Origin of the sequence: Actinoplanes utahensis (assembly GCF_016862455.1) — a bacterium.
In the GTDB taxonomy this organism is placed as follows: domain Bacteria; phylum Actinomycetota; class Actinomycetes; order Mycobacteriales; family Micromonosporaceae; genus Actinoplanes; species Actinoplanes utahensis.
The window spans coordinates 1-56,640 of sequence record NZ_BOMZ01000085.1 but is presented as its reverse complement, the minus strand read 5'-3'; the positions used below and the strand labels follow the sequence as shown (position 1 = coordinate 56,640).

The window sequence follows — 56,640 nt, the reverse complement described above, 5'->3', positions numbered from 1 at the left end:
ATTTCCAGCCGGGCGCGCACTGGCACGGCGAAGTGCTGGGCGTGGATGACGCCGGTGCAGTTGTGAAAGGGGGTATGGTGGAACACGCCGAGCGGGGTCCTGTTGCCGCAGGTCGTACGAGTTGACTACGCTCTTCATCTGAGCACAGCTCAAGACCTGGCACAGCCGCGAAGCATGCGATCTCTGCGGTCCGGCCGCACCCCCGAGATTTCTGGGCCTCCGCCCTTTCTCAACTCTCTCAAGGCACACGCCGGGCAGCAGTCGATAGATCGCTGCACTCGCCCGAGACCTACCCGTCAAGCCCTGACGGGAGGGATACCGGTCGAGCAGCCGTGCCGCACCAACTCCCGCACCGCTGTTGCGAAGCGGGTTCCGAGGGCACCCGGCCCACGCTGCAGTTCCGGGTGATCTCGGGCTTTTTCCGACGGAAGGAATCCATTGAGCGACACCACCGACGTGACGTCGGGTGTTTCTGACGTCGCTGACGGCGCCGGCACCACCGCGACCGCCACGAAGCGCCGCCGTGGCGGCACCGGGCTGTCCGCGATGCTGCTGCCCGAGTTGCAGAGCCTCGCCGCCTCCCTCGGCATCTCCGGCACCGCCCGGATGCGCAAGGGCGAGCTGATCGCCGCGATCACCGAGCGCCAGAGCGGTGGCACCCCCGCCGCTGCCGCCGAGCCGGCCCCGCGCCCGCGCACCAACGGCTCCGACGCCGTCGCCGCGGCTCCCGCCCCCGCTCAGGCCGCTCCCGCCCAGGCCGCTCCGGTCGACGCGCCGCAGACCGCCGCCGCCCCCGCCGAGACGGCTCCGGCCGAGCGTCCCGCGCGGAGCCGCCGTGAGCGGGCTTCCCGGGAGCCCCGGGAGACCGCGCCGCGTGCGCAGGAGACCGCTGCCGTGGAGGCCGCTCCGGCTCCGGCAACGGCTCCGGCTGAGGCTCCGGCCGCCGCGCCCGCCGCCGAGACCACCGAGCGTCCCGAACGGGGCGACCGCCCCGAGCGGGGCGAGCGCAACCGGGACCGGCAGCGCAACCAGCGTGACGGTCAGCAGCGCGAGGACCGCGCTCCCCGCGAGGACCGCGCTCCCCGTGAGGACCGCGCTCCTCGCGAGGACCGCGCACCTCGTGAGGACCGTGCTCTCCGTGAGGACCGCGCTCCCCGTGAGGACCGTGTCCAGCGCGAGGACCGTGGTCCCCGCGAGGACCGTGCCCAGCGCGAGGACCGTGGTCCCCGCGAGGACCGTGGCCCGCGCGACAACCAGCAGCGCGACGACCGTGGCCCGCGTGACGGCCAGGGGCAGGACGACGACGGTGACGACGGCGAGGGTGGCCGCCGGAGCCGGCGCAGCCGGTTCCGCGACCGTCGCCGTGGCCGTGACCGTGACGACAGCCCGCGCGACGACCGCGGCGGCCAGCGCGAGGGCCGTGAGCCGCACGTCAACGAGGACGAGGTGCTCGTCCCGGTGGCCGGCATCCTGGACGTGCTGGACAACTACGCGTTCGTCCGCACGACCGGTTACCTCTCCGGCCCCAACGACGTCTACGTCTCGATGTCGCAGGTCAAGAAGTACGGCCTGCGCCGCGGTGACGCGGTCACCGGCGCGGTCCGGTCCGCTCCGCGGGAGGGTGGCAACGACGGGCAGCGGCGGGACAAGTACAACCCGCTCGTCCGCCTCGACACCATCAACGGGATGGAACCGGACGAGGCCCGCCGCCGGCCCGAGTTCTACAAGCTGACCCCGCTCTACCCGCAGGAGCGCCTGCGGCTGGAGACCGAGCCGCACATCCTCACCACCCGCATCATCGACCTGGTGATGCCGATCGGTAAGGGCCAGCGCGCGCTCATCGTCTCCCCGCCGAAGGCCGGTAAGACGATGGTCCTGCAGGCGCTGGCCAACGCGATCACCCGCAACAACCCCGAGTGCCACCTGATGGTCGTGCTCGTGGACGAGCGGCCCGAAGAGGTCACCGACATGCAGCGCACGGTGAAGGGCGAGGTCATCGCGGCCACGTTCGACCGTCCGCCGCAGGACCACACCACGGTCGCCGAGCTCGCCATCGAGCGGGCCAAGCGGCTGGTCGAGCTGGGCCACGACGTGGTCGTCCTGCTCGACTCGGTGACCCGCCTCGGTAGGTCGTACAACCTGGCCGCTCCGGCTTCCGGCCGGATCATGTCGGGTGGTATCGATTCGACCGCGCTCTACCCGCCGAAGCGCTTCCTCGGCGCCGCGCGCAACATCGAGAACGGTGGCTCGCTCACCATCCTCGCGACCGCGCTGGTCGAGACCGGGTCGATGATGGACACGGTGATCTTCGAGGAGTTCAAGGGCACCGGCAACGCCGAGCTGAAGCTGGACCGGAAGATCGCCGACAAGCGGATCTTCCCGGCCGTGGACGTCTCCGCCTCCAGCACCCGTAAGGAAGAGATCCTGCTGGGCAAGGAGGAGCTGGCGATCATCCACAAGCTCCGCAAGGTGCTCAGCTCGCTGGAGTCCGGCGCCGCTCTGGACCTGCTGATGGACCGGCTCAAGCAGACCCGGACCAACATCGAGTTCCTGATGCAGATCGCCAAGTCGACGCCTGGCGAATAAATCGCATAGCGAAAAAACGGCGAGACCCACCCAAACGGGTGGGTCTCGTCGTTTTCGTCGCACAGATTGTCTGATTCAGCCCATCCAGGGTCGTGCGAACCTCCGGTATCCCCATCCCTCGATAATCCGGAGGCGCTCGATGATCGTGCCCGGCTACCGGGAACATCCGGTCGAGCCATGGGATCCGAGCTCACCGGTGGACCCCGGTGAGGCCGAGGACTTCCTGCGGCGCTGCTACACCGAGAATCCCCGGCTCGGCCCGGTCGAACCCCGCCTCGCCATCGTCCGCGCTCAGATCGCCGCGACCGGCACCTACGTGCACACCACCGACGAGCTCACGCACGGCGCCAGGATGGCCTGGCGCAACGCCAGCCGGTGCATCGGGCGGCTCTACTGGCGCAGCCTGATGGTGCTGGACCGCCGGCGGGCCCGTACCGCCGACGAGATCTACTCGCTGCTCGTGCAGCACCTGCTGACCGCCGGCAGCGCTCAGATCCGGCCGGTGATCAGCGTCTTCGCCGCGGCCCAGCCCGGCCAGCCCTGCGCCCGGGTGTGGAACGAGCAGCTCATCCGGTACGCCGGTTACCGCACCGACGACGGGCAGGCGATCGGCGACCCGCGGCTGATCGACTTCACCGCGGCGGTGCGCGGGTTCGGATGGCGGGGCAAGGGCGAGGCGTTCGACGTGCTGCCGCTGGTCATCGAAACCCCGGGCGACGGGGTACGGGTCTACGAACTCCCCGAGCGGGCCATCCGCGAGGTGCCGCTCAGCCATCCCGAGTTCGGCTGGTTCGCCGAGCTGGGCCTGCGCTGGCACGCGGTGCCGGCGATCGCCAACATGCGCCTGACCATCGGCGGCGTGCACTATCCGCTCGCCCCGTTCAACGGCTGGTACATGGGCTCGGAGATCGGTGCCCGCAACCTCGCCGACGCCGACCGCTACAACCTGCTGCCGCTGGTCGCCGCCCGGATGGGCCTGGACACCAGCCGCGAGTCGACGCTGTGGCGGGACCGGGCCCTGGTCGAGCTGAACCGGGCCGTCCTGCACAGTTTCGAGCGGGCCGGGGTCAAGATGAGCGACCACCACACCGAGTCCCAGCGGTTCATCACCCACCTGCGCAACGAGGAGAAGGCCGGCCGCCGGGTCCCGGCGGACTGGACGTGGATCGTCCCGCCGATCTCCGGCGGGATCACCCCGGTCTTCCACCGCTACTACGACGAGTTCGACGAGCGGCCGGCCTTCTATCTGGACGAGGAGGCCGCGGCCCGGGCCAAGGGCTGCCCTATGCGAACTCGTTGACGGCGAAGTCGTCCCGGTGACGCCAGGACGCGTCGGTGCGCACGTGGTCCGCGCGTACCCACTTGAGGAGTTTGCGGTCGAACTCGGCGGCCGGGATGCGGCCGGCGACGCGGACCACGTACCCCTCGGAGGTCTGCTCGTCGCGCTGAGCGGCCCAGGCGGCGCGCGCCTCGGAGAGGCTGCCGCCGCGATAGAGGACGGGGACCGTGGGCAGCTCCAGGCGGCGGGCCCAGTCGACCGTGTCGTCCCAGCCGAGCAGCGTATTCGTCTCGTCCCAGATGCCGAACACCAGGAAGACGCCGGGCAGGTCCCGGTAGGCGACGCTGCGGCGGGCCCACATGGACTCGCCGCAGACCCGCCAGTCGTCCGGGATCCGGTACGCCGTCATCGCCCAGAGCGCCTTGGCCGGGCGATCCCAGGGCTGGGTGCCGGAGTCCAGGGACCGGGCGTACATCGAGTCGCGGGTGAAGGTCAGGTTCCCGCCGTCCATCTTCTCGGTCACCACGAGCTCGCCGTCGAGCCAGGTCAGGTCCTGCTGGACCCGGTCGTCGGCGGTCGCTCCGGGCGAACCGGGCAAGTGGAACGTACGCGGGTACTTCACCCTAGAAATCCCCCTCCGCCACCTGGAACACGGTCAGGCCGAGCTGCCGCCACATACGTACCACCTGCTGACGGTCGTCGAACACTCCGACGATCCGCCACCGATCCCGGACCTCCTGGTCGAAGATCTCCCGCTTGACGATCGAGTCCTTGCGGCTGTCGCCCTCCGGGCGCATGAACAGGCCCTCGTACGGCACACCGACGTACAGCTCCAGCCACGCCTCGGTCTCCGCGCGGCACACCGCGTCCCGGCCGGAGCAGAAGACGATCGCGTGCCCGGCCGCGTGCATCGCCCGGACCGCCGTGATCACCGACGGGTTCGGCTCGTCCTCACCGACCCGGCCCCAGTCGTACGGGCTCCGGCCGTTCATCAGCGCCACCGTCCCGTCGATGTCGACGAGCACCGCCTCCGGCAGCTCCGGATCGGGCCGGTACACCACGCCCGGCCCGCCGCGGTCGACGAACGGCACCGGCAGCGGCAGGTTCTTGCCGGCCAGGTAACGGTCGTGCAGCCGGCGGATCGGGCCCTCGCCGACCCGCTCCTGCTCGGGCCGGTCCGCGTCCCGCCGGACGCACTCGTCCACCGGCACGTCGGTGAAGTCGTGCACCTCGAACGACGCGCCGAACCGGGCGGCCATCTCGGCCCACTCCCGGACCGTCTTGGCGCGCAGGTTCGTGTCGTCGACGATCACGCTCGCCCGGGTCCGCAGCAGCGCCTCGACGGCGGCCCGCTGCGCCCGGGTCACCTGGGCCTCGGCGACCTGCGTGTAGAGCCGCGCGCCGTGCAGCATCCAGCGCAGGTCGTCCCGGTTGACCCGGACCACACCCGGTTGCAGCTTGCGGGCGAACGTGGTCTTGCCGGAGGCCGGCAGACCCCGCGTGATGAGAAGCCGTGTCACTGATCCTCCTTGACGACCGCGGGCCGGGCCCGCTGCCACAGGCCGGGACGGTAGTCCTTGCCGTCGAGCCGCAGGAACAGCTCACTACGGAACTCGGTGCGCACGGCCTCGGCCGCGAACTCCCTACGGCCCCAGCCCTCCGGCAACGAGGCGATGATCTTCTCGTACGCCGCCTCGACCGCCGCAGCCCGCTCGTCCACCGCCGCGGTGAGCTTCTCGGCGACGCCCCGCACCCAGACGTGGAACTCGTCGGGCAGCGGCTCGGTGAGCGCGTCCAGGTCGCCGCCGTTGGCGAGGATGTCCCACACCGTCCGGGGTGTGAGACCGGTCACCAGGCGGTGCAGGCGCACGTAGTCCGCGTACTTGATCTTCACCCGCTGATCGGCCTCGGTGAAGTGCACGACCAGACCTTCCCGGCCGTGCCGGGCCGGAGCGGCGAGCGCCTCGGCCAGACTCGTGTAGGCGAACGTCTCCACCACCGGGCCCGGCCAGTCCGGCACCGCCTCCGGGCCGTGACTGCGGCCGGTCGCGATCTCCACCGCGCCGAGCAGGATCAGGTCGTCCAGCCCCTGGTAGTCGACGACGATCCGGTTCTCCGGGTAGACGATCTCGACGAGCACGGTCAAACCCCGCGGGGGTACGAAGGACGCGTACCGCGTACGCAGCAGGTCGGTGGCGTGCCGTGCCTGATCCGAGGCGAAGGACCCCCGCGTGGCGACGGCGAAGCCGGAGCCGTCGTGATAGATCACACCCAGGCTGCCGTCCGCCTTGTCGGTGACCGTCACCGCCGCGCCCGGATCGAGCGCCGGCGCCTGGCTCTCCGTGTGGTTGAAGAACTTCGGGAACGGACGGGCGGCGATCCGGCCGGCGGCGTCCACGATCAGGCCCCGGCAGGCGAGCGTGACCGGGCTCCAGGCCGCCGAGTACTGACAGGCCTCGGTGTAGTTGTAGATCGTGAACGGCAGCGTGGGGTGGCGCTGCAGGCGGACGAGCCCGTTGTCGATCGCGGCGGCCAGTTCGGCCGGATCGAGGACGTCGTGCAGCAGCGTCATGGGGGGGTGCCTTCCCGGGGGGAATGAACGAAGGGAGGCTCACGTTAACCAGCATGAATCCAGTTGCGCCTCCTGATTTCCGGCCGGTACGGGCGGCATGGCAGACTGGTACATCGGCCAAGAAGGGTTCCGGTTCACGCCGCTCCAGCAGGACGGCGACCCGGCGGCCCGACCATTCGAGAGGGACCGAGAAGACATGAAGAGCGGCATCCACCCGGAGTACACGACCACCGAGGTCATCTGCTCCTGCGGCAGCAGCTTCAGCACCCGCAGCACCGCGAAGGGCGCGGAGATCCGCGTCGAGACCTGCAGCGCCTGCCACCCGTTCTACACCGGCAAGCAGCGCGTCCTCGACACCGCGGGCCGGGTCGCGAAGTTCCAGGCGAAGTACGCCAAGGTCACTGCCGCGAAGAAGAAGTAACTGCTTCAACGGCGCCCGTCCCGGATTCGGGACGGGCGCCGTTCGCGTGTGTGGTTCGCTTTTCCATCCGGCTCGGGGAGAGACCGATGAGCAACGACCGTCTGACCACGCTTCTCGACGAGTACGCGGACCTGGAGAAGCGGATGGAGGACCCGTCCATCCACGCCGACCAGGCGCTGGTCCGGCGGATCGGCCGCCGGTTCGCCGAGCTGGCCCCGCTCAACACCGCCCACCAGGAGCTGGAGGCGGCCCGCGCCGACCTGGCCGCCGCGCGGGAACTGGCCGCCGAGGACCCGTCGTTCGCCTCCGAGGTCGAGGCGGTCGCGGCGGTGCTGCCCGCGCTGGAGGAGAAGCTCGGCGAGATGCTGATGCCGCGCGACCCGAACGACGCCAAGGACGTGATCGTCGAGATCAAGGCGGGCGAGGGCGGTCAGGAGTCGGCGCTGTTCGCGAGCGACCTGCTGCGGATGTACAGCCGGTACGCGGAGCGCCGCGGCTGGATCGTCGAGGTGATCGACTCGCAGGAGTCGGACCTGGGCGGCGTCAAGGACATCTCGGTGGCGGTCAAGACGAAGGGTGTTCCCGAGGGCGGCCACGGCGTCTGGTCCCGGATGAAGTGGGAAGGCGGCGTGCACCGGGTGCAGCGGGTGCCGGTCACCGAGTCGCAGGGCCGGATCCACACCTCGGCCGCCGGCGTGCTGGTGCTGCCCGAGGCCGAGGATGTGGAGATTCACATCGAGCCGGGTGACCTGCGGATCGACGTCTACCGCTCGTCCGGGCCCGGCGGGCAGTCGGTCAACACCACCGACTCCGCGGTACGGATCACCCACCTGCCCACCGGCACCGTGGTGAGCTGCCAGAACGAGAAGAGCCAGCTGCAGAACAAGGAGTCGGCGATGCGCATCCTGCGGTCGCGGCTGCTGGCGCAGGCTCAGGAGGCGGCGGACGCGGTGGCCGGTGACGCCCGCAAGGCCCAGGTGCGAACGGTCGACCGTTCCGAGCGGGTCCGCACCTACAACTTCCCGCAGAACCGGATCACCGACCACCGGATCGGCTACACCGCGTACAACCTGGATCTGGTCCTCGGCGGGGAACTGGACGGGGTGCTGGACGCGCTGGCCGAGGCGGACCGGGCGGCCCGGCTCGCCGGCGACACCGAGCTCACCCGCCGCTGACCGTGCTGACCACCAACCGGCCGGCGGAGTAACAGGCCAGGTAACGGCCGGCGCTGGTGCAGCGGCCCGAACCGACCAGCGGGAGGTCGCCCAGCAGGGTGACCCCGCCGGTCGCCAGGTCGAGCCGCCGTACCGCGGCGGGTGCCGGATTCGGCGGCGAGTTGTGCAGGAACAGCACGTGGCCGGCGTCGACTGTGGAGAACGCCGGCCAGCCCCGGATCGCGGAGCCGCGCTGCCGCCCGGTCGCCGCGTCACGCACCATCGTCTCGGTGTCGTCGCCGGCCGCGGAGGTCATCAGGACGTCGCCGTCGCTGGTGCCGAAGGTGCTCGGATAGCCGGAACCGGCCCAGCGCAGTGCGCCGGTCAGCGGATCCAGCGCCTGGAACGAATCGATGTTGACCAGGCAGACCACCGGCCCGCACTCGTGGCTGGAGAGGTGCTGGTCCCCGTCCCGGTGCCAGAGCCGGTCCAGGGTGTCGATCCGGTAGGCGGTGACCGAGCCGGAGCCCTTCTCGGTCCGGTTGACCAGCAGCAGCCCCGGGGCGGTCGACAGGGAACTACCCCCGTCGCCGGCCGCGGCCCCGGAGAGCCAGGGGATCCGGCCGGTCACCACCGGAGCGCCGTCGGCGTAGTTCAGCACGGTGACGTCGCCGGCCGGGGTGACGGCGACCAGCCGGAACGGGGCGCCATGGCGGAACTCGGTGGCGTACGAGTCGGCGCGGGGGAGGGGCCGCTCCCAGATGACCGCCCCGGTCCGCGGATGAACCAGCCGGCCCCTCGTCAGCATGCCGTCGTCGCCGCGGTCGGTCAGCAGGATCCCGTCACGGCGGGCGGTGTACTCGTAGCCGCCGGACCGTCTCCACAGATCCCGGCCGGTAGCCGGGTCGATCGCGATCACCGAGCTCGCGAAGGTCACCAGGGTGGTGCTGCCGTCGGTGTTCGTGGCCCGGACCGTCCGCTCGTCGCCGGGCAACAGGATCACGCCCACCGAGGCCGCCGAGTCCAGCTCGAAGACCTGCTTGCCGAGCGGCCGGGTCCAGCGAACCGTGCCGGTCGCCGCGTCGAGGGCGCTCAGCACGTTCTCCCAGCCGTTGTACCGGTGCAGGAAGAGGGTGTCGCCGTCGAACGCGATCCGGTCCTGCTCGGTGATCGGCCCCGACCACAGCTCGTGGACCAGCGGCGGAACGGGACGGGCCGACGCGCCCAGGGCCACCGCGCACACCACCGCCATCGCCGCCAACGCCAGCCGCCGCACCGTGCCCCGACGGAACTCGCCGGCCAACGGGCCGCCGCTCCCGGCCCGTTCCGGTTGCGGGCCGGAGACGTCGCCCAGGTCGATCACGGTCATCGTCATGCAGTCGGTTTCCGGTTGGCGGCGGCGGAGGCCAGGGCGGCGCTCAGCCCCCGCCCGTTCGTGCCCACCTCGGACCAGCCGGAGGCCAGGCCGATCGGCGTGCCCGGAACCAGGGCCTGCCAGTTCTCCGCGCCGGCGGCGGCACCGATCCGGCGGGCCACCTCGGCCGCCTGGTGCGGGCCGGCGCCCGGCAGCACCAGCACGAACTCGTCACCGGCGAAACGGGCCACGAAGTCACCGCGGCGCATCACCCGGTGCAGCACCCCGGCGATCCGCTGAAGCACCAGGTCGCCACAGTGCCGGCCGTGCCGCAGGTTCACGGTGGTGAAACCGACCACGTCGCAGACGCCGACCGCGGCCCGCTCACCACGGGACAGCAGCGAATCCACGTACCGCTCCAGCTGGCGGCGGTTGGGCAGGCCGGTGAGCGGGTCGGTGAGGGTCTCGTCCCCGTACCGCCCGGGGTCGCGGTGGCTCTCCTGGGCGTCCAGGCGGGCGGCCACCCCGTCCAGGTAACCGTCCCGGAGCTGGTCGATACGCAGGGCGGCGAGGCGGAACGCGTACCGGTCGGCGGACTGCGCGGCGGCGTGGTCGCCCGCGCTGGCGTGGCAGATGCTGCGCAGCCGGGCCGGTTCCGGGGCGCCCAGCACCTCGGCGGAGACCGGCACCGCCTCCAGCAGGGCCAGCGCCTGCCCCGGCCGGCCGGCCGCGATGGCCAGGCACACCGAACCGAGATGTCGCAGGTCACGGGTCCGGGCGCTGTCGCCGCCGCCGGTCAGCCAGCGGGCCGCGTCCGGGCCGGTCGGCTCACCGAGGGCGGCCCGGCGGGCGAGGGCGTAGCCGTACACCGTGCGGCTGCCGGGGCGCAGCTGGTCGGTGGCGATGTACCGCGACAGCTCGGCGTCGATGTCGCGCAGCACCCGCAGGCAGCCGTCGGTGTCACCTTGATGATCGAGCGCGACCGCGTTGCGCAGCCGGATGCCGGGAGCGGCGAAGACCTCCGGCGCCAGACCGGCCGAGGCGCCGACCTCGCGGGCCTGCTCGATCGCGGTGAGCGCTTGGCCGTGGAAGCCGAGGTACGAGTACGCCATGGCGAGGTCGTGCCAGCCCCAGGCGGTCTCCGAGTCGCGCTCCGGCACGGCGGCCAGCGCCCGGGCGGCCTGCACCAGATGAGTGACGCCGCGGTCCAGGTTGCTCAGCAGGTGGGCGGCGAGCGCGGCGAAGGCGTGCATCTGGCCGCGCAGATAGGGGTCGGGCACCTCGCGGACCGCCTCGGCGCTGGCGGCCATCGCGGCCGCCAGCTCGGCGGCCCGGCCCAGATTGATCAGTGCGCCGAAGCGCTGGACCAGCGCGTACGCCCGGGTCTGAGGATCGGAGGCGGCGGCGAGCACACCGTCCAGGATCGGCAGCGCCGCGGCGGACTGCCCGGTCTGCTGCAGGTGACCGGCACGGCGAAGGTCCTCGACGTGTTCCGCGAGCTGGTCCAGCCAACTCACCGACCCAGCCACCCCATGGTGCGCCTCCAACGGTCCCGCCGACGGCCTCGCGTGCGCGACGTCTCATGATTATGCCGTGACACCGCGACACGAACAGCCCCCGGAAGGCACGGATCGGACCGGGTTGGCATCCGCACTGGCAGCGGCCGCCGTCGATCTCGCCAAGGCCGGGGTGGCGTCGCCGCGGGTCGACGCCGAGCTTCTGGCCGCCCATGTGCTCGGCGTCTTCCGGGGACGGCTCCCGCTGATCGACACGATCCGGGCCGCGGAGCTGACCCGGTTCCGGGAACTGGTCGAGCAGCGGGCCCGCCGGATTCCGTTGCAGCACCTTCTCGGCACGGCCGCGTTCCGCTATGTGGAACTCGCGGTCGGCGACGGCGTCTTCGTGCCGCGGCCCGAGACCGAGCTGCTGGCCGGGTGGGGAGTGGAACGCACCATGCCCGGCGCGGTGGTGGTCGACCTGTGCAGCGGCAGCGGCGCGATCGCCGTCGCGATCGCCGACGAGACGAAGGCCGGCCGGGTGATCGCGGTGGAACGGTCCCCGGCCGCGCTGACCTGGCTGCGCCGCAACACCGCCGGCTACCTGGTCGCCGAGGTGGTGGCGGGCGACGTCACCGACCCCGCGTTGCTGTCCGAGCTGCGAGGATCGGTGGACGTGCTGCTGTGCAACCCGCCCTACGTGCCGGACGGCACCGCGGTCCCGGCCGAGGTGTCCGGGCACGACCCGGCCGAGGCGGTCTTCGGCGGCGACGACGGGCTGGAGATCATCCGGCCGGTGATCGAGCTGGCCGCCGCACTGCTCAAACCGGGCGGATCGGTCGGTATCGAACACGACGACGTGCACGGTGAAGCGGTGCCGGAACTGCTCCGCGCGGACGGCCGGTTCATCGAGGTGACGGCCCACCGGGACCTCACCGGGCGTCCCCGGTACGCGACAGCCCGCCGCCGGTAGGACACCGCAGCGCCACATGGCAGACTGCATCCCGTGATGCTCTACGACTGCGCCACCGTCGCGGACCGGGACCGTGGCATCGCCGCCGCCGTCGAAGCGGCCAAGAGCGGCGAGCTCGTGGTGCTCCCCACCGACACGGTCTACGGGGTGGGCGCCGACGCGTTCGCCACGCACGCGATCACCCAGCTGCACCACGCCCGCGGCTCCGACCGCCGGGTGCCGCCGCCGGTGCTGGTCGGCTCCCGGCACACCCTCGACGGGCTGACCTATTCGCTGCCGCGTGCGGCCCGTGAGCTGGCCGACGCGTTCTGGCCCGGCGCGCTGACCATCATCGTGGAGCACTCGCCCAGCCTGACCTGGGATCTCGGCGACACCGGGGGCGCCGTGGCGGTCCGCATGCCGCTGCACCCGGTCGCCCTGGAGGTGCTGCGCGAGGTCGGCCCGATGGCCGTCACCACCGCCAACAAGCTCGGCTCGCCCGCCCCGCTCACCGCGGAGGAGGCCCGCGACCAGCTGGAGTACGCGGTTCGCGTCTACCTCGAGGCCGGCCCGGCCCTCGACCCCGCCCCGAGCACGATCGTCGACGTCACCGGCGACGTGCCCCGGATGCTGCGGGCCGGGGCGATCCCCCTCGAGAAGCTCCGTGACGTGGTTCCCGACATCGTCGATGGGCAGGACTGAGTTGGCACCGTTCACCGTTCTGCACATCTGCATGGGCAACATCTGCCGGTCGCCGATGGCCGAGCGCCTGCTGGCCCGCGCCGTCCGGGACCGGGCCGGTGACGCCGACGGCGGTCACCTGCTGCGCAGCGTCAGCGCCGGCACCGGCGGCTGGCACGAGGGTGAGGAGATGAACCCGCCGGCCGCCCGGCTGGTCCGCGCCCGCCGCGGGTCGGACGAGAACTTCCTGGCCCGCAAACTGCGCGGCGACTTCATCGACGAGGCCGACCTGATCCTCACGGCCACCGCCGATCAGTACGACTACGTGGTTGCCCTGCGCCCGGACGCCGCCGACCGCACCTTCGTGCTCGGCGAGTTCGGCCGCCTGCTCAGCGGGGTCGACGCGGCCGCGCTGCCGCCGGCCGAGCCGAAACCGGACGCGGTGCACGCCCGGGGCGTGGCGATCGTCGAGGCGGCGGCCCGGCTGCGCGGCACGGACGCCCCGCAGGCCGCCGACGACCTGGACGACCCGTGGGGACGCGGCGACCAGACGTTCCACCGGGTGGCCGACGAGATCGAGGACACCACGATGCCGCTCGCGGCGTTGCTCCTCCCGTGACCTTCCCCGACGAGAACCCTGTGGCTCTCACCGACGACAACCTCGTGGTCTTGCCCGACGAGAATCCCGTGGCCGTTACCGACGACAACCTCGTGGTCTTGCCCGACGAGAATCCCGTGGCCTTCACCGGCGACAACCTCGTGGTCTCTGGCGACGAGAACCCCGTCGGCTCCGTCGGCGAGAAGCCGGTGGCCGTTGCCGACGAGCCGGACGAGAGGTCCGTGGCCTCCCGCATCGCGCGGCCCGACGCGGACGGGCTGCGCCGGGCCGCCGAGATCCTGCGCGCCGGCTCCGTCGTGGCGTTTCCCACCGAGACCGTCTACGGGCTCGGCGCCGACGCGTTCTCGGAGAAGGCGGTCGGCGAGATCTACCGCCTCAAGAACCGGCCCTCCTGGAATCCGTTGATCGTGCACGTCGCCGACGTGGCGGCGGCCCGGAAGCTGGCCGCCGAGTGGCCGGCCCAGGCCGACGATCTCGCGGCGCGGTTCTGGCCCGGGCCGTTGACCCTGGTCGTTCGCCGCGCCCCGCACCTGCCCGGGATCGGGGCGGCCAACGACACGGTGGCTGTCCGGGTGCCCGCGCACGAGGTGGCGCTGGCTCTTCTCGAGGCCAGTGGACTCCCGCTCGCGGCGCCCAGCGCCAACCGTTCCGAGGGCATCTCACCGACCACCGCCGACCACGTGGTCCGCAGCCTGCCGGACGTGCCGCTGGTCCTGGACGGCGGCGCGTGCTCCTGGGGGATCGAGTCGACGGTCCTGGACCTGACCGGGGACGTGCCGCGGCTGCTGCGGCCGGGCGCCCTCAGTCTGCGGGTGTTGCGCGATGCCGTGGGCCCGATCGCGCTGCCGGAGTCGGCGACCGAGGACGGGACGGCGCGGCCGTCGCCGGGCATGAGCCGGCGGCACTACGCGCCGCGCGCCAAGGTCGTCCTCTGCAAGGACGTGCGGGACGTGGAGCGGTCCGGGCTGCCCGAGCCGGTGGCCACGATGACGTACGAGGGCGGCGACGGCACCGAGATCCTCTCCGCGGACCCCCGAGAGTACGCGGCCGACCTGTACGCGGCCCTGCACCGCCTCGATGACGCCGGATTCGCAACGATCCTGATCCAGGAGCCGCCGCAGACCGAGGACTGGCTGGCCGTCCACGACCGCCTGTCCCGCGCCGCCGCCTGACCCCGCCGCCTGTCCCGCGCCGCCGCCTGACCCGCCGCCGGTCCCGCGCGCCGCCGCCTGACCCCGCCGTCCGTCCCGCGCGCCGTCGGCACCGTCCGCGCCGCGCGCCGTCGGCCCCGCGCGCCTGCCGAGCAGATCTTGTGAGTTCGCGGCTGTGCTGACGGCGCAAACTCACAAGATCGCGACGACCCACGACGGCTCACGACGGCTCGCGGCGGCTCGCGACGACTCGCGGCGGCTCGCGGCGGCTCGCGACGACTCGCGGCGGCTCGCGACGGCTCGCGACGGCTCGCGACGGCTCGCGACGACCCGCGACGGCTCGCGGCGAAGCGTGGCGACTCGCGCTGACCATGCGTGATCTTGTGAGTTTGCGCCTCAGCGGTGCGCCGGAAACTCAGAAGATCGCGGGGGCGGGTGGCGAGGGGTGACCGCACCGGGCATGCATGAGCGGCACCGGGCGGCAGACCGTGCGGGGACGCCTGCCGTAGCCGCCGCGAGTCACGGGACGCTGCGTGGCCCGTACCGGAAAATGGTTGTGGTGTTCATGGGCCGGAGGCGGCGGTTCGGGTGATGTTGCGGGCCATGCCGTTGAAGACGATGCCGTGGAAGGGCAGTACCGACGCCCAGTAGAGGTGCCCGGCCAGGCCGCGGGGCAGGAACACCGCCCGCTGGTGGTAGACGCTGCCGCCGTCCGGCGCCGGCACCGCGCGCATCTCCAGCCAGGCCCGGCCCGGCACCCGCATCTCGGCGCGCAGCCGCAGCAGCGAGCCGGGTTCGATCTCCTCGACCCGCCACCAGTCGAGGGCCTCGCCGACGCGCAGGCGGTGCTTGTCACGCCGGCCGCGCCGCAGTCCGACGCCGCCGGCCAGCCGGTCCAGCCAGCCGCGGACCGACCAGGCGAGCGGGAACGAGTACCAGCCGTTCTCGCCGCCGATGCCTTCGATCACTCGCCACAACTGTTCGGTGCTCGCCTGCACCGGGCGGGAGCGTTCGTCGATGTAGAGGCTGCCGCCGGACCATTCCGGGTCGCTGGGCAGCGGGTCGGCCGCGGTGTCCAGGCCGGAGGCGGTGGACCAGCGGGTCTCCACGTCCGCGTCGCGGATCCTGCCGAGGGCCAGCCGGACCGACTCGTCGAAGCCGAGCGACGGCGGGCCGGGGAGCAGTTCGGCCAGGTCGTTCTCGTGCGCGATCGCCTCGTGGACGAGGCTGGCGACCAGGGGACGGGCGATGGCGTTGGGCACCGGGGTGATCAGGCCGACCCAGTGCGCGGAGAGCCACGGGCTGAGGACCCGGGTGGGGAGGATGACGCGCCGGGGCAGACCTGCCACCCGGGCGTAGCGCTGCATCATCTCGGCGTAGGTGAGCACGTCCGCGCCGCCGATGTCGAATCCGCGGTTGATCTCGGGCGCGAGCGCCGTGGCGTCGATGAGGTAGCGCAGGACGTCGCGTACCGCGACGGGCTGGATCCGGTTGTGCACCCACCGCGGGGTGATCATGGCCGGCAGGCGCTCGGTGAGATAGCGCAGCATCTCGAAGGACGCCGAACCGGAACCGATGATCACCGGGGCGCGCAGGACCGCCGTGGGAACTCCGCTGTCCAGCAGGATCCGGGCCACCTCGGCCCGGGAGCGCAGGTGGGCGGAGGGCCGCTCGTGGGCGGGCGGCTCCGGGCCGCCGAGATAGATGATGCGGCGTACGCCCGCCGCGCGCGCCGCCGCCGCGAAGTTCCGGGCGGCCTCCCGGTCGAGACGTTCGAAGTCCGGGCGGCCGAGCGAGTGCATGAGGAAGTAGGCGACGTCGACGCCCTCGAATGCGGCCGGCAGCGTCGCCGGGTCGGCCAGATCGCCCTGCATGATCTCGGCGCGCCCGGCCCAGGGGACGTCGCGGAGCCGCCCCGGGCTGCGGGCCAGACATCGCACCTGATGGCCGGAATCGAGCAGTCGCGGGGCGAGGCGGCCACCGATGTATCCGGTGGCGCCGGTGACGAGACAGCGCATAACAGCAGAGTGTGCCCACGAACCGACCCTCCGAAGCCATATGCTCGTAAACCGGAAGGCTCCTCGAGTTTCGGGAGGCCAGGGTGGGCACCTTCTGGGGGCCGGACTTCGCGGCGCTGGAGCGCGAGGATCCGGAGATCGCCGCAGTTCTCGTCGATGAGGTGGGCCGCCAGCGGGACACCCTGCAGCTGATCGCGAGCGAGAGTTTCACGTCGCCGGCGGTGCTGGCGGCGCTCGGTTCGACGCTGGCGAACAAGTACGCCGAGGGCTATCCGGGGCAGCGCTACTACGGCGGCTGCGCTCTGGTGGACCGGGCCGAGCAGCTGGCGGTGGAGCGGGCCAAGGATCTGTTCGCCGCGGAGCACGTCAACGTGCAGCCGCATTCCGGGGCGTCGGCGAACCTGGCGGCGTACGCGGCGCTGGCCGAGCCGGGTGACGTGGTGCTGGCGATGGGGTTGCCGCACGGCGGTCATCTCACCCACGGCAGCAAGGCGAACTTCTCCGGGAAGTGGTTCCATCCGATCGCGTACCGGTTGGAGCCCTCGACCGAGGAGATCGACTACGACGAGGTACGGGATCTCGCGCTCGCGCACCGGCCCAAGATGATCATCTGTGGGGCGACGTCGTACCCGCGGCTGATCGACTTCGCCCGGTTCCGGGAGATCGCCGACGAGGTGGGCGCGTACCTGCTGGTCGACGCCGCGCACTTCATCGGTCTGGTGGCGGGCCGGGCGGTGCCGTCTCCGGTGCCGCACGCCGACGTGATCACCGCGACCACCCACAAGGCGCTGCGCGGACCGCGCGGCGGCATGATCATCTGCCGGGGCGAGCTGGCCCGGCGCATCGACAAGGCGGTCTTCCCGTTCGCCCAGGGCGGGCCGATGATGCATGCGGTGGCGGCGAAGGCGGTCGCCTTCCGGGAGGCCGGCACCCCGGAGTTCCGGGGGTACGCCAATCAGACGGTCCGCAACGCGCGGGTCCTGACCGAGGGGCTGACGGCCGAGGGGATGCGCCCGGTGACCGGCGGCACCGACACCCATCTCGCGGTGATCGACCTGCGCGATCTGGGTGTCACCGGGCGGGAGGCCGAGGCGCGGTGCGCGTCGGCGGGCATCGCGCTCAACAAGAACCCGGTGCCGTACGACCCGGAGCGCCCGGCCGTGGCCTCCGGTGTCCGGATCGGCACGCCGAGCGTCACCTCCCAGGGCATGCGTGAGGGGGAGATGCGGCAGATCGCCCAGCTGATCGGCCGGGTGGTCCGGGACGGCGCCGGCACTCCGGCCGGGCAGGCGGTGCTCCGGGAGGCGGCGGCCGAGGTGTCCGGGATCGTGGGAGCCTTCCCGCCCTATCCGCTGGAGACGGAATTGCTCGCCGATTCGGCGGCGCGGCGGTGAATCGGGCCCGATATCGAATTCCCGGATAGTTTTCCGGGTACGCCGCCTTAACGCTCCATAACCGGACGTGGACGCGATTCCGGCGTGATCCGGGCGTGGTGATAACGTGACGCGCCGTCGCGCATGTGGTGGCGCGACGTCGAGGGGGTTCTGTGGTGAGCGAGGCGCCCGCCGATCCGCGCTGGCGGATCGAGCACCTGCCGCTCCTCACCGCGGTCTCCACCGCGCTGCTGCTCTGCGCGGCGTCGGCCGGTTTCCTGGCCGGTGGGCCGGACGCGGCCGTGGGCGCGGCGGTCGGGGTCCTGATCGTCACCGCCAGTTACACCTTGTCGACAGTGGTGATCGCCTGGGCCGACACGGTGCGGCCGAGTCTGCTGATGCCCCTCGGGCTGCTCACTTATGTGGTGAAATACACCTTGTTCGGGATCATTCTGGTCTTCGGGGTGTCCAGCGACTGGGCCGGCAAGAAGCCGCTGGGCTATGGGGTCGTGGCCGGCGTCGTGGTCTGGACCGGTGTGCAGGCCTGGTGGGTGCACCGCCGGACCATGCGGAAGTGATCCAGGACACCTCAAAACACCTGGTCAGCGAAGTGAGAACCGGGCAAGCCGCCACTATCCGGTGACCTGTTCGCTCGTGCCGTGTTCCGATTTGGCGCGACAGGAGTACCGTGTCCAGTCAGTTGCGAGACCCCTGACGCCTGGACAACTACGGTTGTGCGGGGGGTCCCGCTTAGCTTCGTGTTTCCTGCTGATATCGTTCGGGCCGTCATGACCGGCCAGAAACCTCCCCACGAATCTCGCGGTGACGACAATCAAAACCGGCCGCCCGACACGGGCGCGGGGATGACCGCACTGTCGTATCTCATCGCGGGCATTCTCGCCTGGGGTGGAATCGGCTGGCTGATCGACTACTTCGTCGGAACCACGGGAATCTTCGCCGGCCTCGGCGCTGTCCTCGGGGTTGCCGGTGCTGTCTACATCATCGTGCGCCGGTCCGGCGCCTGACAGGAAGGGCCAAGGTGATCGGTCAGTCGACGGTCCTCGCGGCGGCGTTCCCGCCCAGCGTCGAGGATTTCTACCTGCCCAGCATCCTGCCGTGGGGCGCTCACGACAGCTACTGGTTCACCAAGATCACTGTGCTGGTCTGGGTGGCGGTCGCGGCGATCATCATCTTCTTCCTGGTGTCCTACCGGAAGCCGCAGCTGGTCCCGACCAAGAAGCAGTGGATCGCCGAGAGCCTCTACGGCTTCGTGCGCAACAACATCGCGGTTGACATGATCGGCCCGCAGGGCGTGCGCTTCGCGCCGTACCTGACGTCGCTGTTCCTGTTCATCCTGGTGAACAACTTCTTCGGCATCGTGCCGCTCATCCAGATCTCGCCGATGTCGCACATCGCCTTCCCGGCGGTGCTCGCGGTGATCAGCTACGTGATGTTCATCTGGGTCGGCATCAAGAAGCACGGCATCGCGTACTTCAAGCACGCCGTCATGCCGAACGCGCCGGCCGGTATCCTTCCGCTGCTCATCCCGATCGAGATCTTCTCGAACTTCCTCGTCCGGCCGTTCTCGCTGGCCGTTCGTCTCTTCGCCAACATGTTCGCGGGCCACATGCTGCTGCTCGTGTTCACCCTCGGCGGCTTCGCGATGATCAACGCGAACGTGCTGCTGGCGCCGATCTCGGTGCTCTCCTGGGTGCTCACCATCGCGATCACCTTCCTCGAGTTCATGGTGATCTGCCTGCAGGCCTACGTCTTCACGGTGCTGACCGCGAGCTATGTCCAGGGTTCGCTCGCCGACGAGCACTGAGCAGTACCTGATCTCCGAGTAACACCCCGTTGTCGTCCCGCGTGACAGTCACGCGAGATACCAGGAGGAATTAGCAATGGACCTTCTCGCCGCCGTTGAGGGCAGCACCGCCGCCATCGGTTACGGTCTCGCTGCGATCGGCCCCGGCATCGGTGTCGGCCTGGTCTTCTCGGCCTACATCCAGGCCACGGCGCGCCAGCCCGAGTCGTCCCGCCTGACCCTGCCGTTCGTCTGGATCGGCTTCGCCGTCATCGAGGCGCTGGCGCTGCTGGGCATCGCGTTCGGCTTCATCTGGCAGGGCAACCTCTGATCTTCAACCTCGACTAGGAGGTTCCTGTGATCGATTTCTATCTCGCTGCAGAAGGTGCTCCCGAGCACAACCCGATCGTTCCTGTCTGGCAGGAGATCGTCGTTGGCACGGTTGCGTTTGCGGTGCTCTGCTTCGTGTTGATGAAGTTCGTCTTCCCGATGATGGAGAAGACGTTCGCGGCGCGGGTGGACGCGATCGAGGGCGGCATCAAGCGCGCCGAGGCCGCTCAGGCCGAGGCGAACGAGCTGCTCGAGCAGTACCGTACGCAGCTCGCCGAGGCGCGGACCGAAGCCGCTCGCATCCGCGACGAGGCCCGGGCCGACGCCGAGGGCATCCGGCAGGACGTGCTGGCGAAGGCCCGCGAGGAGTCGGACCGCATCATCGCGGCCGGCAACGAGCAGCTCGCCGCCCAGCGGGAGTCCATCGTCCGGGAGCTCCGGTCCGAGGTCGGCACGCTCGCGGTCGACCTGGCCAGCAAGATCGTCGGCGAGGCTCTCGCTGACGAGGCCCGTACCCGTGGCACCGTCGAGCGCTTCATCGCGGACCTCGACACCGCCGGGCGGCGCTGATGACGTCGAGCGTAAGCCGCGAGGCCTACGGCGAGGCGTTGGAACAGCTCGCCGCCAACACCGTGGCGGCCACGGCCCCGCAGCTGGCCACGGTCGCCGACGAGATCCTGTCGGTGGCCGGGCTGCTGCGGGCCCAGCCCCGGCTGCGCCGCGCTCTGACCGATCCGTCCCGGCCCGGTTCCGACCGTGCCGGGCTGCTGAAGTCGCTGCTCGCCGGCAAGGTCTCGGAAATCACCGTGAACACGGTGGCGGCCCTGGCCGCCGGGCGGTTCTCCCGCCCGTCCGAGCTGCTGGACGCGGCCGAGCGGCTGGGTGTCGAAGCCCTGCTGACCTCCGCCGAGCGCGAGGACAAGCTGGCCGACGTCGAGGACGAGCTGTTCCGGTTCGGCCAGATCGTCGGCGGCGACTCCAAGCTGGCCGTCACGCTCGGTGACGTCAGTGCTCCGGTCGAGCTCCGCGTTAAGCTGGTGCAGGACCTGCTCAAGGGCAAGGTGCACGTGGCCACCGGCCGGCTGGTCGAGGTGGCGCTGACCGGCTTCGGTGGCCGGGGCTTCGAGGCCTCGCTGACCCGGCTGGTCGAGGCGACCGCCGCCAAGCGGGACCGCGAGGTCGCTTACGTGACGGTCGCCAAGCCGCTCACCGACGCCGACGAGCAGTCCCTGGCTGCGAAGTTGTCCGCCCTCTACGGCCGCGAGGTCTCGCTGAAGGTGGACGTCGACCCGTCGGTTCTCGGCGGCGTCAGCGTCCGGGTCGGCTCCGACCTCTACGACGGCACGGTCCTGCGCAAGCTGAACCAGGCCAAGCAGGCGTTCGCTAAATAGTCCTTTCCCCTCGATTCTTCTATCGAGAAGCCCCCTCGGCGGCGGTGACGTCCCGAGCTAGACAGAGAAGGCAGAGGATGGCCGAGCTGACCATCTCCTCGGACGAGATCCGGGGGGCGCTAGAGCGCTACGTCTCGTCCGCCACGTCGTCCGATCTCACCCGTGAGGAAGTCGGCATCGTCTCCGACGCGGGCGACGGCATCGCGCACGTCGAGGGCCTCCCCTCGACGATGGCGAACGAACTGCTCGAATTCGCCGACGGCACGCTGGGTGTCGCCCTGAACCTCGACGTCCGCGAGATCGGCGCCGTGGTCCTGGGTGACTTCGCGAAGATCGAGGAGGGCCAGCCGGTCAAGCGCACCGGCCGCGTCCTCTCGGTCCCGGTGGGCGACGCCTTCCTGGGCCGCGTCGTGGACGCCCTGGGCAACCCGATCGACGGCCACGGCGAGATCGCGAACGAAGGCTTCCGCGAGCTCGAGCTGCAGGCCCCGAACGTGATGGCCCGCCAGCCCGTGAAGCAGCCGCTGCAGACCGGCATCAAGGCGATCGACGCCATGACGCCGATCGGCCGCGGCCAGCGCCAGCTGATCATCGGCGACCGTAAGACCGGTAAGACCACGGTCGCGATCGACACGATCATCAACCAGAAGGCGAACTGGGACTCCGGCGACCCGGAGAAGCAGGTCCGCTGCATCTACGTGGCGATCGGCCAGAAGGCCTCCACCATCGCCAGCATCCGGGGCACCCTGGAGGCGCAGGGCGCGCTGCAGTACACGACGATCGTCGCCGCCCCGGCTTCCGACCCGGCCGGCTTCAAGTACATCGCGCCCTACACCGGTTCCTCCATCGGTCAGCACTGGATGTACAACGGCAAGCACGTCCTGATCGTCTTCGACGACCTGACGAAGCAGGCCGAGGCCTACCGCGCCGTGTCGCTGCTGCTGCGCCGCCCGCCGGGCCGTGAGGCCTACCCGGGTGACGTCTTCTACCTGCACTCCCGTCTGCTGGAGCGCTGCGCCAAGCTCTCCAACGAGCTGGGTGGCGGTTCGATGACCGGTCTGCCGATCATCGAGACCAAGGCCAACGACATCTCGGCCTACATCCCGACCAACGTGATCTCGATCACCGACGGTCAGATCTTCCTCGAGTCCGACCTGTTCGCCTCCGGCGTGCGTCCCGCCATCAACGTCGGCACCTCGGTGTCCCGCGTGGGTGGTTCGGCGCAGGTCAAGGCGATGCGCTCGGTCTCCGGCCGACTGCGTCTCGACCTGGCCCAGTTCCGTGAGCTGGAGGCCTTCTCGGCCTTCGCCTCCGACCTGGACAAGGCGTCGCGTGCCCAGCTCGAGAAGGGCATCCGCCTGGTCGAGCTGCTGAAGCAGCCGCAGTACTCGCCGTACTCGACGGTCGACCAGGTCATCTCGATCTGGGCCGGCACCACCGGGCAGCTGGACGACATCGCGGTCGGCGACGTGCGCCGCTTCGAGCAGGAGTTCCTGCAGTGGTTCAAGCACCACAACAGTGACGTCTACACCGCGATCGAGTCGACGAACCTGCTGAGCGACGACAACATCGAGAGCCTGAAGGCCGGTGTCGTCGAGTTCAAGAAGTCGTTCCAGGGCAGCGCGACCGGCGAAAGCGGTAACTAGGCATGGCCGCCGGTCAGGTACAGGCGCTGCGTCGGCGCATTCGCACCGTCAAGTCGACCAAAAAGATCACCAAGGCGCAGGAGCTGGTCGCCACCAGCCGGATCGCGAAGGCCCAGGAACGGGTCGCCGCCTCCCGGCCGTACTCGCTGGCCATCACCAAGGTGCTGGGCGCGCTGGCGTCGAACGCCTCGGTGGAGAACCCGCTGCTGGCCGCGCGTGAGCGCGTCCGGCGGGCGGGGGTCCTGCTGATCACCAGTGACCGGGGCCTGGCCGGCGCCTACAACGCCAACGCCATCCGGACCGCCGAGCAGCTGGTCGCCCAGCTGAAGTCGGAGGGCAAGGAGGTGGCGCTGTACATCGTCGGCCGTAAGGGCGTCGGCTACTACCGGTTCCGTGGGCGGGACATCGCCGCCAGCTGGACCGGGTTCTCCGAGCGTCCGTCGTTCGCGGACGCCAAGAGGATCGGCGACGCGTTGATCGAGGGATTCGCGGCCGGGTCGGAGGCCGAGGGCACCTTCGGTCCCGAGGGCATCGCGGGCGTGGACGAGCTGCACCTCGTGAGCACCGAGTTCAAGTCCCTGATGACACAGAGCGCCAACGCGAAGCCGCTCGCTCCCGTGCAGGTCGAAGCGGAGTCGGAGGAGAAGTCCTCCGAGCCCCGCGCGGCGTACGAGTTCGAGCCGGACGCCGACGAGCTGCTCGACGCGCTGCTGCCGAAGTACCTCAACACCCGCATCTACGCGGCGTTGCTGGACTCGGCGGCCAGTGAGTCGGCCTCGCGCCGGCGGGCGATGAAGAGCGCGTCGGACAACGCCGACGACCTCCTCAAGCGGTACACGCGCGAGATGAACTCCGCGCGTCAGGCTGCGATCACCCAGGAAATCAGTGAGATCGTCGGCGGCGCCAACGCGCTGGCCGCGGCGGGAAGTGATGTGTGATGACTGCTGTTGCTGAGCCCATTAAGGCGGAGACCGCTGTCGGCCGCGTCGTCCGGGTCATCGGCCCGGTCGTCGACGTCGAGTTTCCCCGTGACGCCATGCCGGCCATCTTCAACGCGCTGCACGTGGAGGTCACCCTCTCCGGCGGCACGAAGAAGCTGACCATGGAGGTCGCCCAGCACCTGGGCGACAACCTGCTCCGCGCCATCTCGATGCAGCCGACCGACGGCCTGGTCCGTGGTGCCGCGGTCACCGACACCGGCGCGCCGATCTCGGTGCCCGTCGGTGACGTGACCAAGGGCCACGTGTTCAACGCCCTCGGCGAGGTGCTCAACGTCGACCCGTCGACGCTGAACATCACCGAGCGCTGGTCGATCCACCGCAAGCCGCCGGCGTTCGCGGACCTCGAGCCGAAGACCGAGATGCTGGAGACCGGCATCAAGGTGCTCGACCTGCTCGCGCCGTACGTGCGTGGTGGCAAGATCGGCCTGTTCGGTGGCGCGGGCGTGGGCAAGACGGTGCTCATCCAGGAGATGATCATCCGAGTCGCCCGTAACTTCGGTGGCACCTCGGTGTTCGCCGGCGTCGGCGAGCGCACCCGTGAGGGCAACGACCTCATCCTGGAAATGGACGAGGGTGGCGTTCTGGACAAGACCGCGCTGGTCTTCGGCCAGATGGACGAGCCGCCGGGCACCCGTCTGCGGGTCGCCCTGACCGCTCTGACCATGGCGGAGTACTTCCGTGACGTCCAGAACCAGGAGGTGCTGCTCTTCATCGACAACATCTTCCGGTTCACCCAGGCCGGTTCCGAGGTCTCCACCCTGCTCGGCCGCATGCCGTCCGCCGTGGGTTACCAGCCCACCCTGGCGGACGAGATGGGCGAGCTCCAGGAGCGGATCACCTCGGTCCGGGGCAAGGCGATCACCTCGCTGCAGGCGATCTACGTGCCCGCCGACGACTACACCGACCCGGCGCCGGCGACCACCTTCGCCCACCTGGACGCGACCACGAACCTCGAGCGGTCGATCTCCGACAAGGGCATCTACCCGGCCGTGGACCCGCTGGCCTCCAGCTCGCGGATCCTCGCCCCCGAGTACGTCGGCGCCGAGCACTACGCGGTCGCCCGCGAGGTGCAGCGGATCCTGCAGAAGTACAAGGACCTGCAGGACATCATCGCCATCCTCGGTATGGACGAGCTCTCCGAGGAGGACAAGGTCACGGTCGCCCGTGCCCGCCGGATCGAGCGGTTCCTGTCGCAGAACACCTACGCGGCGGAGCAGTTCACCGGTGTCCCCGGCTCGACGGTCCCGCTGAAGGAGACCATCGAGGCGTTCAAGAAGATCGCCGAGGGTGAGTACGACAACTACCCGGAGCAGGCCTTCTTCATGTGCGGTGGCCTCGAGGACCTCGAGAAGAACGCGCACGAGCTGATGAAGGGCTGATTCCAGCCAGTAACTCCACGAGAGCCGCGCCGGTTTTACCGGCGCGGCTCTCGTGCTTTCCGGACGACATGGCACGGTTCCGTTTGGGTATGATTTGTCACTCATTAGTCGCGAACTGAACCGGTAGTGGGGATCCAGTGGCCAGGTCCGTCAAGCGCCGCCCGCCGATGTGGGCGCGGCTCAGTGCCGTCTTCGGCTGCGTGCTCATGGTCGGCAGCGGCGCCGTGCTGGTCACCGGGCAGGCCGTCATCGCGCGGTACACGGGTGCGGTGGAGGCCGGCAGCGGCAGCCTGATCGGTGATCCGGCCGCCGGGGCGACCCGGGAGGGAGCCGACATCCGCGGCCCGCTCAACATCCTGCTGGCCGGCATCGACCCGCGCGACGACTCGCAGGCCCCGCGCTCCGACTCGATCATCGTGGCGCACGTCCCCGCGACGATGGACCGGGTCTTCCTCTTCTCGATCCCGCGGGATCTGTACGTGAAGATCCCGCCCTTCGCCCGCAGCGATTTCGGCGGCGCCACCGCGAAGATCAACTCCGCGATGTCGTTCGGCAGCCCGACCGGCGACGGCACCCACGACGTCGAGCAGGGTTTCCAGTTGCTCGCCGAGACGGTCGGCGACCTCACCGGGATCGACGACTTCGACGCCGGGGCGATCATCAACTTCGGCGGCTTCAAGAGCATCGTCGAGGCGATGGGCGGCGTCACCATGACGATCGACCAGACCGTGCGGTCCGAGCATCTCCAGCCGGACGGCAGAGGCCGGGCCAAACGGCCGGAGTGCGTCGACGGCGGCTGCGACCACCCGTACACGGGGCCGCAGAAGGTCTACGAGAAGGGCACCCACCACCTGCAGGCGTGGGAGGCCCTGGACTACGTGCGGCAGCGGTACGGGCTGCCCAACGGCGACTACGACCGCCAGCGCCACCAGCAGCAGTTCATCAAGGCGATGGCGAAGCAGGCGATGAGCCGGGACGTGGTCTCCGACCCGGGGAGACTGCTCGGCGTCCTCGACGCGGCCGGTGACTCGCTCACCTTCGACGGCGGTGGCAACAGCATCATCGACTGGGGTGTGGCGCTCAAGGGCATCGACACCGACGACATGACGATGGTCAAACTGCCCGGCGGGGGGCTCTACGACGGATCCCGGTACCTCGGGGAGCAGCTCGACCCGACGGCCGGGGAGTTCTTCCGGGCCGTGGCCGAGGACCGGGTCGCGGCGTTCCTGCTCGACCATCCGGATTACGTGGCCACGGAGAGCTGAGGCGCCACCCCGTACCACGTCGGCGTTCGCCGCCGATTAGACTTCACCCGTTCGGTTCGCAGCGTCAAAGGGAGACAGCGTGGCCAACCAGCTGCACGTCGAGGTCGTCGCCGTCGAGGAGAAGGTCTGGGCCGGCGAGGCCGAGATGCTCGTCGCGCGCACCACCGAGGGTGAGATCGGTGTGCTGCCGGGTCACTCGCCGCTGCTCGGCCTGCTCAAGGAGCCGTCCCAGGTCCGCGTCAAGCTCGCCGGGGGTGAGCAGCTGACCTATGACGTGGCCGGCGGCTTCCTGTCGATCGACGCCAACGGGGTCACGGTTCTCGCCGAGAGCGCGACGCCCGCCACGCCCGAGTCCCACTGACACCGGCGATGCGGGTTCTGGAAATCGCCGGAATCTGCGTCGTCGCGCTGATCGCGCTCCTCTTCGCGATCTTCTTCCGCCGCCGCCTGCTGATGGCCGGCGGCGGAACCATTCGCCTCCAGGTGCGCATCAACACGATCGTGCCCGGCCGTGGCTGGTCGCCCGGCCTCGGCCAGTTCGTCGGCGACGAGCTCCGGTTCCACAAGATGTTCAGCCTGGCGATCCGCCCCAAGCGGATCCTCGACCGACGGTCCCTCACGGTGGCGGAGCGCCGCCTCCCGTCCGGGCCGGAGCGGCTCACCATGCCCGGGCACTGGGTGGTCCTGCGCTGCCGGACCGGTGCGGTCGATCTCGAGATCGCGATGGCCGAGACGACGGTGACCGGGTTCCTCTCCTGGCTCGAGGCGGGCCCGCCGCGTGACCCGGGCAGTCTGCCCGGCCGGCAGATCTTCGGCCCCCGCCCCGCCGAGAGCTGAGGACCTAACCTCGGTGGCATGCGGATCAGAGTCGTAGACGCCTTCACCGATCGGCCGTTCAGCGGCGCCCCCGCCGGCGTTCTGCTCCTCGACGGGAACGCGTTCCCCGGCGACGAGTGGATGCTCGGGGTGGCCCGTGAGGTCAACCATCCCGAGACCGCCTTCGCGCACCGGCTCCCCGCCGGCGCCGGCGCGGACTGGGCGCTGCGCTGGTTCACCCCGACGGTCGAGGTGGACCTGTGCGGCCACGCCACCCTGGCGACCGCCCACGTCCTGCGCACGTCCGGCCTCCTGGACGACACGGTGGCCTTCCGGACCCGCAGCGGCGTCCTGACCGCCTCCGCCGGTACGGACGGCCTGATCACCCTCGATTTCCCCACCGCCCCGCTGAGCCCGCGCGCCACCGATCCCGCTCTGACGGCGGCCCTGGGCGTCGCGATCGTGTCCGTCCACCACACCGGGCCGAACACCGACGACCTCCTGGTCGAGGTGGCCGACGAGAAGACCGTCCGCGGTGTCGTCCCGGATCTGCGGGCGGTGGCCGGCCTGACCCGGCGCGGGGTCATCGTGACGGCGGCCGCGGAGGCCCCGGCATCCGGCTACGACTTCGTCTCCCGCTTCTTCGGGCCGGCCGTGGGGGTGGACGAGGATTCGGTCACCGGCAGCGCCCACACCGCGCTGGCGCCGTTCTGGGCCGAGCGGCTGGGCCGTACCGAGCTGACCGGTCGTCAGGCGTCCCCGCGGGGCGGCCTGGTCCGGGTCGCCCTGCACGGCGATCGCACCCACCTGTCCGGTCACGCGGTCACCACCGTCGACGGCGACCTGCTGGCCTGACCCGGGGACCCCGGCCGGCTCGCCGTGCTGTCTCCACGCCCGTGCGACAGCACCGAGAACCGGCCGGCGTGCGGCTAACGGGCGGAGTCGCCGCCGGGGACCCACTTCACGTCGCCGCCCGGGTTGGCGACGCGGGAGAGGATGAAGAGCAGGTCGGAGAGGCGGTTGAGGTACTTCAGGGGCAGCACGCCGGTGCGGTCCGGCTCCTGCTCGTAGAGGGCCCAGGCGGTGCGCTCGGCGCGCCGGGCGACGGTCCGGGCCACGTGCAGCAGAGCCGCGCCGGGGGTGCCGCCCGGCAGGATGAAACTGTCCAGCGGGGTGAGCCGTTCGTTGAACTCGTCGCACCAGCCCTCGAGGCGGGTCACGTAGGCCTCGGTGATCCGCAGCGGGGGGTACGGCGGGTCGTCGGTCACCGGGTTCCCCAGATCGGCGCCGAGGTCGAAGAGGTCGTTCTGGATGGCGGCGAGCACCGTTCGTACCTCCTCGGGAAGCTCGCCCAGCGCGAGCGCCGCACCCAGCGCCGCGTTGCACTCGTCGGTGTCCGCGTAAGCGGCGATCCGTGGCGCGGTCTTCGCCGCCACCTCGTTGTTGACCAGCCGGGTCTGGCCGGCGTCGCCGGCCCGGGTGTAGATACGGGTGAGATGCACAGCCATGCCGCCCACCCTACGAGGCGCGGGTGGGGCACGGCTCCTACGATGGCCCGCGTGGATGTGATCAGGGTGAAGGGCGGGGCCCGCCTCGCCGGCGACGTGCACGTGGGCGGCGCGAAGAACTCGGCGCTCAAGCTGATGGCCGTCGCGTTGCTGGCCGAGGGCCGCAGCGTGGTGGCGAACGTTCCCCGGATCACCGACATAGCCATCATGGCCGAGGTGCTCCGCCGGCTCGGCTGCGACGTGGCGCTCCAGGGCACCGAGGCGATCATCGACGTGCCGGCCGAGCCGGGCAGCGAGGCCGACTACGACCTGGTCCGCCGGCTGCGCGCGTCGATCTGCGTGCTCGGCCCGCTGCTGGCCCGCCGGGGTTATGTGCGGGTGGCGCTGCCGGGCGGCGACATGATCGGTTCCCGCGGGCTGGACATGCACGTCGCCGGGCTGGCCCGGATGGGCGCGGAGATCTCCGGCGAGCACGGTTTCGTGATCGCGTCGGCGCCGGGCGGCCTGCGCGGCGCGAAGATCTGGCTGGACTTCCCCAGCGTCGGCGCCACCGAGAACATCCTGATGGCGGCGGTGCTGGCCAAGGGCGTCACGGAGATCGACAACGCGGCCCGGGAGCCGGAGATCGTCGACATCTGCGAGATGCTCAACGCGATGGGCGCCCGGATCGAGGGCGCCGGCACCTCGACGCTGATCATCGAGGGCGTCGACGGGCCGCTCAAGCCGGTGCGGCACACCACGGTCGGTGACCGGATCGTCGGCGGCACCTGGGCGTTCGCGTCGGTGATGACCCGTGGCGACGTGACCGTGCACGGCGTGCGGCCGGAGTTCCTGGACATCGCGCTGGACAAGCTGGTCACCGCCGGTGCGACGGTCGAGCCGGGCGACAACCGGTTCCGGGTGCGGATGGCGGAGCGGCCGCGCGGGGTGGACATCGTGACGCTGCCCTACCCCGGGTTCGCCACCGACCTGCTGCCGATGGCGCTGGGACTGGCCGCGGTCGCCGAGGGCTCCTCGCTGATCACCGAGAACATCTTCGACGGCCGGTTCATGTTCGTGAACGAGATGGTGCGGCTGGGCGCCGACATCCGGACCGACGGTCACCACGCCGCGATCAACGGCCGGGAGCGGCTCTCCGGCGCCCCGGTACGGGCCACCGACATCCGGGCCGGCGCCGGCCTGGTCGTCGCCGGGCTCTGCGCCGACGGGGTGACCGAGGTGGGCGAGGTGCACCACATCGACCGCGGCTACCCGGACTTCGTCGCCGACCTGACGAAGCTGGGCGTCGAGGTGGAGCGGACCGACGTCCCGGAGCCCACGTTCGACTTCTAGCCCACCGTCAGGTGCGCCGGTCGCGGGCGCGGGTCCCTCAGAAGGACGCGACCAGGCGGCGTGCCTCTTCCACCTGCTCGCAGAAGACCAGCACGCTGACCCGGCCGTCGCGCCGGGTCGCCGTGGTGGCGCGGATCCCCGCCTCCGACAGCAGTCGCCGGATCTCGTCGGCCACCTCCGGCCCGTCGGTGACGGCGGCCGGCCAGAGCAGGCCGTAATCGTCCCGCTCGCCGAAGATCCCCAGACCGTCGGACGCGAGGTCCCGGTCCGGGGCGGTGGGTTGCAGGCCCATGCGCCAGAAGACGGCGCCGAGGAAGCCGACCAGACCGACGGCGATCAGCGGTCCGATGAGGTACCAGCCGTCGCTTGTGGCCATGGGCACAGTCTGGCACCGCGAGCCCGTGCTTTCTGTGGATTCGCCCTGATCGGGAGCCGTGCTGAATCTCCGTTAAGTAGCCCCGTTAGGGTGTGAGAAAGCTTCCGACGAAGGAGTGCAGCATGGCAGGTCGCCTCGCGGTCATCGGTTCCGGTTTGATGGGCTCCGGCATCGCCCAGGTCTCGGCGCAGGCAGGCTGGCAGGTCACCATCCGGGACGTCGACGACGCCTCGCTCAACCGCGGCATCTCCGCGATCCGGGACTCGCTGAGCCGGTTCGCGGCCAAGGGCAAGATCGCCGAGTCGGACGTCGAGGCCACCCTCGCCCGGATCACCACCACCACCGACCTGGACGCGGCCGCTGACGCCGACGTGGTGGTCGAGGCGATCTACGAGAAGGTGGAGGCCAAGCACGAGGTCTTCCGGGCCCTCGACAAGATCTGCAAGGCGGGCGCGGTCCTCGGCACCAACACCTCCGCCATCCCGATCACCCAGATCGCCACGGTCACCAGCCGTCCCGAGTCGGTCGTCGGCATCCACTTCTTCTCGCCGGTCCCGATGATGAAGCTGGTCGAGCTGGTCCGGGGCTACCAGACGTCGGACGAGACCCTCGCGGCCGCCCGCAACTACGCCGAGGAGGTCGGCAAGACCTGCGTCGAGGTCAAGCGGGACGTCGCCGGCTTCGTCTCCAACCGCCTCTTCTCCGCGATCCTCGTCGAGGCGATCAAGCTGGTCGAGACGGGCGTGGTCTCCGCCGCCGACCTGGACACCGTGATGAAACTGGGCTTCGGCCACGCCATGGGCCCGCTGGCCACCGTCGACCTCACCGGCCTCGACGTGATGCTCAACGCGGCGAGCAACATCTACCGTGACACCGCCGACGAGAAGTTCTTCCCGCCGGAGCTGCTCCAGCGCATGGTCACCGCCGGCGACCTCGGCCGCAAGACCGGCAAGGGCTTCTACTCCTACTGATCCCCCGGCCCGGGCACGGCTTCCGCCTCCCTGCCCGGGTTCGGCCACGGCTTTCGCCTGCTGGCCCGGGTCCGGCTTCTCCGTGGCCTCTGCCTGCCGGTCCGGGCCCGGCTTCTGCGCCGCTTCCGGCTCCCGGTCCGGGATCGGGTTTCTCCATGGCTTCCGGCGGAAGGTGCCGGGTCGCGCTTTGCGACGCCCGGAAGACCCCTTCTTCGGTACGTGCCACAACTCCCACAACCGCACAGCGGCCGTACCCCGCCTCCGGCGGCTTTCGCCGGCGCCGATCGCGGTCAGCCGGCCGCCGAGACCCTGGGTGGCGTGACGTGGCCGTTGCATGCGCGGGTGCCGGCGGTGCGTGAGTCCTGTCCGGCTGGTTGTCACGGCTGTCTCGACCGCGCTGAGACAGCCGTGACAACCAGCCGGGGGTGACCGTGCGGGACATGCATGGGTGGCACCGGGGGACGGTCGTCAGGGAACGCCTGCCGCAGCCACCGCGGGGTACGGGACGTCGCGTGGCCCGTACCAGCGAAAGGTCTGCGCAGAAGCCCCGCGGAGCGTGTGGGCCCGGCCGGTATGCGCAGAAGCCTCGCGGAGCGCGTGGGTCCGGCCGGTATGCGCGGAAGTCTCGCGGAGCGTGCGGGTCCGGGTGGTCTGCGTAGAAGTCTCGCGGAGCGTGTGGGTGCGGCTCGTTGGGCGGAAGCCCCGCGGAGCGTGCGGGATTGACGTTGGGGTTGGGCTGGTAGGCGGCCGGAAGTGATCAGCGGGTGGCGGCGAAGGTCAGGGAGAGGGCGGTGGCGGCGAGCATGCCGCCGAGCAGGGTCAGGCCGATGCCGCCGATCTCCATGCGGGCGTGCAGCCGGGCGTGGGTGAGATAGCCGGCGACCGGGACGCCCGCGGACGGCGCGACGACGAAGGTGAGCCAGCCGAGGCCGCGCAGAAGGCTCCCGCCCCACGGCGCGGTGTCACCGACCGTGACGAGGCCGGCCGCGACCAGGCCGGTCAGCGCGGCGGTCAGCGCGCCGATCAGGGGTAGTAGCGGGAGAGCCCACCGGGGGAGCCGCCCGTTGCCGGCGGGGTGGACGGTGACGTCGATCCGGTCGGCGGCGCGGGACAGCAGCACCCGCGGGGACTGACGGCCGGGGGCGACGACGTCCTCGCCGGGTTCCGGGCGGCGTTGCAGGGCGACCCGGGGCATGGCTTCGACGGAAGCCGGTTCGGGCAGCTCGCCGAGCGCGCGGACCCGCAGGCCACGAGCGCGGCGCAGCTGTTCCCACAGGCGGGCGGCCTCTCGGTCGACGTCCAGGACCTGGGCGGCGGCGGCCCCGGCCCAGCGGTCGGCGGCGAGGGCGTCGCTCTCCGCGCGGGCCAGTTCGCCGGCGGCGCGGGCGGCGCTGTCATGGTAGGCCTGTTCGGCGTTCTCGAGTTCGGCATCGCGGCGGCGGGTCACGTCGGCGAGGGCGCTCACCATGAGCTGGTAGTCGCGGCCGAGCGGCTGGCGGTCACGCATGGTCATCGGTTGGCCTCTCACGTGTGGTCACTGTTCACCTCGTAGGGGATGATCACCTCGGGTGTGCGGTGCACCGAGCGGTCGAAGAAGAGGGCGCGGCGCGGCCGGGGGCGCCAGAGTGGGCCGCCCGGCTGGGGATAGAGCGGCGACAGTTCGGAACCGTGCACGTCCAGGGCGACCCAGGCGCCGATCGGGTCGAGGACGCCGGCCAGGTCGTCGCGCAGCCGGGACACCGACCGCCACCAGCCGAGCACGTGGACGCGCCGTTCGGGGCCGTCGGTGAGCAGCGCGCGCAGGGCCGGGCGGTGCCGCGGGCCTGCCGCGTCGAGTCCGTAACCGATCAGGTAGTGGGGGATCGTCGACGCGGGCGGCTCGAAGTGGACGTCGGAGGCGTCGTACCAGTCGGCGGCCGGGAGCTCGGCGACCAGGCGGGCGGCGGCGCGTTCGGCGGACGGCTCCAGGCAGATGATGCTGAAGTGCGCCGGGCCCTGCGCGGCCAGCGAGAGAGCGGCCGCGGCCAGCACGTCACAGGCCTCGTCGGCGCGGTCACTCCCGGAGCGGCCGTCACCGGGCCGGCCGTCACCGGGTGGGCCGTCACCGGGGCGCCCGTCAGGATGGCCGCTTCCGGGCCGGCCGCTTCCGGGCCGGCCGTTGCCGGAGCGGGCGGTGTCTGCTCGGCCGTTGCCGGCTCGGGTGCTGTCTGCTCGGCCGTTACCGACGCGGGTGCTGTCTGCTCGGCCGTTGCCGGCTCGGGTGCTGTCGGCGGGGGCGCTTTCGGTTCGGCCGCCGATGACCGCCAGGTTGCGGCCCGGCATCCGGCCCAGTCGCAGCCGGGCCGGCTGGGCCGACACGTCGATCCGCTCGCCGAGGACCGCGCCCGGCGACGAGCCGACCGGGGCGTCGGTGGACGGCACCCGGCCCGACGGCCGGTACGCCGACGGCAGCCGCGGCACCGCGCTCCCGTCGAAGACCCGCGGCTCCTCGCAGCCGATCGGCCGGGCCCGCCAGAGCCGGCGTTGGGTGGCGCCCCAGGCGGTGCGGTCCCCGGCGTCCGGCAGGCGAACGATCCGGTTGGCGCCGGACAGTCCCGACTCGGCGTTGACGACCGCGTGGTGGCGGGGGATGACCGAGGCGGCCAGGTTGTCGCCGGCCAGCACCCGGCGGGCGTTGGGGAGGGCGATCCGCAGGGTGAACCGGCCGATCAGCGCCGGCCGGCCCTGCAGCGTCTGGATCCCGGCCTGATCCCCGGTGACCAGGATCAGGTGCACGCCGTGTTCGCAGCCGCGCCGGGCCAGGTCCTCGAGCAGGGTGAACGCCTCGTCGGCGATCGTGTCCCGGCCGTCCAGCAGCACCTGGAACTCGTCGAGGACGGCGACGATCCGGGGCCGTTCGCCGGGGTCGTGCCGGCCCGCCGCCCGGGTGCGCAGTTCTTCGCCGAGGTGTCGCAGCACGGCCAGGCCGAACTCCCGGTCGTCCTTGACGCCGATGCCGGCCAGCCGGACCTGCGGGAGCCAGCTCGGGTCGCGGGGGCCCGGCGCGTACCGGGCGAACGACTCGCCGTCCTTGAAGTCGAGCAGGTAGAGGGCCAGTTCGCCGGGGCCGTACCGGGTGGTCAGGGTGGCCAGCCAGGTGTAGAGCAGGTTGGTCTTGCCGGAGCCGGGCGGACCGCTGATCAGGGCGTGTCCGGGCTCGTCGCCGAGCGGGACCTCGACCAGGTTGCCGTCGGTGCTGTCGCCGATCGGGGCGATCAGGCCGTACCGGGCGGACTCGGCCCACTGCCGTTCCGGTTCCAGGTCGGCGAGCCGGGCCGGCGGCGGGCCCTGCCGCAGCCGGAGTGCGACGTCCCGGCAGAACGCGGTGATCTGCTCGGTGGCCGGCGGCGGGTCCAGCTGGATGCTGAGGGTGCCCAGCGACGAGCAGACCGCGACCCGCTCGCGGACGGTCAGCCGCTCCACCGTCGGGTGGTCGGGCAGCTCCAGCCCGCGGACCACCAGGTGCACGCCGCGGCTCACCCCGCTGCGGGTGATCCGGTCGAGCTGGGCCCGCTGCGCCCGGGTCATCCCCAGCGTGGTGGCCTCGTCGGCGAGTAGGACGACGACCCGCCACAGGTCCTCGGCGGGGCGGTCGTACTCGGCCAGCTCGCCGATCAGCTCCCCGAACCCGCCGGGCGGGACGAACCGGGTGCCGAGCGGCGCGAACGCCCCGAGCGTCTCGCCCAGCCGTTCCGGGTCGTAGACGGTCAGTTCCACCTCGCCGGGCCGGGTGCTGCCCAGGGTCCGCAGCAGCACGCCGCTGATCAGCTCGTCGAGGGTGGCGGCGGGTCCGGTCAGGTGCAGGTGGGCGACGTCGAGCAGCGGGATCAGGCCGGGCAGCGGGGTGCTGCCGCCGAAGCCGATGGTGCCGATCCGGACCAGCCCGGGCGCGTGGCCGGGTTCCGGCTCGCTGGGCGCCCACAGCCGCCACGGGGCCCCGGCCGCCCCGGAGGCGCTGACCGTGGCCAGCCCGCGCAGGTGGCCGGCGAGCCGGGCGGCCTCGCCGTGGTACCGCTTCTGAATGTCCTGGCGGGCCGAGTCACGGGCGGCGGCCAGTTGGTTCAGGCACGTCGCGTAGGCGTCGCGCACCAGCCGCCGGCGGTTCTGTGCTTCACCGCGGGCCGACTCGGCGGCGGCGAGCACCGCGCGGGCGGTGCCCCGTGCCTCGGCGAGCTCCTGCCGGATCGCGGCGACCAGCGCGTTGCGGTGGCTACCCACGCGTTACCCCGGCGTCCATGCTCGGGGATATTAGCCACTAAATCCGTTTTGATGTGGTTTTACGCAGCGTGTCGGTACGAACCACCGGCGCGGGGAGCGCCCGATGCCTGCCGCGCAGCTCGGTCCACAGCCGCTCCGCCACGACCATGGCCGCCTCCCGCTGCCACTGCTTGGTCACGTCCTCCGGGACGTAGCGGCGGAACCAGTCGACCGCCAGCCGCGCCTCCCGGCTCATGCCGTCGGTCCTCGGCCGCCGCGCGTACGGGTTCAGCCCCAGCACGCAGCAGAACTGGAGAACGTTGTAGTACCGCCACTCGTCGGTGGTCCCGAACGGCCCGGCCGGGCGCAGCCGGGACACGCACTCGCGCAGCACCGCCCGCAGCTCCCGGGCCCGCGCCCGCGGCTGGTCCTCCCGCCCGGCCAGCCGCTGCTCGACCGCCGGCAGATCGGTGAGCGGGCTGCGCGACAGCCGGTTCAGGTCGCCGAAGTCGTTGAGCGCCCGCCGGGTCAGCCGCAGGAACTCCGGCTCCCCGATGCTGTCCAGCCGCCGGTGCTCGCGCCGCCGCAGCAGCGCGTCCGCGTTCAGGAACAGCGCGGACCGGTCGGCCCGCAGCGGCGCGTCGTCGGGCAGGGCCAGCCGGTCCAGCAGGCGGCGCAACTGGTTGCCGGTCCCGGCCACGGTGGCGCCCACCGCCAGGACCACGAACTGGGTGACCGCCACCCCGTCGTGCTCGCCGGCCAGCGTCATCGTGACCGCCACCGGAACGCCGAGCAGCACCAGCGCGGTGACCCCGCCGGCCAGCGACCGCCGCAGATCCGGCCGCAGCCGCTCCCCGGACTCGGAGGCGTGCGCCACCGCCATCAGGTAGCCGACGACCAGCAGGTCCAGGCCGATCGCGGCGACCGCCGGCGCGGTCCCGCCGACCGGCGCCAGCAGCAGCGCCAGGCCGGCGGTGTAGAGCACCGCCATCACGGTGAGAGCGGTGGGCAGGGACCGCGGTGCCACCTGCGCGCGCGACCGCCACATCAGGACCAGCGCGCCGGCCAGCGGCGTCAGCGCCACCAGACGGCCGAACTGCGGCAACAGGACCACCATGATCAGGAACAGGGCGCCCAGGGTCAGCGCGCCCCGGTCGATCGGCCGTCGTTCGGCCGGGGTCAGCGGCAGCAGCGCCACCACCGCGCCGGCCCAGCACAGAGCCGGGACGCAGAGCAGGATCTCGGCGGGGGCCGAGGCGGGGGCGACGGTCCAGGCGGCGACGCCGAGCGCGTACGACATCAGGGCCAGCGCCGGCCACCGCAGCGAGGCACGCCGTGGATCCCGGCCGATCAGATAGCAGGCGAGCCACCAGCTGAGGGCGAAGGCGGGTACGGCGATCGCGGGCATCCGAGCAGTCAACCAAACAGGTGACGGGTCTCCACAGCCCGCCTCCGGCGCCGCCGTCGCCGGACCACCCAGACCGCCGCCCACACCATCACCCCGAGGCCGATCAGCACCAGCACCGGCAGCACGATGGCCAGCACCGACATCACCACACTGCCGATGTCCTCGGCGGTGCTGGCGACCGGCGCGCCGAACCCGGCGGTCGACACGTTGACCACCGGGCGGGACGCGGATTTCACGCCGTGGACGACGAGCGCGATGACCACGCCCGCGGCGATCGGAACCCACTGGTTCGAGGTGAAGAACGCGCCCGGGTCGGCCACGGTCACCGTCTCGGACGCCGACCCGGTCCCGAACGCCAGCCCGCCCGCGGTCGGCCGGACGAACGTCTGCACCATGTCGTTGACGTGATCGACCACCGGCACCTTGTCCGCCACCATCTCGATGACCAGCAGCAGGCCGAGGATCGAGAGGGTCCACCCGTTCGACAACCAGGTCGAGGAGGAGGGCAGATCGATGGCGTCGGTGTAACGGGCGAGGAGCCCCATGGTCAGCAGGGGGATGTAGGCGTTCAGTCCGGCGGAGGCGGCCAGACCGGTACCGGTCAATGCTTCGAGCACGATCTCAGCATGGCACCGCCATGCTCGTGCCGCCCGGCGGACGACAGTCGGACGTCAGGTACCGTCGCTGGGTGCGTCTGGTCATCGCGAAGTGCTCCGTGGACTATGTCGGCCGCCTCTCCGCCCACCTGCCTCCGGCGGTGCGGCTGCTGATGGTCAAGGCCGACGGGTCGGTGTCGATCCATGCCGACGACCGTGCCTACAAGCCGCTCAACTGGATGAGCCCGCCCTGCAAGCTGCAGGAGGCCCCGGGCGTCTGGAAGGTGGTCAACAAGGCCGGCGAGGAGTTGCGGATCACCCTGGAGGAGGTCTTCCAGGACTATTCGTACGAACTGGGCGTCGACCCCGGCCTGCAGAAGGACGGCGTCGAGGCGCACCTGCAGGAACTGCTCGCCAAGCACCCCGAGACGTTCGGTGAGGGCTTCACCCTGGTCCGCCGCGAGTTCATGACCGCGATCGGCCCGGTCGACCTGCTGCTCAAGGACGCCGACGGCGGCTCGGTCGCGGTCGAGGTCAAGCGCCGCGGCGAGATCGACGGTGTCGAGCAGCTCACCCGCTACCTCGAACTGATGAACCGTGACCCGCTGCTCGCCCCGGTCGTCGGCGTCTTCGCCGCCCAGGAGATCAAACCGCAGGCCCGCGTGCTGGCCACCGACCGCGGCATCCGCTGCGTCGTCGTCGACTACGACAAGCTCCGCGGCATGAAGAAGGACGAGCTCACCCTCTTCTAGCCAGCTCCACCCGGTCCGTGCCGGTGCTGACGGCGAGATAGAGGCGGACACCGGTCAGCGCGATCACGATCTGGAAGACGGCTGTCGTCCAGGTCAGCGTCACCCCCTGGGCCAGCCCGACCACCATCGGCAGGAGCAGGATCATCAGGTCGACGCCGGCGAAGGCGTAGACCAGCGCCCCGGTGGGCAGCGTGCCCATCGGGGTCTCGAACGGCAGCAGGTCGTTGCGGACGAAACCGGTGCGGGCCGCGCGGATCGCGGCCACCGCGCCGACCGGCCCGAGCGCCAGGCCCAGCGGCCACCACTGCCCGGGTGGGAGCGCGCCGGCCAGCTGCAGCAGCGTCAGCGCCGTCGTGGCCCAGACCGTCGCCAGGACCGCCGGCACCCAGAAACGCTGCTGGACGACCTGGCGTGAGCTGAGCCCGAGCGTCCGCAGCAGGACCGGATTGCCGGCATCGGTCTTCACCGTCCCGGTGGTGGCGCGGGCGGCCAGGGTGCTCCCGGCCAGCAGGACGATCACCAGCGCCCAGCGCGGCGCGGAGCTCAGCAGCAGCGGCCACGTGGTGGACGCCGCCGTCCAGGCCAGACGGGCCGGCCGGCGCCGGGCGAGCAGGACGTCCTGGCCGGTCAGCGGGGGCAGGCGGCGCGGCAGGCGGGCCGAGCGGAGCCGGCGGTGTGCCCAGTAGCGGCGTTCCACCATGTCGGCGAGGAACGACGGCTCCATGCCGTAGACCGAGTCGGCCAGGGTTCCGGTGGCCTTGGCCGACTCCAGGATCTTCTCGTTCGAGGTGCGCGCGAGGTCGCGTACCCCCAGCAGGAGAGCGATCGTGGCGAGGACCGCGAGGGCGCCGGTCAGGGTGACCACCGCGGACGTCGCGATCTCCCCGCCGGGCAGCGGCGGCGGCCAGCCGGTCGCCTCGGCGACCAGCACGGCGAGGCCGACGGCGAGCGCGAGACGGGCGGCGGTGTCGGTGAGTGCGGCGAGCCGCGGTCGGGCCTGGGCCGCCGAGGCCAGGAGCGTGAGGAGTACGCCGAGCAGCGCGCCCGTCCCGGCCAGGAGGTACGACCCGGTCGTCACGGCGTTGCCCAGGATCCCGAGAGCGGCGAGACCGCCGGTCAGCGCCGCGCCGGCGGCCGCCGTGCGCATCGCCGGAGCCAGCAGACGGCGGCGGCTGACCGGGGCGGTGAGCAGGAAGTACGCGGCCGGGCGGCTGACCGTGACCGGGCCGAGGCGGCGCAGCGCGAGCAGCAGCAGACCGGTGCAGACCGCGCCGGCGGCCAGCGCGCCGGAACCGCTGAGACGCGGCGCGAGCGGGCGGAACACGGCCACCAGGGGCCCCTGGAACATGGCGGCGAGGACCGCCACACAGAAGACGGTCGTGTACGCCGTGCCGAACGACTCGCGACGATCCCGGTGCGCGGCCTGTGCCCGCCGGATCCACTGACGGACCGGCCGCAGCTCGACGACGGCGCCGGTCACGACTCCTCCGGCTCGGCGGGCGCCGGACGGCTGAGCCGCTCCATCGTCACCAGCTCCGCGCCCGAGGCCACCGCGAACTTGTCGTCGTGGCTGGCCAGCAACAGCGAACCACCGGTGGACAGATAGCCGGCGAGCATCTCGGCGACCATCGCCCGGCCGTCCGGGTCGAGGCGCTGCTCCGGCTCGTCCAGGATCAGCAGCGAACTCGGACGCAACAGCGCCAGGGCCAGGGTGAGCCGCTGCTTCTGCCCGGACGACAGCGACGGCGGGATCGCGTCGGCATGCCCGGCCAGCCCGAACCGCGCCAGGGCCTCGTCGACCCCGGCGTCCTCCGGATCCTGGCCGTGCGCCCGGCACACCAGCTCGGCGTGCTCCCGGGCGGTCAGTCCCGGGTACCAGGTGGGCGGCTCGACGGTGGTCGCGACCGCACGCCAGAACTCCGGGGCGCCACCCGGCTCGGCGCCGAACACCCGGATCGTCCCGGCGTCCGGTTGCTGCAGACCGCTCACACAGCGCAGCAGAGTGGACTTGCCGACCCCGTTGTCCCCGGTCACACAGACGCCGGCGCCGGCCGGGACGACCAGCCCCGCATCCACCAGCACCGGCGTCGAGCCGTAACTCACCTGAACGCCGTTGACCTGGACCGCGGGATGATCGACCACGCGTCCACCCTATGCGAAACCGGCGGATGTGGTCCGGGCGCGAATACGGCCGGACCACATCCGCGGCCAGGGTTCAGGGCTTGCGGCCGTAGAGCAGGCGCAGGGCCTTGACGATCTGCTTGACCTGGGCGGGAGTGCGCTCGAAGGTCATCGCGGGCAGCAGCGACGGGCCGCGGCGTACCGTGATCGCCTTGGCCCGGGCGAACTCGCGCAACCCGTCCGCGCCGTGGATGCGGCCGAAACCGGACTCGCCGACGCCGCCGAACGGCAGGTTGCCCATGCCGACGAAGGTGAGCGTGCCGTTCACGGCCACCATGCCCGAGCGCAGGCGGCGGGCGATGCGGATCGCGTTGCGCTTGCCGAAGACCGAACCGCCCAGGCCGTACGCGGTGTCGTTGGCCTTCTCCACCGCCTCGTCCGCGTCCCGCACCCGGGTGATCGTCAGCGTCGGCCCGAACGTCTCCTCACGGATCTCCGACGAGTCCGCCGGCACGTCCACCAGCACCGTCGGGGCGACGTACGGCGCCCGCACCGCGTCCGCGCCGCCGAGCACCGCCCGGCCGCCCTTGGCCAGCGCGTCCTCGATGTGGTCGCGGATGATGTCGAGCTGCTTCGGCATGGTGATCGGGCCGATCTCCTCGCCGGTGCGCAGCTTGCCGGCCTTCGCCACCACCGCCTCGACGAACCGGTCGTAGACCGGCTCGACCGCGTAGACCCGCTCGATGCCGATGCAGGTCTGCCCGGCGTTGGTCATCGCGCCCCACACCGCGGCCTCGGCCGCCAGGTTCACATCGGCGTCGTCGTCGACGATCAGCGCGTCCTTGCCGCCGGCTTCCAGCACCACCGGCACCAGGTTCTCCGCGCAGGCGGCCATCACCTTCTTGGCGGTGGCGGTCGAGCCGGTGAAGGCGACCTTGCCCACCCCGGACCGGCACAGCGCCCCGCCGACATCGCCGAACCCGTGCACCACCTGCAGCACCGGATGCTCCGGCACCACCTCGGCGAAGGTGTCGGCCAGCCACTGCCCGACGACCGGGGTGTACTCGCTCGGCTTGAAGACGATCGCGTTGCCGGCCGCCAGGGCGCCGCTGATCGGGCCGACCGGCGTGACGATCGGATAGTTCCACGGGCCGATCACGCCGACCACGCCGAACGGCTGATACTCCAGGTGGCCGGAGTGCTCGGCGACCAGGAGCCGGGTGCGGACCCGGCGCGGGCCGAGGACCCGCTTGGCGTTGCGGGCCGCCCAGTCCAGGTGCTCCACGGCGGCGGTGGCCTCGATCAGGCCGTCGGTGAGCGGCTTGCCGGTCTCGGAGTGGGTGAGCGCCGCCAGCTCCTCGATCCGCTGCACGATCAGGGAGCGCCAGCGCAGCATCCGGGTCTTGCGGCCGTCGAAACCGAGGCCCTGCCACCAGGCGGCGGCCTCGCGGGCCCGCTCGACAGCCGCGTTGACCGCCTTCTCGTCGGCGACCGGCACACGGCCGGCCTCCGCACCGGTAGCGGGGTTCGTCGATATCAGCTGGCCGTCCTCGATCACGGGCAGGCCGGGAACGTGAGTCGCCGTCATGTCCGCGAGTCTAGGGCGATTGTTACCGATGAGTCACTACGTACGCTTGACCTCGTGAGCCCCCGCCGCAATCGCCCCCGGCCTGGTAAAGACGACCGCCCCGAGCGCCCCGACCGTCCCGGCATCACCGAGGACCGGGTGCAGCAGTGGCAGGACGGCGAATACATGGTGCGCAACGTGTTCGGCGGGGCGGCGGTGAAGACGTACCTGTGTCCCGGCTGCATGCAGGCCATCCGTCCGGGCCTCGCCCACGTGGTGGCCTGGCCCGCCGACGACCGCGGCGACCTCGCCGACCGCCGCCACTGGCACACCGGCTGCTGGCGGGCCCGCGACCGCCGCGCGCCCGGCGTGGAGCGCTCGCGCAACGCCCCCCGGTATGGGTGATGCCATCCGGCCGCCCGTATGACGGAATGAAACCCCATCCGACCGCCCCACCCGCCACCCGTAAGACGGAATGGAAACATCTCTTTTTATGAGCAACCACATCCGGGCCAACTCGATCCTCCCGGCGCACCGGGAGGACATCGAGCTGCACACCGCGGACGGCGTCACCCTCGTCGGTGAGCTGGCCCGCCCGCTCGACCGGGAGCCGGTCGCCACCCTCGTCTGCCTGCACCCGCTGCCCACCCACGGCGGAATGATGGACAGCCACGTCTACCGCAAGGCGGCGTGGCGGCTGCCCGCCCTGGCCGGCATCGCGGTGCTGCGCTTCAACACCCGTGGCACCAGCAGCGTCCGCGGCACCAGCGGCGGCTCCTTCGCGAACGCGGTCGACGAGCGCTACGACGTGGCCGCCGCCATCGAGTTCGCCGAGTTCGCCGATCTGCCCGCGATCTGGCTGGTCGGCTGGTCCTTCGGCACCGACCTCACTCTGATGTACGGCCTGGACCCCGCCGTCTCCGGCGCCATCCTGCTCTCCCCGCCCCTGCGGTTCAGCAAGGACGAGCACCTCGCGGCGTGGGCGGAGAGCGGCAAGCCGGTGACCGCTCTGATCCCCGAGTTCGACGACTACCTGCGCCCTGCCGAGGCCCGTGAGCGTTTCGCCGCGATCCCGCAGGCCGAGATCGTCGGCGTCGACGGCGCCAAACACCTGTGGGTCGGCGACGCCGAACGGGTCCTCGACGAGATCGTCCGCCGCGTCGCCCCCGATGTGCTGACTCCACTGCCCACGACATGGGACGGTCCGATGGAGACCGGTGACGCCAGCGCCTACGCCGACCGCACCGTCGCCGCTTTCGACAATCCGGCGAGCTGAAGCCGCCCGAAGCAGCGGCACACGTGGTTCGGGTTCCCGGCTGGTTGTCACGGCTGGCTCGAAAGTCGCCACCACCGCAGCTCATGCTTTGATCGAAAGCGTTATGTCACCCGCGCCCAGCGGGCGGCTTTCACGCACGGCACGGGCGTGGCAAGGACACGGACGGCTGTCTCAACGCAGCTGAGACAGCCGTGACAACCAGCCGGGGGTGACCGGGACGGGCATGCATGAGTGGCACCGGGAGACGGCCCGGAGGGGACGCCTGCCGCAGCCGCGGGGAGTCACGGGACCGTGGGTGGCCCGTACCGGAAATCGGTGTCGGGGAAGTGCCGCGGACCGGCGGTGGTGCGCACCGCCGTAGTGGTCCGCCCCTCGGGAAGACGGTCTCCGAGGCTACCGCTCCTCGAGGCTGGGAAGTGCCACCTCGCGCATGATCAGCTGGATGGCGGCCACCATCGGGATGGCGATCAGGGCCCCGATGACGCCGAAGAGGGCCACTCCGAGCAGCGCCGCCACCAACGCCGCCACGTCGCTGACCCGCACCGAGCGGCGCATCACCCGCGGATAGATCAGATAGTTCTCGATCTGCTGGTAGATCAGGAAGAACACGATGCAGACCAGGCCGTCGGTGATCGAGGAGGCCAGCCCGACCAGGCTGACGATGACCGCGCCGATGGTCGCCCCGATCTGCGGAATGAGGTCGCAGATCGCGACCGCCACCGCCAGGGCGAACGGATAGGCCAGGCCGAGGATCAGGGCCAGCGCGAACGTGCTCGCCCCCGCCAGCACCGCGATCGCCAGCGCGCCGACCATGTACGCCCCGACCTTCGTCAGGATCTCGTCGGTGAGCAGCGTGACCCGCTCCCGGCGGGAGGACGGCACGAGACGGTAGCCGGTGGCCTTGATCCGCTCGAAGGCGACCATGAAGTAGATGGTCAGGACCAGCACGGTCAGGACGTTGAAGATCGTGCCGAAGAGCAGCCGGGCACCGCCGACGACCCCACCCACGGCGTTGGTGATCGTCCCCGCGTTCACCGCGCCCTGCACCTTGGTGGCGATGTCGTACCGCTGCACCAGCTCGTTGACGGTCTCGCTGCGGCGGAGGCTCTCCACCACGTCGGGCGCGTTGTTGATCAGCTCGGTGGTCTGCGAGATCAGCGGCGGGATCAGCGCCACGAGTCCGCCGACGAGCAGGAGAACCACGGTGAGCGCGACGATCGCCACGGCCGCGCCTCGCGGCAGGCCCCAGCCGCGCAGCCGGACCACCGCCGGATGCAGCCCGATGGCCAGGAACAGCGCGATGAAGATCAGGACCAGGATCGAGGTCGCGTTGCGAACACCGAGGAACAGGGTGTACGCCACGATCACGCCGAGTCCGAACAGGAACCCGAGCAGGAACGGATTACGCCTGTTCAGCGGTGGCCCGGGATCCCCGAACGGCTTCTCGTCGACCTCTGGCCGCGCCTCGGGCTCCGGCTCCGGCTCGGGTGGCTCGGCTGCTGACACCATCGGAGGCTATCGCTGCCGAACCACCCTCGCCATCGGGGTCGTCCCGGAGTTATTCGGCGTCGGCGGAGACCCGGCTGGGCTGCGGCGCCGGCACCGTCACTTTCGCCGAGGCGGTCACCTTGGCGGGCGGCGCGGGCTTGTCGGCCGCCGGCTTCTCGGCAGCCGTCGAGGTGGCTGTCGAGGTGGCCGTCGGCGCGACGGCGGGCGCGGCCGCCGCAGAACCCGGCGCGACTGATGCGGCACCCACGGCGACCGGCGAGGCCGACGCGACGACCGGGGCGGACAGCACCGCCGTCTCCGCCGGGCTGCTGTCCTCATCGTGCTCGGCAGCGGCCGCCAGAACCGCTGCGGCGGCCAGCTCCGCCACCCGCTTCGCCTCTTTCTGCACCTGGCGGCGGACATCGGCGGCGTGCCGCTCGGCGGCCTCCCCGGAGCGCTTCGCCTCGGCGACCCGCTTCAGCTCCGCCTCCAGCTGCCGGGAGGTCTCGGCGAGACGCTGCTGGACCCGCTCGGCCTCCTGCTCCCCGGCCTGTGCCTGCTCGCGGGCCGCGGCGACCCGCTTCTCCGCCTCGGCCACCTCGGCGTTCGCCGCCTCGAGCTCGCGGCCGGCCTGAGCGATCTTCTCCTGCTGGGCGGCGATCTCCTTGCGGACAGCGGTGGCCTGGTCGTCGGAGCGGCGCAGAACCTCCTCGGCGTACTTGTCGGCCTCGCTGCGCAGGTCGGCGCACTGCTTCTCGACACCGGCCCGCATCTGGCCGAGCTCCTCGATCACCGAGTGCCGGCGCAGCGCCAGCTCGTGCTCGACCGACGCCTTGAGGTCGGCCTGCTCCCGCTCGGCCTCGGCACGCTGCGCCGCGAGCTCCTGGGCCGTCTTCTCCCGCAGCGCCTTGAGCTCCTGCTCGGCCTGCATCCGGGTGGACTTGACGTAGCCGTCCACTTCGGCCCGGGCCCGGGCGGCGTCCTGAGCGGCGGTCTCCACCAGGTGCTTGCCCTCGTTGCGGGCGCGGGCCAGCACCGCTTCGGCCTCATTGCGCATCTGGTCGGCGGACTGGCGGGCGGCGGCCAGCGCCTTGTCCGAGGCGGCGCGCTTGGCGGCGTCCGCCTTCTCCTCCTCGGCCCGGCGCGCGGCCAGGGCGATCTCGAAGTCGCGGATGCCGTTGTGGGCGTGCGCCTCGGCCTCGGCCCGGATCCGCTCGGCCTCGGCGAGGCGGCTCGCGATGTCGTCGGTGGCGGAGGCCTTGATCGCCTCGGCCTGCTCCTCGGCGAGCACGAGGATCTGCTCGACCCGGGGGCCCAGGTGGCGGAACGACACCTCACCGCTGACCCCGGAGTTCTTCCGGGCCTGGGTGAGCTCCGCCTGCAGCCCCTTGATCTGCGCGGACATCGCCTGGATCTGCGAATACGCCTGTTCACGATCGTTGAGGAGGGCGGCTATCTCGTTCTCCGCCCGGGTGACGTATCGCTCGACCTGCTTCCTCTCGTAGCCCCGAAGGGCGGTCTCGAAGCTGGGTTCGGTGGACGCCTCCCCGCCGAGACCGAGAATTTCACCGCCGTGCGACATGCTTTCCATCCTCACATACGCATCGTCCCGTGGTGTGTCGATACACACCGGCTTGACTGAGACCATGCGGCTAGTTGCGATTTGTCTGACCTCGGCTTGATAAACCCAGGCAAGCGCGAAAACGAGTCGGGCCGTACCGGAGAAACTCCGATACGGCCCTCATTTCGTTTACGACCGCCCGGACCGCCCGGTCAACCGTTGCGCAATCGCAGCGGCTCCGCAACCGGAGGAGACGGGCGCCTCGGTCAGGAGTTCGTCTTGGCGGGCACCGGCTCGTCGCCGGCCTCGGCGGCTTCCCCGGTCTCCTCGGCCGGCGGCTCCGCCGCCTCGGGAGCGCGCTGGACGGGCGCCTCGACCGGCTTGGCCGGGGCCGGGGCAGCGGCGGCGGCCACGGCGGCGGCCGGGTTCGCGCCACCGACGCCGGGCACCAGGCCGGAGAGGCCGGAGAGCATCTGACCGAGCTGGTTGGTGACGGCGTCCTTCTGGCGGGTCAGGTCCTCGACCTCGCGGCGGGCCGCCTGGGTGGTCAGCTCGGCCTCCTGCCGGGCCTCGCTGAGCAGGCGGGTCGACTCGGCGCGGGCCTCGGTGACGGTCTTCTCCGCCAGGGCGCGGGCCTTCTCCACGGTCTCGGCGGAGTGCCGCTCGGACTCGATCCGGCGGGTCTCGGCGCGCTGGTCGATCTCCTTGGCGCGGTCCTCGGCGGCGCGGGCCCGCTCCTCGGCCTCGGCCACCATCTTCTGCGTGGCGGCGACCTGGGCGGCGTGCCGCTGCGACTCCTCGGCCTCGGACTTCTCCCGGCGCTCGGCGATCTCCAGGGCCAGCGCCTGGAGGTCCTTGTCGCGCTTGTCACGGGCGTCGGTGAGCAGCTTGGTCGCCTCGGCCCGCTTCTCCTCGGCCTCGCGGGAGGCCTTGGCGCGCAGCTGGGTGATCTCGCGCTCGGCGGTGGCGCGCAGCGACGCGACCTCGCGCTCCACGGTCGACTTCAGCTCGGCGACCTCGTGCGCGGTGACGGTCCGCAGCTGCTTGGTCTCGCGGTCGGCGTCCGAGCGCAGCGTGTCGGCCTCGCGGCGGGCCTGCACCCGGTTCTCGGCGGCCTCGCGCTCGGCGTGCGTGCGCAGCTGGCCGGCCTCGCGCTCGGCGGTCGCCTTCATCGCGGCGGCCTCGGCCCGCGCCTTGTCGGTGATCTCCCGGGCCTCGAGACGGGCCGCGGAGAGAATGCCCTCGGACTCCCGCTTCGCCTCGTTCCGGTGATCGTTGGCCTGTTCCTCGGCCAGCCGCAGGATCTGCTCGACCCGGGTGCCCAGCCCGGAGAGCGTCGGCCGGTTGTTCTCCTCCAGCAGCTTGTTGCTGTCGGCCAGTTTCTGCTCGAGCGCGTTGAGTCGCTGCTCGGCCTGGCGCAGGCGACGCTGAGCGTCGTTCATCCGCTGCTCGGCCTCGCCGCGGGCCGCCTCGGACTGGTTCAGCGCGGCGAGCAGCCGGCCGATGTGTCCGTCGACCTGGTGCCGGTCGTAACCGCGGAGAACGACGGTGAAGTCGTGCTGCGAGTTGGCGGTCTCGAAGAAGGCCAGGTTCTGATCCTGCTGCTGGGGCATTGCGCCATCCTGGCGAGAAGGGGGCGGACATGCAAGAGCGGAAGGGCATCCGAACCGCATCGTAGATCAGCTTTGACCTGGACCGTAGACCGCCCCCGGACCGTTCGGGTGACACCCCTGGCTGAGCAGCCGGTCCGGTGTCGGCCCGCTGTCACCTGGCCACTCGGGGCCCCGGTCGATCCGCGGATCCGAACCGCCGTCCTCGGCCCTGCTCAATGGCCCCGATCCTGCCAGGCGACCGGGGCCACGTCAGGTCGAATCACCCGACCGGGTTACCCCGCCGGCGGGCTCCACCAGCTCCACCAGCACGCCCCCGGCGTCCTTGGGGTGCACGAAGTTGATCCGGGACCCGGCCGTGCCACGTTTCGGCTCGTCGTAGAGCAGGCGCAGGCCGCGGGCCCGCAGCGCGTCCGCGGCCGCCTCGACGTCGGTCACCGTGTAGGCGAGCTGCTGCAGGCCCGGCCCGCTGCGATCGAGGAACCGCCCGATCGCCGAGTCCGGCCGGGCCGGCGCGAGCAACTGCAGCCGTGGCCCGTCGCCGACCGCCAGCATGGCCTCCCGGACACCCTGTTCCTCGTTGATCTCCTGGTGGACACAGTGGAAGCCGAAGTTCTCCGCGTAGAACCGGATCGCCTCGTCCAGATCGGGGACGGCGATTCCGACGTGGTCGATGCGTTGCACGCCGGGGAATGTGACATTCTCGGCCGGTCCCGCGCTCGGTGTGTCGACAGTCATGCGGTTAGTCTCGGACCTGACCCATCGTTAAGGCTAGCCCCCCGGGCGTCCCCAGGCCCGGTCATTGCAGATCGGATCGTGACTGTGACCAGCTCCGTCATCGTCAGCGGCGCCCGGACCCCGATGGGGCGCCTGCTGGGCAACCTCAAACATCTCCCGGCCACCGCCCTCGGCGGTCACGCCATCGCCGGCGCGCTGAGCCGGGCCGGCGTCGACCCCGCCCGCGTGCAGTACGTGATCATGGGTCAGGTCCTCCAGGCCGGCTGCGGCCAGATCCCGGCCCGGCAGGCGGCGGTCGCGGCCGGCATCCCGATGAGCACCCCGGCTCTCACCGTCAACAAGGTGTGCCTGTCCGGCGCCGACGCGATCGCCCTGGCCGACCAGCTGATCCGGGCCGGCGAGTTCGACATCGTGGTGGCCGGCGGCATGGAGTCGATGACCAATGCCCCGCATCTGCTGACCGACCAGCGTCAGGGACGTAAGTTCGGGGACGTGCTGGTGCGTGACCACACCGCGTTCGACGGCCTGACGGACCCGTGGGCCGGGATCTCGATGGGTGAGTCCACCGAGGCCAGTGGCGTGTCGCTGGGCATCACCCGGGAGCAGCAGGACGCCTTCGCCGCCGCCAGCCACCAGCGGGCCGCCGCGGCGCAGCGCGAGGGCCGATTCGCCGAGGAGATCGTCGCGGTCCCGGCCGGCGGGCGTGAGCCGGGCAAGGTGATCGACGGCGACGAGGGCGTGCGCCCCGGGACCACCGCCGAGTCGCTGGCCGGGCTCCGGCCCGCCTTCACCCCGGACGGCACGATCACCGCGGCCAGCTCCTCGCCGATCTCCGACGGCGCGGCCGCCGTCGTGGTGATGAGCAAGGCGAAGGCCGAGGAGCTGGGGCTGACCTGGCTCGCCGAGATCGTCTCGCACGGCAACGTGGCCGGCCCGGACAGTTCGCTGCAGTCCCAGCCGGCCAACGCGATCAGGCACGCGCTGGACAAGGCCGGGCTGACGGTGGACGATCTCGACCTGATCGAGATCAACGAGGCGTTCGCCCAGGTGGTCATCCAGTCCACCCGCGAGCTGAAGGCCGACGAGGGGATCGTCAACGTGAACGGTGGCGCCATCGCGCTCGGCCACCCGATCGGGATGTCCGGCGCCCGGCTGGTGCTGACGCTCGCGCTGGAGCTGAAGCGGCGCGGCGGCGGTCTCGGCGCGGCCGCCCTCTGCGGCGGTGGCGGCCAGGGCGACGCGCTGATCATCAAGGTTCCCGCCGAGTGACGAGCCGGCGGAGCCGTGACGTGCCCTCCCTCGTCGCCAAGGCGAGGGAGGGTGACGCGCGGTCCGTGGCCCGGCTGATCAGCCTGGTGGAGAACGGGGATCCGGCGCTGCCCGAGGTGGCCGCCGCGATGGCCCCGCACGCCGGCCGGGCCCAGGTCATCGGTCTCACCGGCGCTCCCGGCGTCGGCAAGTCCACCACCACCAACGTGCTGGTCCGTGCCCTGCGCGAGCGGGGTGACCGGGTCGGGGTGCTGGCCGTCGACCCGTCCAGCCCGTTCACCGGCGGGGCGATCCTCGGTGACCGGATCCGCATGCAGGACCACTCTGGCGACTCCGGGGTCTACATCCGGTCGATGTCCAGCCGGGGGCAGCTCGGCGGGCTGTCCGCGGCCACGCCGCAGGCGGTCCGGGTGCTGGAGGGCGCCGGCTGCGACGTGATCCTGGTCGAGACGGTCGGTGTCGGCCAGGCCGAGGTGGAGATCGCCTCGCTCGCCGACACCACGCTGGTGCTGCTCGCGCCCGGGATGGGCGACGCGATCCAGGCGGTCAAGGCCGGTGTCCTGGAGATCGCCGACGTCTTCGTGATCAACAAGGCGGACCGCCCCGGGGCCGACGCCACCTACCGCGACATCCAGGGCATGCTGGCGCTCGGCGAGCGCGGCCCGGGAGAGTGGCGCCCGCAGGTGGTGCGTTCGGTCGCGGCCAAGGGTGAGGGCGTGGACGACGTGGTGGCCGCGATCGGCAAACACCGCGATTGGCTGGAGGGCACCGACAAACTGCGCGAACGCCGCGAGCACCGGGCGGCCACCGAGATCTCCGCGCTGGCCCTGGGCACGCTGCGGGCCCGGATGGGCGACCTCAGCGGGGGTACGGCGCTGCCGGATCTCGCGGCCCGCGTCGCCACGGGAGAGCTCGATCCGTACGCCGCGGCCTCCGCTCTTCTGGCGGCCCTGGGCCGCTGACCCGGGTGTCGCGTTCGGGCGGGTACGACGGCTGAACTCCACCCGCTGCCGGGGTGGTCAGCCGAACCGGCTCAGGGTCTCGTCGATGAGGGCCCGGTCCCAGGTCAGGCTGCCGTCGCCGAGGTCGGTGACGACCCGGCGGAGCCAGTCGATCTCGGCCCGCAGCACGACGGCCCGGTATTCGTCCTCCATCAGGAAGAGCCGGGGCAGTCCCGGCGGCGCCTGCGCCTCGATGGCGGCGACCCGCTCGGTCAGCTTCTCGACGCGCTGTTGCAGCAGTTCACGGATCTCGGCCGGGCTGAGGGCGGGCAGGAAGGCGAGCGCTCGGCCACAGCCTGCGCGGGCACCGGGAGATCGCGGCCGGGCTGGCGTCGTACGAGAAGAGCCGCCGTCCCCGGGTGGAGAAGGTCGCGGCGTACGGCAGGCGCGGCGACAGCGGCAAGGTGCAGGGCCCGGTCGGCGCGGCGATCCGGGACGCCGTGATGCCGCTGATGTTCCGTCTCCTGATGCGGAAGGGAGATCCGCAGGCGTGGATCCTGAACCACCGGATGCCGTCGATTCCGGGGGCTTAGGGATCGTTCAGTTCTGCACTACGATGGCGGGATGGACGCTGCCGAGATCCACGCCGGCCGGGAGCGCTGGCAACGACGCTACGACGCTGCCCGCAAGCGGGACGCCGACTTCACCACGCTCTCGGGCGCCCCGGTCGACCCGGTCTACGGGCCACCCGAAGGCGCCGATCACCCCGGGTTCGAGCGGATCGGGTGGCCGGGCGAGTTCCCGTACACGCGTGGTCTCCACCCCACCGGATACCGCGGGCGGACCTGGACGATCCGGCAGTTCGCCGGCTTCGGCAACGCCCGCCAGACCAACGAGCGCTACAAGATGATCCTGGCCGCCGGTGGTGGCGGGCTCAGCGTCGCCTTCGACATGCCGACCCTGATGGGCCGCGACTCCGACGAGCCGGAGGCGCTCGGCGAGGTCGGGCACTGCGGGGTGGCGATCGACTCGGCCGCCGACATGGACGTGCTGTTCGAGGGCATCCCGCTGCAGGACGTCACCACCAGCATGACCATCTCCGGCCCGGCCGTCCCGGTCTTCGTGATGTACCTGGTGGCCGCGGAACGTCAGGGCGCCGACCTGTCGAAGCTCGACGGGACGCTGCAGACCGACATCTTCAAGGAGTACATCGCGCAGAAGGAATGGCTCTTCGAGCCGCAGCCGCACCTGCGCCTGATCGGCGACCTGATGGAGTACTGCGCGGCCGAGATCCCCAAGTACAAACCGCTGTCGGTCAGCGGCTACCACATCCGGGAGGCCGGCTCGACGGCCGCGCAGGAGCTGGCGTACACGCTCGCCGACGGATTCGGGTACGTCGAGCTGGGACTGTCCCGCGGCCTCGACGTGAACACCTTCGCGCCCGGTCTGAGCTTCTTCTTCGACGCGCACGTGGACTTCTTCGAGGAGATCGCCAAGTTCCGGGCGGCCCGCCGGATCTGGGCCCGGCACCTGCGCGACGACTACGGCGCCACCAGCGAGAAAGCACTGTGGCTGAAGTTCCACACGCAGACCGCCGGGGTCTCGCTGACCGCCCAGCAGCCGGTCAACAACGTGGTCCGGACCGCCGTCGAAGCCCTCGCCGCGGTGCTCGGCGGCACCAACTCGCTGCACACCAACGCCCTCGACGAGACGCTCGCGCTGCCCACCGACGAGTCCGCCGAGATCGCCCTGCGCACCCAGCAGGTGATCATGGAGGAGACCGGGGTGGTCAATGTGGCCGACCCGCTCGGCGGCTCGTGGTACGTGGAGGCGCTCACCGACCGGATCGAGGCCGAGGCCGAGGAGATCTTCACCCGGATCCGTGAGCTCGGCCACGACGGCAGCATCACCGCCGGCATCCTGCGCGGCATCGAGGACGGCTGGTTCACCGCCAACATCGCCGAAGCCGCCTTCGCCTACCAGCAGGCCGTCGAGAAAGGCGCCAAGCGGGTGGTCGGGGTCAACGCCCACACCGGCACCGTCGCCAAGGAACTGGAGATCCTCCGGGTCTCCCACGAGGTCGAGGAGACGCAGCGGCGCGACCTGATCAACCGCAAGGCCAACCGCGACGGGGTACGGGTGAAAGCCGCCCTGGAACAGCTCATCTCCGTCGCGCGTACCGGGGGCAACATGATCCCCGCGATGCTCGAGGCCGCCCGCGCCGAAGCCACCCTCGGAGAGATCTGCGGTGTGCTGAAATCCGAGTGGGGGATCTACCGCGAGCCGCCCCGCTTCTGAGGAGTCCCCGCCACCGCCGCCGCCCGCCGGAGAAGGACGCTGTGACGTCCGATATCGGCGGGCTGGTGGCGACGCGAACGGGCGTGACAGCGTGCGAGACTAGGTAACCATGAGCGACCCACGGACCACTCCGTCGATCTTCACCCGCGGCGCGGTCGATCTCAGCGCGCTGCGCCCCTCGGCACCGGCCAAACCGGCCGCGCCGAGCCGACCCGCCGCCCCGGCCGGCGGTGCTCCCGGCGCTGCTCCGGGCTCCGTCCCCGGCGTCACCCCGGAGACCGTCATCGACGTCACCGAGGAGAACTTCCAGTCCGTCATGGAGCGGTCACTGACCACTCCGGTGCTGCTGGACTTCTGGGCCGACTGGTGCGAGCCCTGCAAGCAGCTCTCCCCGGTGCTGGAGCGCCTCGCCACGGAGTACGCGGGCGCCTGGGTTCTCGGCAAGCTGAACGTGGACACCAGCCCCCGGCTCGCTCAGGCCTTCCGTGTCCAGGGCATCCCGATGGTCGTCGCGCTGATCGGCGGGCAGCCGGTCGAGGGCTTCACCGGCGTTCTCTCCGAGGCCCAGATCCGGCAGTACATCGACGCCGTTCTCAAGGCCGCCGGCGTCAGCGTGGCCACCCCCGAGGACCCGCGGCTCGACGCCGCCGACGACGCCCTGATGACCGGCGACCTGGACGCTGCCGAGGCCGCCTACAAGAAGATCCTCGCCGAGTCGCCCGCCGACGCGGCAGCCGAGTCCGGCCTGGCCCAGGTGGAGCTCTACCGCCGGATCAGCGGCGTCGACCCGTCCGAGGCGCTGGCCAAGGCCGCGGCCGACCCGGCGGACGTCGAGGCCCAGCGGCTCGCCGCCGACGTCGAGGTGCTCAGCGGGCAGGCCGACCAGGCGTACGCACGGTTGGTCGCCCTGGTCAAGCGGACCAGCGGCGACGAGCGGGAGGCCGTCCGCAAGCACCTGCTGTCGCTGTTCATCGTGGCCGGCCCGGACGACCCCGCGGTCGCCGGCGCCAGACGCGCACTGGCCAGCGCACTCTTCTAAAAACGAAGGAGGGCGTCGTGCGCCGCATCGCCGTTCTGGACGCACCGTCCAATCTCGGCCTGCGCCCGCCGACCGCGACGTCGGTGCCGGGCTGTGCCAAGGCGCCCGGCGCCCTCCGCGATCAGGGCCTGCTCACCCGGCTCGGCGCCCGTGACGCGGGCTGTCTCACCCCGCCGCGGTACGACCCGGGCGACTGGCGGCCCGGCGACGGTGTGGCCCACGCCGCCGAGATCGCCGCCTACTCCCGGGCCCTCGCCGACCGGATCGGCGCCATCATCGACGGCGGCGAGTTCCCGGTCGTGCTCGGCGGCGACTGCTCCATCCTGATCGGCTCCGGCATCGCCATGCACCGCCTCGGTGACGCGGTCGGCGGCCGGATCGGGCTGGTCTTCGTGGACGGGCACTCCGACTTCCGGCATCCCGGCAACGCCTCCTATGTGGGCGCCGCCGCCGGCGAGGACCTGGCCCTGGTGACCGGCCGCGGCCAGGCCGACCTGGCGGCGATCGAGTCCCGCCGGCCGTACTTTCGGGACATCGACGTGGTCGTCCTCGGCATCCGCGCCCAGGACGAGTACCGCCTGGACCTCCAGGCGGCCGGCATCGTCACCCGGCCCGTTCCGGCGCTGCGCGCCGAGGGCGCCGCCCGCAGCGCACAGTGGGCCCGCGACCAGCTCGTCGACTGCGCCGGCTACTGGGTGCACATGGACGTGGACGTGCTCGATCCCGCGGTGATGCCGGCCGTCGACGCGCCGGACCCGGGCGGGATCGCCTTCCCCGAGCTCGAGCTGCTGCTGTCCGGCCTGGTTGAGTCGCCGCACTGCCTCGGCGTCGAGATCACCGTCTTCGACCCCGACTACGACCCCGACGGACGGTACGCGGCCGAGATCACCTCCGCGATCGTGAGCGGCCTGTCGCCGGTCCGTGCCACGACCGCCCGCCCGGACCTGATCGCCGCCCGCCTCGACCTGGCCACCACCCCGGCCGTCATCCCGGAGCAGCCGTCCGGTGCCGACGAGCCGGCCGTTTCCGGTCAGTCTGCCGCCGTGGCCTCGCTCGACCGGACACATCCGCGGGACGTGGCGAGCAGCCCGCGTGACGTGGCGAGCAGGTCGCGTGACGTGGCGAGCAGGTCGCGTGACGTGGTGAACGGGTCGCGTGACGTGGCGGACGGGCCGCCGGACATGACGGATGCCCGGCGTGATCAGGCGTCCGTCTCCGGTGAGCCGGCCGTCACCGATCACCGGTGGCCCACCCCTGAGCGGGGGGCCGCTGCCGGTCAGTCGGCCGGCCCCGCGCCGGATGCGCCTTCGCGGTCGCCCGACGCGGAGTTCGTCCTGGCCGCGACTCTCGGCACGACCAGGAACGGCGGGGCCTCCACTGACCTCCCCGGTCATGCCGACGTCACCGTTCCGGCCGAGCATGACGACACGTTCGTTCCGGCCGAACCAGGCGATACTTTCGGGCCTGCCCGGCCCGACGACAGTCCTGTGCCTGCCGAGTTCCACGGCACTTCTGTGCCTATCGAGCCGGACGGCACTTCGGTGCCTACCGAGCCGGACGGCACTTCTGTGCGTACCGCGCCTGGTGACGCTTCCGTGCCTACCGAGCTCGACGACACTTCCACGCCTGTCGAGCCGGGCGATACCTTTGGGACCGCCGGGCCGGACGATGGTTTCGAGACCGGCGAGCCTGGCGAGACAGCCGTTCCTGGCGAGCCTGCCGATACTTCCGTTCCTAGTGACACTGTGGACAGCAGCGACGCCGACGAGGCCGGCGAAGGCCCTGCCGGCGAGGAATCCGAACCGGTCGACGCCGAAGCCGGGGAGTCCTCCGGCACCGAGAGCCCTGCCGAACCGGAAACCGAACGCGAACCGGAACCAGCACTCGAAGCGGCGCCCGAGCCGGAGCCGGAACTCGAAGCGGCGCCCGAGTCGGAACCGGAACTCGAAGCGGCGCCCGAGTCGGAACCGGAACTCGAAGCGGCGCCCGAGCCGGAACCGGTGCCCGAGCCTGAGCCGACACCGGAACCGGTGCGTCCCGACATCCGGTTGCTGACCCGGCCACTCGGCTCCGCACCGCTGCTCGACTCGGAGCCGCTGCCCGCGACCCGTCCCGGAATGCTGCGCCCCCGGCCACCCGTCGATTCGCCGCAGGCCGGTGAATACGTGCCGCCGGCCGTCGGTCCGGGTGCCTTCGGCGGATTCCCGCAGGGCGCCGCCTGATCCGCGGCTACAGGGCCGGGATCCGCGCTGGGGGTGCGGCCTC

53 protein-coding genes and 1 pseudogene (1 of these 54 only partly in view) are annotated in these 56,640 nt (G+C 71.5%); 34 read left to right on the top strand and 20 right to left on the bottom strand.

The features are described from left to right. The 3 genes from thrB to Aut01nite_RS29930 all read left to right on the top strand — a co-directional run. Positions 1-125, top strand: partial view of a homoserine kinase gene (thrB, locus tag Aut01nite_RS29940; RefSeq protein WP_043524711.1) — the end only. Its footprint begins 820 nt before the window's first position; only the last 125 of its 945 coding nucleotides appear in the window; the start codon falls outside the window, past its left edge; it ends in the stop codon at positions 123-125. A gap of 313 nt (positions 126-438) precedes the next feature. Further along, positions 439-2,586, top strand: coding sequence for a transcription termination factor Rho (gene rho / locus Aut01nite_RS29935; protein WP_043524713.1), 2,148 nt, complete (start codon positions 439-441; stop codon positions 2,584-2,586). Positions 2,587-2,725: 139 nt separating this feature from the next. Continuing rightward, on the top strand, positions 2,726-3,886 hold the full coding sequence (locus Aut01nite_RS29930) for a nitric oxide synthase oxygenase (RefSeq protein WP_043524714.1): 1,161 nt from the start codon (positions 2,726-2,728) through the stop codon (positions 3,884-3,886). On the opposite strand, the gene Aut01nite_RS29925 is transcribed toward Aut01nite_RS29930, so the two are convergent. The 3 genes from Aut01nite_RS29925 to Aut01nite_RS29915 are packed head-to-tail and all read right to left on the bottom strand — an operon-like array spanning position 3,870 to position 6,437. Further along, positions 3,870-4,487, bottom strand: coding sequence for an RNA ligase family protein (locus Aut01nite_RS29925; RefSeq protein ID WP_043524716.1), 618 nt, complete (start codon positions 4,485-4,487; stop codon positions 3,870-3,872). The two genes, Aut01nite_RS29930 and Aut01nite_RS29925, sit on opposite strands and share 17 nt — an antisense overlap. A gap of 1 nt (position 4,488) precedes the next feature. After that, complete coding sequence (locus tag Aut01nite_RS29920; RefSeq protein WP_043524717.1) at positions 4,489-5,385, bottom strand: phosphatase domain-containing protein; 897 nt, start codon at positions 5,383-5,385, stop codon at positions 4,489-4,491. Further along, positions 5,382-6,437 carry an RNA ligase gene (locus Aut01nite_RS29915; protein ID WP_043524719.1) on the bottom strand — a complete coding sequence of 352 codons (1,056 nt, stop codon included), beginning with the start codon at positions 6,435-6,437 and terminating at the stop codon, positions 5,382-5,384. Before Aut01nite_RS29915 ends, Aut01nite_RS29920 begins: the two co-directional genes overlap by 4 nt. A gap of 196 nt (positions 6,438-6,633) precedes the next feature. Between Aut01nite_RS29915 and rpmE the strand changes: the two genes are divergently transcribed. Continuing rightward, positions 6,634-6,858 carry a 50S ribosomal protein L31 gene (gene rpmE / locus Aut01nite_RS29910; RefSeq protein ID WP_043524800.1) on the top strand — a complete coding sequence of 75 codons (225 nt, stop codon included), beginning with the start codon at positions 6,634-6,636 and terminating at the stop codon, positions 6,856-6,858. Between the two features lie 86 nt (positions 6,859-6,944). Further along, positions 6,945-8,033, top strand: coding sequence for a peptide chain release factor 1 (prfA, locus tag Aut01nite_RS29905; protein WP_043524720.1), 1,089 nt, complete (start codon positions 6,945-6,947; stop codon positions 8,031-8,033). Here prfA and Aut01nite_RS29900 read toward each other — a convergent pair. Together Aut01nite_RS29900 and Aut01nite_RS29895 are read right to left on the bottom strand one after the other, a co-directional pair. Beyond that, positions 8,020-9,387 carry an outer membrane protein assembly factor BamB family protein gene (locus Aut01nite_RS29900; RefSeq protein ID WP_083998899.1) on the bottom strand — a complete coding sequence of 456 codons (1,368 nt, stop codon included), beginning with the start codon at positions 9,385-9,387 and terminating at the stop codon, positions 8,020-8,022. The two genes, prfA and Aut01nite_RS29900, sit on opposite strands and share 14 nt — an antisense overlap. Continuing rightward, positions 9,384-10,883, bottom strand: coding sequence for a GGDEF domain-containing protein (locus tag Aut01nite_RS29895; protein WP_043524723.1), 1,500 nt, complete (start codon positions 10,881-10,883; stop codon positions 9,384-9,386). Before Aut01nite_RS29895 ends, Aut01nite_RS29900 begins: the two co-directional genes overlap by 4 nt. Positions 10,884-11,007: 124 nt before the next feature. On the opposite strand from Aut01nite_RS29895, the gene prmC reads away from it, so the two are divergent. The 4 genes from prmC (at position 11,008) to Aut01nite_RS29875 (ending at position 14,286) form a co-directional block, all read left to right on the top strand. Further along, entirely contained in the window at positions 11,008-11,835 is an 828-nt protein-coding gene (gene prmC, locus Aut01nite_RS29890; RefSeq protein ID WP_236642675.1) for a peptide chain release factor N(5)-glutamine methyltransferase, read from the top strand. A gap of 36 nt (positions 11,836-11,871) precedes the next feature. Continuing rightward, the gene (locus tag Aut01nite_RS29885) at positions 11,872-12,516 is read left to right on the top strand and encodes an L-threonylcarbamoyladenylate synthase (protein WP_043524725.1); all 645 of its coding nucleotides are present in this window, start codon (positions 11,872-11,874) and stop codon (positions 12,514-12,516) included. 1 nt (position 12,517) lies between these two features. Next, positions 12,518-13,114 (top strand): arsenate reductase/protein-tyrosine-phosphatase family protein, encoded by a 597-nt coding sequence (locus tag Aut01nite_RS29880; RefSeq protein ID WP_043524726.1) that lies wholly within the window; start codon positions 12,518-12,520, stop codon positions 13,112-13,114. A 98-nt stretch (positions 13,115-13,212) separates the two neighbouring features. Next, complete coding sequence (locus Aut01nite_RS29875; RefSeq protein ID WP_236642676.1) at positions 13,213-14,286, top strand: L-threonylcarbamoyladenylate synthase; 1,074 nt, start codon at positions 13,213-13,215, stop codon at positions 14,284-14,286. 542 nt (positions 14,287-14,828) lie between these two features. On the opposite strand, the gene Aut01nite_RS29870 is transcribed toward Aut01nite_RS29875, so the two are convergent. Next, positions 14,829-16,283: an SDR family oxidoreductase gene (locus tag Aut01nite_RS29870; protein ID WP_043524728.1), complete on the bottom strand. Its 1,455-nt coding sequence runs from the start codon at positions 16,281-16,283 to the stop codon at positions 14,829-14,831. Between the two features lie 83 nt (positions 16,284-16,366). Between Aut01nite_RS29870 and glyA the strand changes: the two genes are divergently transcribed. From glyA to Aut01nite_RS29800, 14 genes are all read left to right on the top strand, one after another. Continuing rightward, a complete protein-coding gene (gene glyA, locus Aut01nite_RS29865) occupies positions 16,367-17,677 on the top strand; it encodes a serine hydroxymethyltransferase (RefSeq protein WP_043524730.1) in 1,311 nt (436 codons plus the stop codon). A 155-nt stretch (positions 17,678-17,832) separates the two neighbouring features. After that, positions 17,833-18,234: a hypothetical protein gene (locus Aut01nite_RS29860; RefSeq protein ID WP_236642677.1), complete on the top strand. Its 402-nt coding sequence runs from the start codon at positions 17,833-17,835 to the stop codon at positions 18,232-18,234. 210 nt (positions 18,235-18,444) lie between these two features. Beyond that, positions 18,445-18,681: an AtpZ/AtpI family protein gene (locus Aut01nite_RS29855; protein WP_043524733.1), complete on the top strand. Its 237-nt coding sequence runs from the start codon at positions 18,445-18,447 to the stop codon at positions 18,679-18,681. Positions 18,682-18,695: 14 nt separating this feature from the next. Further along, complete coding sequence (gene atpB, locus Aut01nite_RS29850; RefSeq protein ID WP_043524734.1) at positions 18,696-19,481, top strand: F0F1 ATP synthase subunit A; 786 nt, start codon at positions 18,696-18,698, stop codon at positions 19,479-19,481. A 76-nt stretch (positions 19,482-19,557) separates the two neighbouring features. Continuing rightward, positions 19,558-19,791 carry an ATP synthase F0 subunit C gene (locus Aut01nite_RS29845; RefSeq protein ID WP_043524736.1) on the top strand — a complete coding sequence of 78 codons (234 nt, stop codon included), beginning with the start codon at positions 19,558-19,560 and terminating at the stop codon, positions 19,789-19,791. Between the two features lie 26 nt (positions 19,792-19,817). Then, entirely contained in the window at positions 19,818-20,360 is a 543-nt protein-coding gene (locus Aut01nite_RS29840; RefSeq protein WP_052163653.1) for a F0F1 ATP synthase subunit B, read from the top strand. Next, entirely contained in the window at positions 20,360-21,181 is an 822-nt protein-coding gene (locus Aut01nite_RS29835) for a F0F1 ATP synthase subunit delta (RefSeq protein ID WP_043524738.1), read from the top strand. The genes Aut01nite_RS29840 and Aut01nite_RS29835 overlap by 1 nt, the downstream gene beginning before the upstream one ends. 77 nt (positions 21,182-21,258) lie before the next feature. Continuing rightward, on the top strand, positions 21,259-22,827 hold the full coding sequence (gene atpA, locus Aut01nite_RS29830; protein WP_043524740.1) for a F0F1 ATP synthase subunit alpha: 1,569 nt from the start codon (positions 21,259-21,261) through the stop codon (positions 22,825-22,827). Between the two features lie 2 nt (positions 22,828-22,829). Further along, positions 22,830-23,765, top strand: coding sequence for a F0F1 ATP synthase subunit gamma (locus Aut01nite_RS29825; RefSeq protein WP_043524741.1), 936 nt, complete (start codon positions 22,830-22,832; stop codon positions 23,763-23,765). Further along, complete coding sequence (atpD, locus tag Aut01nite_RS29820) at positions 23,765-25,207, top strand: F0F1 ATP synthase subunit beta (RefSeq protein WP_043524742.1); 1,443 nt, start codon at positions 23,765-23,767, stop codon at positions 25,205-25,207. Before Aut01nite_RS29825 ends, atpD begins: the two co-directional genes overlap by 1 nt. 167 nt (positions 25,208-25,374) lie before the next feature. Continuing rightward, entirely contained in the window at positions 25,375-26,472 is a 1,098-nt protein-coding gene (locus Aut01nite_RS29815) for an LCP family protein (RefSeq protein ID WP_052163659.1), read from the top strand. A 79-nt stretch (positions 26,473-26,551) separates the two neighbouring features. After that, positions 26,552-26,833: a F0F1 ATP synthase subunit epsilon gene (locus tag Aut01nite_RS29810; RefSeq protein WP_043524744.1), complete on the top strand. Its 282-nt coding sequence runs from the start codon at positions 26,552-26,554 to the stop codon at positions 26,831-26,833. 8 nt (positions 26,834-26,841) lie between these two features. After that, entirely contained in the window at positions 26,842-27,309 is a 468-nt protein-coding gene (locus tag Aut01nite_RS29805; protein WP_043524745.1) for a DUF2550 domain-containing protein, read from the top strand. An 18-nt stretch (positions 27,310-27,327) separates the two neighbouring features. Then, the gene (locus tag Aut01nite_RS29800; RefSeq protein WP_043524746.1) at positions 27,328-28,143 is read left to right on the top strand and encodes a PhzF family phenazine biosynthesis protein; all 816 of its coding nucleotides are present in this window, start codon (positions 27,328-27,330) and stop codon (positions 28,141-28,143) included. A 74-nt stretch (positions 28,144-28,217) separates the two neighbouring features. Here the strand turns inward: Aut01nite_RS29800 and Aut01nite_RS29795 are convergent, their stop codons facing one another. Beyond that, positions 28,218-28,796 (bottom strand): cob(I)yrinic acid a,c-diamide adenosyltransferase, encoded by a 579-nt coding sequence (locus tag Aut01nite_RS29795; protein ID WP_043524747.1) that lies wholly within the window; start codon positions 28,794-28,796, stop codon positions 28,218-28,220. A 42-nt stretch (positions 28,797-28,838) separates the two neighbouring features. On the opposite strand from Aut01nite_RS29795, the gene murA reads away from it, so the two are divergent. Next, positions 28,839-30,128 carry a UDP-N-acetylglucosamine 1-carboxyvinyltransferase gene (gene murA, locus Aut01nite_RS29790; RefSeq protein ID WP_152628670.1) on the top strand — a complete coding sequence of 430 codons (1,290 nt, stop codon included), beginning with the start codon at positions 28,839-28,841 and terminating at the stop codon, positions 30,126-30,128. A gap of 37 nt (positions 30,129-30,165) precedes the next feature. Here murA and Aut01nite_RS29785 read toward each other — a convergent pair whose 3' ends face one another. Next, on the bottom strand, positions 30,166-30,504 hold the full coding sequence (locus Aut01nite_RS29785; RefSeq protein ID WP_043524749.1) for a hypothetical protein: 339 nt from the start codon (positions 30,502-30,504) through the stop codon (positions 30,166-30,168). Positions 30,505-30,626: 122 nt separating this feature from the next. Between Aut01nite_RS29785 and Aut01nite_RS29780 the strand changes: the two genes are divergently transcribed. Next, a complete protein-coding gene (locus tag Aut01nite_RS29780; RefSeq protein WP_043524750.1) occupies positions 30,627-31,475 on the top strand; it encodes a 3-hydroxyacyl-CoA dehydrogenase family protein in 849 nt (282 codons plus the stop codon). A 757-nt stretch (positions 31,476-32,232) separates the two neighbouring features. On the opposite strand, the gene Aut01nite_RS29775 is transcribed toward Aut01nite_RS29780, so the two are convergent. The 4 genes from Aut01nite_RS29775 to Aut01nite_RS29755 are packed head-to-tail and all read right to left on the bottom strand — an operon-like array spanning position 32,233 to position 37,736. After that, positions 32,233-32,988: a hypothetical protein gene (locus tag Aut01nite_RS29775; RefSeq protein WP_043524751.1), complete on the bottom strand. Its 756-nt coding sequence runs from the start codon at positions 32,986-32,988 to the stop codon at positions 32,233-32,235. Positions 32,989-32,999: 11 nt separating this feature from the next. Next, positions 33,000-35,732 (bottom strand): FtsK/SpoIIIE domain-containing protein, encoded by a 2,733-nt coding sequence (locus Aut01nite_RS29765; protein ID WP_043524752.1) that lies wholly within the window; start codon positions 35,730-35,732, stop codon positions 33,000-33,002. Positions 35,733-35,769: 37 nt separating this feature from the next. Next, the gene (locus tag Aut01nite_RS29760) at positions 35,770-37,119 is read right to left on the bottom strand and encodes a hypothetical protein (RefSeq protein ID WP_043524753.1); all 1,350 of its coding nucleotides are present in this window, start codon (positions 37,117-37,119) and stop codon (positions 35,770-35,772) included. 8 nt (positions 37,120-37,127) lie between these two features. Beyond that, positions 37,128-37,736, bottom strand: coding sequence for a DUF4126 domain-containing protein (locus tag Aut01nite_RS29755; RefSeq protein WP_043524754.1), 609 nt, complete (start codon positions 37,734-37,736; stop codon positions 37,128-37,130). 71 nt (positions 37,737-37,807) lie between these two features. Here Aut01nite_RS29755 and nucS point away from each other — a divergent pair, with 71 nt between their 5' ends. Then, positions 37,808-38,467 (top strand): endonuclease NucS, encoded by a 660-nt coding sequence (gene nucS / locus Aut01nite_RS29750; RefSeq protein ID WP_043524805.1) that lies wholly within the window; start codon positions 37,808-37,810, stop codon positions 38,465-38,467. Here nucS and Aut01nite_RS29745 read toward each other — a convergent pair. From Aut01nite_RS29745 to Aut01nite_RS29735, 3 genes are all read right to left on the bottom strand, one after another. Further along, a complete protein-coding gene (locus tag Aut01nite_RS29745) occupies positions 38,454-39,947 on the bottom strand; it encodes a DUF6297 family protein (protein ID WP_043524756.1) in 1,494 nt (497 codons plus the stop codon). The two genes, nucS and Aut01nite_RS29745, sit on opposite strands and share 14 nt — an antisense overlap. Then, positions 39,944-40,609, bottom strand: a complete 666-nt coding sequence (locus Aut01nite_RS29740) for an ABC transporter ATP-binding protein (RefSeq protein WP_043524757.1) — start codon at positions 40,607-40,609, stop codon at positions 39,944-39,946. The genes Aut01nite_RS29745 and Aut01nite_RS29740 overlap by 4 nt, the downstream gene beginning before the upstream one ends. A gap of 73 nt (positions 40,610-40,682) precedes the next feature. Further along, positions 40,683-42,176 carry an aldehyde dehydrogenase family protein gene (locus Aut01nite_RS29735; RefSeq protein WP_043524758.1) on the bottom strand — a complete coding sequence of 498 codons (1,494 nt, stop codon included), beginning with the start codon at positions 42,174-42,176 and terminating at the stop codon, positions 40,683-40,685. A 54-nt stretch (positions 42,177-42,230) separates the two neighbouring features. Here Aut01nite_RS29735 and Aut01nite_RS29730 point away from each other — a divergent pair, with 54 nt between their 5' ends. Then, positions 42,231-42,560 (top strand): Rv1322 family protein, encoded by a 330-nt coding sequence (locus tag Aut01nite_RS29730; protein WP_043524760.1) that lies wholly within the window; start codon positions 42,231-42,233, stop codon positions 42,558-42,560. Between the two features lie 88 nt (positions 42,561-42,648). After that, the gene (locus Aut01nite_RS29725) at positions 42,649-43,431 is read left to right on the top strand and encodes an alpha/beta hydrolase (protein ID WP_043524761.1); all 783 of its coding nucleotides are present in this window, start codon (positions 42,649-42,651) and stop codon (positions 43,429-43,431) included. Between the two features lie 393 nt (positions 43,432-43,824). On the opposite strand, the gene Aut01nite_RS29720 is transcribed toward Aut01nite_RS29725, so the two are convergent. From Aut01nite_RS29720 to mce, 4 genes are all read right to left on the bottom strand, one after another. Then, positions 43,825-44,940, bottom strand: a complete 1,116-nt coding sequence (locus tag Aut01nite_RS29720) for an AI-2E family transporter (RefSeq protein ID WP_043524763.1) — start codon at positions 44,938-44,940, stop codon at positions 43,825-43,827. Positions 44,941-44,989: 49 nt separating this feature from the next. After that, positions 44,990-46,501: a hypothetical protein gene (locus tag Aut01nite_RS29715; protein ID WP_043524764.1), complete on the bottom strand. Its 1,512-nt coding sequence runs from the start codon at positions 46,499-46,501 to the stop codon at positions 44,990-44,992. 245 nt (positions 46,502-46,746) lie between these two features. Continuing rightward, positions 46,747-48,093: a coiled-coil domain-containing protein gene (locus Aut01nite_RS29710; RefSeq protein WP_043524766.1), complete on the bottom strand. Its 1,347-nt coding sequence runs from the start codon at positions 48,091-48,093 to the stop codon at positions 46,747-46,749. A 249-nt stretch (positions 48,094-48,342) separates the two neighbouring features. Then, the gene (gene mce, locus Aut01nite_RS29705) at positions 48,343-48,828 is read right to left on the bottom strand and encodes a methylmalonyl-CoA epimerase (RefSeq protein ID WP_043524767.1); all 486 of its coding nucleotides are present in this window, start codon (positions 48,826-48,828) and stop codon (positions 48,343-48,345) included. An 84-nt stretch (positions 48,829-48,912) separates the two neighbouring features. Here mce and Aut01nite_RS29700 point away from each other — a divergent pair, with 84 nt between their 5' ends. Then, positions 48,913-50,097 carry an acetyl-CoA C-acetyltransferase gene (locus Aut01nite_RS29700; RefSeq protein ID WP_043524768.1) on the top strand — a complete coding sequence of 395 codons (1,185 nt, stop codon included), beginning with the start codon at positions 48,913-48,915 and terminating at the stop codon, positions 50,095-50,097. Further along, positions 50,094-51,059: a methylmalonyl Co-A mutase-associated GTPase MeaB gene (gene meaB / locus Aut01nite_RS29695; protein WP_043524769.1), complete on the top strand. Its 966-nt coding sequence runs from the start codon at positions 50,094-50,096 to the stop codon at positions 51,057-51,059. The genes Aut01nite_RS29700 and meaB overlap by 4 nt, the downstream gene beginning before the upstream one ends. Positions 51,060-51,116: 57 nt before the next feature. On the opposite strand, the gene Aut01nite_RS44445 is transcribed toward meaB, so the two are convergent. Beyond that, positions 51,117-51,251, bottom strand: coding sequence for a hypothetical protein (locus Aut01nite_RS44445; RefSeq protein ID WP_268871703.1), 135 nt, complete (start codon positions 51,249-51,251; stop codon positions 51,117-51,119). 206 nt (positions 51,252-51,457) lie between these two features. Between Aut01nite_RS44445 and Aut01nite_RS29690 the strand changes: the two genes are divergently transcribed. From Aut01nite_RS29690 to Aut01nite_RS29675, 4 genes and pseudogenes are all read left to right on the top strand, one after another. Continuing rightward, a complete protein-coding gene (locus Aut01nite_RS29690) occupies positions 51,458-51,631 on the top strand; it encodes a hypothetical protein (protein ID WP_161790627.1) in 174 nt (57 codons plus the stop codon). A gap of 31 nt (positions 51,632-51,662) precedes the next feature. Then, positions 51,663-53,336, top strand: coding sequence for a coenzyme B12-dependent isobutyryl-CoA mutase large subunit (icmA, locus tag Aut01nite_RS29685; RefSeq protein WP_043524770.1), 1,674 nt, complete (start codon positions 51,663-51,665; stop codon positions 53,334-53,336). A 109-nt stretch (positions 53,337-53,445) separates the two neighbouring features. Then, positions 53,446-54,375, top strand: a complete 930-nt coding sequence (locus Aut01nite_RS29680; RefSeq protein WP_043524771.1) for a tetratricopeptide repeat protein — start codon at positions 53,446-53,448, stop codon at positions 54,373-54,375. A gap of 17 nt (positions 54,376-54,392) precedes the next feature. Then, positions 54,393-55,296, top strand: a pseudogene (locus Aut01nite_RS29675) (arginase family protein); the annotation flags it as partial. Between the last annotated feature and the right edge of the window lie 1,344 nt (positions 55,297-56,640).

Excerpts from the sequence above, each read along its gene's own strand:
- Aut01nite_RS29930 (WP_043524714.1), top strand. The coding sequence starts at position 2,726 with ATGATCGTGCCCGGCTACCGGGAACATCCGGTCGAGCCATGGGATCCG.
- Aut01nite_RS29915 (WP_043524719.1), bottom strand. The coding sequence starts at position 6,437 with ATGACGCTGCTGCACGACGTCCTCGATCCGGCCGAACTGGCCGCCGCG.
- rpmE (WP_043524800.1), top strand. The coding sequence starts at position 6,634 with ATGAAGAGCGGCATCCACCCGGAGTACACGACCACCGAGGTCATCTGC.
- prfA (WP_043524720.1), top strand. The coding sequence starts at position 6,945 with ATGAGCAACGACCGTCTGACCACGCTTCTCGACGAGTACGCGGACCTG.
- Aut01nite_RS29900 (WP_083998899.1), bottom strand. The coding sequence starts at position 9,387 with ATGACGATGACCGTGATCGACCTGGGCGACGTCTCCGGCCCGCAACCG.
- Aut01nite_RS29885 (WP_043524725.1), top strand. The coding sequence starts at position 11,872 with ATGCTCTACGACTGCGCCACCGTCGCGGACCGGGACCGTGGCATCGCC.
- Aut01nite_RS29870 (WP_043524728.1), bottom strand. The coding sequence starts at position 16,283 with ATGCGCTGTCTCGTCACCGGCGCCACCGGATACATCGGTGGCCGCCTC.
- Aut01nite_RS29855 (WP_043524733.1), top strand. The coding sequence starts at position 18,445 with ATGACCGGCCAGAAACCTCCCCACGAATCTCGCGGTGACGACAATCAA.
- Aut01nite_RS29845 (WP_043524736.1), top strand. The coding sequence starts at position 19,558 with ATGGACCTTCTCGCCGCCGTTGAGGGCAGCACCGCCGCCATCGGTTAC.
- Aut01nite_RS29835 (WP_043524738.1), top strand. The coding sequence starts at position 20,360 with ATGACGTCGAGCGTAAGCCGCGAGGCCTACGGCGAGGCGTTGGAACAG.
- atpA (WP_043524740.1), top strand. The coding sequence starts at position 21,259 with ATGGCCGAGCTGACCATCTCCTCGGACGAGATCCGGGGGGCGCTAGAG.
- Aut01nite_RS29825 (WP_043524741.1), top strand. The coding sequence starts at position 22,830 with ATGGCCGCCGGTCAGGTACAGGCGCTGCGTCGGCGCATTCGCACCGTC.
- atpD (WP_043524742.1), top strand. The coding sequence starts at position 23,765 with ATGACTGCTGTTGCTGAGCCCATTAAGGCGGAGACCGCTGTCGGCCGC.
- Aut01nite_RS29815 (WP_052163659.1), top strand. The coding sequence starts at position 25,375 with ATGTGGGCGCGGCTCAGTGCCGTCTTCGGCTGCGTGCTCATGGTCGGC.
- Aut01nite_RS29805 (WP_043524745.1), top strand. The coding sequence starts at position 26,842 with ATGCGGGTTCTGGAAATCGCCGGAATCTGCGTCGTCGCGCTGATCGCG.
- Aut01nite_RS29800 (WP_043524746.1), top strand. The coding sequence starts at position 27,328 with ATGCGGATCAGAGTCGTAGACGCCTTCACCGATCGGCCGTTCAGCGGC.
- Aut01nite_RS29795 (WP_043524747.1), bottom strand. The coding sequence starts at position 28,796 with ATGGCTGTGCATCTCACCCGTATCTACACCCGGGCCGGCGACGCCGGC.
- murA (WP_152628670.1), top strand. The coding sequence starts at position 28,839 with ATGGCCCGCGTGGATGTGATCAGGGTGAAGGGCGGGGCCCGCCTCGCC.
- Aut01nite_RS29785 (WP_043524749.1), bottom strand. The coding sequence starts at position 30,504 with ATGGCCACAAGCGACGGCTGGTACCTCATCGGACCGCTGATCGCCGTC.
- Aut01nite_RS29780 (WP_043524750.1), top strand. The coding sequence starts at position 30,627 with ATGGCAGGTCGCCTCGCGGTCATCGGTTCCGGTTTGATGGGCTCCGGC.
- Aut01nite_RS29775 (WP_043524751.1), bottom strand. The coding sequence starts at position 32,988 with ATGACCATGCGTGACCGCCAGCCGCTCGGCCGCGACTACCAGCTCATG.
- Aut01nite_RS29760 (WP_043524753.1), bottom strand. The coding sequence starts at position 37,119 with ATGCCCGCGATCGCCGTACCCGCCTTCGCCCTCAGCTGGTGGCTCGCC.
- Aut01nite_RS29735 (WP_043524758.1), bottom strand. The coding sequence starts at position 42,176 with ATGACGGCGACTCACGTTCCCGGCCTGCCCGTGATCGAGGACGGCCAG.
- Aut01nite_RS29725 (WP_043524761.1), top strand. The coding sequence starts at position 42,649 with ATGAGCAACCACATCCGGGCCAACTCGATCCTCCCGGCGCACCGGGAG.
- Aut01nite_RS29720 (WP_043524763.1), bottom strand. The coding sequence starts at position 44,940 with ATGGTGTCAGCAGCCGAGCCACCCGAGCCGGAGCCGGAGCCCGAGGCG.
- Aut01nite_RS29715 (WP_043524764.1), bottom strand. The coding sequence starts at position 46,501 with ATGTCGCACGGCGGTGAAATTCTCGGTCTCGGCGGGGAGGCGTCCACC.
- Aut01nite_RS29710 (WP_043524766.1), bottom strand. The coding sequence starts at position 48,093 with ATGCCCCAGCAGCAGGATCAGAACCTGGCCTTCTTCGAGACCGCCAAC.
- mce (WP_043524767.1), bottom strand. The coding sequence starts at position 48,828 with ATGACTGTCGACACACCGAGCGCGGGACCGGCCGAGAATGTCACATTC.
- Aut01nite_RS44445 (WP_268871703.1), bottom strand. The coding sequence starts at position 51,251 with ATGGAGGACGAATACCGGGCCGTCGTGCTGCGGGCCGAGATCGACTGG.
- icmA (WP_043524770.1), top strand. The coding sequence starts at position 51,663 with ATGGACGCTGCCGAGATCCACGCCGGCCGGGAGCGCTGGCAACGACGC.
- Aut01nite_RS29680 (WP_043524771.1), top strand. The coding sequence starts at position 53,446 with ATGAGCGACCCACGGACCACTCCGTCGATCTTCACCCGCGGCGCGGTC.